Here is a 57671-nt window from a genome sequence, read left to right as displayed (position 1 = left end):
AACCCTTGCTGCCTTCTGCTGGAAATCCGCGCGCTGACGCGGCCCGGTGGCCGAGCGGCGGTTGGTGTTCAGTCCGAACGGGTCGGGGAAGGCAGCTGCTTGGGGCAGCTCATAGCCGCTCCTTGCCGATGATCAGATCGCCCTCCCAGTGGCCGGGGACAGCCCGGTCCTCCGCCTCGGCCGGACATTCGCTGATCATGACCATCGGCTCGATGAACCGCGAGCGTCGGTAGCTGGCCTGCCGCTGGGGTCTTCGGCTGGCTCGGCCTGAGCGCAGAGCACTGGCGAGTTCGCGCCGCAGTTGACCGCGACCCTGAACGTAAATGGCCTGATAGACAGTCTCGTGGACCACGCGCATCTCCGGCCGGTCGGGGAACGGGGTCACCTCACCCGTCCGGGACACCGTCAGTAGGCACCGTGCCGACGCAGGGAGCGGGGGCGGCCGTCGGGATCGGCGATGACCCGGTAGAGCGGGTTGGCCAGGGTCCGCGTGATGCGGGACAAGCGCGGCGGGTGGTAGGTGCGCAGCCGTCCCGACGGTCGCGGACCGTGGCGGCCGTCGTCGTGCCACGCGTCCAGAGCGGCGGCCGAGTCGGCGTAGGCCGCAAAGGCGCGGCCCGGGTCGCAGAGTGCAGCCGCTTCCCCGTACCCGTTGCGGTCAAGGTGTTCGAGATTCAACGACAACCGCAGCTCGCGCGCGAAGACGCGGGCGCCGTCACCCAGGCCGCCGGGGTCCATCGGTTCACGGGAGTCACGGGTTTCGTCGAGGACTGCGCAGCTGAGTTCCGAATCGTGCGTCCAGGAGCGCCGGTTGACGTTGTCGGACCCGACCGAGGCCCAGACGTCGTCGATGATGCAGACCTTGGCATGGACGTAAACGGGTGTCCCGGCGTGATTCTCCAGGCTGTAGACGGCCACCCGGTCGCCGCCGGCCCGTCGCAGGACTTCCAGGGCGCGGATCCGGCCCAGCAGGTTCATCGGTGTGCTGATCCGCCCCTCCTGGTCCGGCAGTGGCGGCAGGACGGCGATCATGCGCAGTCCCGGATGATCCGCGAGAGCCTTGGCGAACGGCTGGACGGCACTCTCCGACCACAAGTACTGGTCCTCGAGGTAGATCAGCCGGCGTGCCCGCCGCAGGGACTTCGTGTAGGCGCGGGCGATGCTGCGTTCACCGTCGGGAGCGAACGGATAGCCCTTGAGTCGGTTCGGGTAGGTGCGCAGGATCTGGACGGTCTGGGAACCGCGCGGACCCGGGTCGGGTTGCTGCACCGGGAGCGGATCCGCCCGCGTGTCCTCGTCCCGGAGTGCCGCCCACAACCGGCTGCGCGGGCTGCGACTGAGCGGAGCCGGGTCCGTCCACCGCTCACGGAACGTGGCCTCGACATCGCCGACGGCGGGCCCGCGCACCGCCAGCTGGATGTCGTGCCAGGGCGGACGGGAACCGTAGGCGTCGGCCATGGGTTGCGCCAGCGGGTCACCCTGATGAGCGGCGTCGTCCCGACGGCTGTGGCACAGATCGATGCCGCCGACGAAGGCGACGTCCCGCTCGGGCCGACCGGGGTGGCGCAGCACCACGAACTTTTGATGGTGCGAGCCGCCCGGCCGTACCCGCATGTCGAGCAGGCACTCGCCTCCCGCCTCCTCGATCTCCTCCCCCAGGTGGTAGTTCTCCTGTTCGCTGAACTGGAACCGATCCAGGTGCGAGCGCCACACCAGCCCCTTGACGACGACACCGCGGCGTGCGGCGTCGCACAACACATCTCCGATAGCGCTCTCCGGACCGTCCAATAGCTCGTCAGGGTCACCCCGCCAGTCCGTGAACATCAACACGTCGCCGGCCCGCTGCGCCCGCACGGCCGCGAGCAGCTCGGCGAAGTACACCGCCCCGTGTACCAGGGGGCGGACGTCGTTGCCCGTGGACCACGCCGCACCGTCGGCATGACGGCGGTCCACCCGCGACGCCGGATTCCCCCGCTGAGCGGAGGTGAGCAGCCAGTCGGCGCGTTCCACGTGACGGTCCTTCCAGTCAACGGCCCTTCCGGGATCTCCTGACAGATCCGGTACCCCATGAGCGCGTGACCACGCGATTCCTGCTCCGCCAGCCCTGCGAAGACCCAACAACCAGCGGACCCACCCGACCCAGACCCGTAACGCAACGGCATTGCGCCCAGGGTTGGGGTACGCCGGTCGTCGTCCGTCGACGTCTATGGGTGCCGCCCGAGCCGTACGACCTGGCCCGCACGCTGCGGGTGCTGCGGCGCGGCGCCGGTGACCCGACCTGCAGGCGGGAGACGGACGGCACGTGGTGGCGCACGTGCCGCACACCGCATGGCCCCGCCACCTGAAGATCACCGAGCACGTCAGCCCGGCTGACGGAGCCGTGATCGCCGGGGACGCCTGGGGACCGGGAGCCGATCGGACGCTGGATGCCCTCCCCGCCCTGCTGGGTGCCGACGACGACCCCGTCGCGTTCGTCCCCCGGCACCAGGTCGTCGCCCGGGCGCTCCGCAAGCACGCTGGCCTTCGCCTGCCGCGTACCGGTCTGGTCATGGACTCGCTCGGGCCGAACGTGCTGGAGCAGCGGATCACCACCGGCAGCGCCCACTACGCCTGGCGCCGTCTCCTCGCCCGCTACGGGGAACAGCCGCCCGGGCCCGCACTACACGGGATGCGGGTCATGCCCCCGCCGCAGGTGTGGCGGATGGTCCCGTCCTGGGAATGGCACCGCGCTGGCGTCGACGGCGCCCGAGCTGAGGCGATCCTGCGCGCCTGCCACCACGCCCCGCGTCTGGAGGAAGCCGCGGCCATGACGGTGCCCGACGCCCCAGCCCGTCTCCCGCTGATTCCCGGGTCGGCCCGTGGACCGTGGCGGAGGCTCTGCAGCGCGTCCTCGGCGCGCCGGACGCCCTCAACATCGGGGACCTCCATCTGCCCGTGCAGATCGGCTACGCCCTCGCCGGCCGGGACCGGTCCTCCGCCTCTCTCCACGCGAAGGAGAACTTCGTGGACACGCTGCCTGCCGGTCCGGTGCGCTACGACCCGCTGGACGCTGGCACGCTCGCCGGCTCGTATCCGGTGCTCGCGGAACTGCGCGCGCAGTCCCTGGTCTGGCACGACGGGATGGAGTGCTGGCTCATCGCCCGCTACGCCGACTGCGTCCGCGTGCTCCGTGACCACACGCTGTTCGCCCGGGACCCGCGGCGTCTCGGCCGGGCCGTTCCTGACGCGTCGTTGAGTGTGCAGGTCCTCGACCCGCCCCAACAGGCGCCGGCGCGCTCGCTGTTCGTGGCCGCCTTGCGCCAGCAAGACCTGCCCGCCCTCCAGCACCACGCCCGCCAGCTCGCCGCCTCCCGCCTGGGCTCTCACCGGGGAGCCGTCGTGAGGTGATGCACGAGCTCGCGCAGCCCATCGCGCTGGCCGCGATCGCCGATCTTCTCGGTGTCACGCCGCCGCCCGTCGAGGAGTGGGCGCAGGTGTCCGACACGATCATGCGGAGCATGGACGGCGGCCTGGACCCCGACCTGATCGAGCCCGGCCGCCTCGCCCACCAGCAGCTCAGCGACCTGGTCGCCTCCTGGTTCACCACCACCGGCCGGCCCAGACTGCTGGGGCACGGCCGCGCCCGACCGCAGAGGCGGCCCCCGAGTACGAGGCCTACGCGAGGCACACGGCCCGTGTGATATCCCAAGGCGGCTACAGCACCCTGACCGCGGCGATCGGCAACCTGTTCGACACCCTGGCACGTCGACCCGAAGGCTTGGCGATCCGATGGCCGTCCGGAATACTCCGGCTATGCGGAGAACATTCTGGTCAGTACTCGTCGGGGTCGTCCGCCACGTGCAGCCGGGTGTCAAGGTCTGCCGCCCAGGCGAGGGCCCACGCGCGTAGGTCGGCCAGGTGTTCGGAAGTGATGCCGTAGGCGTAGAAATCCTGGTCGTCCCACCATTCGGCGCCGACGAGATGGTCGCGCAGCTCGTGGAGGCTGAAGTCGGTGCGGGCGTGGCGGCGGCCGAGTGATTCCAGGTCGGCGGTGGTCCGGTGCTGAGCAGCGGCGTGTACGTCGATGAGGTCGCGGACCGCGCTGCGGTCGGCGAGGGCTCGGACCTTGGTTCCGATGACGTCGTCGAGGGAGAGAGCCAAGCCGAACTTGGTGTCGGCGGGCGGCGCCCAGAACGCCTCTTTGAGGATGTCGACCTCGCACTCCTCGCCGGTGGTGGGGTCGCTGACGATGAGGCGCCCTGACAGCGGGTCCGTCTCGATCTGCCGCACGGCCCAGCCGCGGTCGGTGAGGCCTGCGCTTACTGTTCGAATGATCTCGTCCATGGGAGCGGGATTCTCGGTGGCGACATCGAGATCCTGACTCAGGCGCTGGACCAGACCGTGGGCCTGGACGGCGTAGCCGCCCGTGATCACAAGCGGGTACGGCGTGCCAATGGTGAGTACGTCGGCCAGGAGCCGGCGGTGCAGGTCACTCAGGTTCATGCGGCGGTCGTTGCGGGGGCAGCGGTCAGCTCGGGGAACGCGCCTTCCCAGACGTCGCGGATGAGGCGACTGATCAGGGTGCGAAGGACCGGCCACTGGGCGATGAGCAGGTCGCGGTTGAGGAAGTCCACCACGTCTTGCTGCTGTCCCTCGGCCAGGACCGTTCGGTAAAGGCCCATCCGTGGGCGTGGGGAATTCACGTCGTAGGACCGTTGTCCCGACCACGCCACGTGCAGCGGAAGATCGACTGTGCCATGCGCGGGACCGCGCAGATCCTCTAGCCGGTCGGGCAGCCGCCGCATGTACCGGGCACGCAAGACCTCGCCAGCGTTGGGCACCGGGAAACGGGAGGACGACACAGTCATGTCCCTAGTATGGCTCGTCCCACCCCGGGCGGAGCGCCGCTGCGCGCGACCCGGTTCGATGTGGTTGCGCTGGGAAACTTCTGCCAGGACGGCCGCTGCCTTGTCGGCGGGCAGGCGTCCGAGGGCCATCACAATGCTTGTGGCCTGGTCCATCACCGCGCCCGCGCCTCGATCGTCGGTCGGCTGCCCGTTGTGAGACCACCGGTTCATGTTCTGCCCGGCGGTCAGCTGGCCCAGATCGCCAGCCTTCTCACCGCCTGGGCATCGTGCGGGGAACTCAACCTCGGAATCCGCATCGCCCTGGAGGAAGCCATCCAGAGCGAGCACCGGGCCACCAGGCGGGCCCTTTCCGCGGCCGAGTGAGCCTCTGGGGACAGCTATGGGTAAGACCGCCCTGATCGTCATCGACATGATCAACACCTACGACCATCCCGATGTCGACCTCCTGCTGCCCTCGGTCCACGAGGCGGTGCCGCACGCGGCTGCTCTCCTGCAACGAGCGCGCCGATCCGATGCGCCCGTCATCTACGTCAACGACAACTTCGGAGGATGGCGCTCCCACCACGGAGAACTGCTCGACAAGGCGCTCACCGGACAGCACGCGTCCCTCGTCGAACCACTGCGGCCCGACGATTCCTCCCTCTTCCTCATTAACTGATGGTTTCAGAATGAAGTTCGTTGTGAGGCTTGGCAGTTGGGTGTCGTGTCGGCAGGATCTGTTGGGTGTCTGCTGACCCCCGTGCTGCGCTGCGGGGCATCGTCTATGTGCTGTGCAAGAGCGTGAGCTGGCGGGACGTGCCTGCCGAACGGGTCGGATGTAGCGGTGTGACGGCCTGGCGGCGTCTGCGGGACTGGACCGAGGCCGGCGTCTGGCCGCAGTTGCACGAGGTGCTGCTGGCTGAGCTGCGGGCCGCGGGCTTGCTCGACATGGACGACGCTGCGATCGACGGCTCGCACGTCCGGGCCTTGAAAGGGGGGATCACGCCGGACCTTCGCCGGTCGACCGGGCCCGGTCCGGCAGCAAACACCATGTGATCGTCGATCGGCACGGCACTCCGTTGGTCGTGTCACTGGCCAGCGGAAATCGGCACGATGTCACCCAGCTCATGCCTCTGCTGGACGCTATACCTCACATCCGAGGGGTCCGTGGACGGCCAAGTCACCGGCCCGGCCGCCTGTTCGCCGACCGTGGCTACGACTACGACAAGTACCGCCGGTTGCTTCGAGCCCGCGGCATCACACCGAAGATCGCCCGCCGCGGCGCCCCACATGGATCCGGACTGGGCAAGACACGGTGGGTCGTCGAGCGGACTTTCGCCTGGCTCCACCAGTTCAAACGACTCCGGACCCGCTACGAGATACGCGCCGACCTCCACCTCGCACTGCTCCAACTCGCCTGCAGCATCATCTGCTTGAGACGACTACGAACCTCATTCTGAAACCATCAGTAAGAAGTTGATCTGGCTCCACTCGGTGGGCGATGGGCGGAGGCCGGGTGCGGGGCCTCATGGTGAGAGGGGTCCTGACGCGATCGGCCGAGCCGTGAAAGGCTCGGCGGATGGACGTCATCGCGCAGGCAATGTCCGCCATGATCCCCGGTGGGGTGAAGCGCGGTGAACTGGTTCGCAGAGGGCGCGTGTTGCGCTGGGTCGAGGCGGGTACCGGTGGCCCGACAGTGGTCCTGGACGCGGCTAGTGGCACACCCGCGCTGACCTGGACGCCGGTTCTATCCGCGCTTGCCGAGCACACCCGTGTCGTCGCTTATGACCGAGCCGGGCTCGGCGCGAGTGGTCCCGCGATGCCGGTCACGATCGACTCTGCGGTCGACGACCTGAGCGCGCTCTTATCCCATACGGGAAACGGGGCATGCGTCCTGGTCGGCCACAGCTGGGGCGGCATGCTGGCCCAACTCGTCGCCTGGGCCCACCCGAAGCTGATTGCGGGGCTGGTCCTCGTGGACCCTGCGCACGAGGACTTCCAGCCCTGGACCATCCGCGCAGCTGAAGCAGTGCTTACCTGGCCGTCCGTCCTAAGGAGGGCCTTGGGGTCAGCTGATCGTTCTCTTCGCGAGCAGGCCGCGCAGGAAGCGGGCAAACGGAGCGGCGATCCGCGCGTCCAGGGCCTGCTCGTCGAGGCAGAGATGGCCTGCAACGCGCACGAGTATCAAACGCGCACCAGCACTGCGGAGAGCCGGCTGCTCCGCACCCATGTCCCGGCTGTCCGGCGGCTACGTGCCTGCTCGCAGCTGCCCGACGTGCCGGTGGTCGTCCTGAGTGCGACCCGGGGTTTACCGAAGGGCCTGCGGACTCGGTGGACCTCGTTGCAAGCCCAGATCGCCGCCACGACCGTTCGAGGCGAGCACGTCGTGGTGTCCGACGCAGCCCATTACATACACGACAGCCAGCCTGAGGCCGTCACGACATCGGTGCTCACCGTTGTCGATCTCGCACGAGACGGGCAAGCCTCGCAATGAGGCATGGGCGCGCCGCTGCCCGCGCCGAAGCACACCGGGCCCGGGCCCGGCGCTGTGGCGGACGGGGGGCGGGAATTGCGGCGCCCTGTGCGTCAGGCCCGGGCCCGTCGGTCGGCGGTGCCAAGGAGTCTGTCGACCAGGAGTTGCGGGTAGCCGGTGGCCGGTAGGCCGATGCCGAAGATCGCCCGGATGTAGAAGGGCGCGATCAGCTGGTCGAGGATCTGCTCCAGCGGTGGCGGGTCCTCGCCCCGGGCTGTGGCCCGTTCGCGGATCTGCTCGATGGAGTGCATGCGGCGCAGGAAGTGCTGGGAGCGCTCGGTCTGGTCCTGGGTGCTGCTCGGCATGGACAGGATGACGGCGCGTACGAGGGCGCGTCCTTCGGGTGTGTGCATGCTCCGGGCGCTGGCTTCGGCCCAGGCGGTGAGGTCACCGCGCAGGCTGCCGGTGTCGTTCAGTGGCGAGTCGCGCTCGAGGCGGGTGGTGACCGTGTCGGCCAGCAGTGCGTCGAGGCTGCCCCAGCGCCGGTAGAGGCTGGTGTGGTTGACGCCGGAGCGCTGTGCGATCGCGGGGATGGTGAGGTCCTCGCCCTCCGGTTCCGAGAGGAGGTCGATGACCGCTTGGTGGACGGCTGCGCGGACCTGTTCGGGGCTTCTTCTGATGCGCGCGGCCGGTTGTTTCTGAGTCACGCCTCCATCATAAGCACAGATATTTGCTTCTGGTCGGGCCAGGGCCTACAGTCGACCCAGCAAGCACAAATCTGTGCTTGTGATCCGGGTCGGAGGAGACCGTCATGAAGCAGCTGCTGTTCCCGAACAACGCCCAGTTCTGGTACGAGACCCTGCGCTCGATGAGCCACATCGCCTACGGCGGCGCCGACTTCGGCGAGGTCGTCTCCACCGCCGCGCGGATCACCGAGGGCGACTACGACAGCTGGTACACCGAATGGTTCGCCACCGCCGGCCGGGTGTCCTCGGAAGCCGAGAAGGCTCTGGCGGCCGGCCACCCGATCAGCGCCCGCGACGGGTTCCTGCGTGCCTCGAACTACTACCGGTCGGCGGAGTTCTTCCTGCACAGCAAGGAGTGCGACCCGCGGCACGACCACGCCTACGACCGCTCCGTCGAGTGCTTCAGGGCCGCCGCCGCCCTCTACACCACCCCGCGCATCGAGCCGGTCCAGATCCCCTACGAGGGCACCACGCTGCCCGGCTACCTCTACCGGGCCGACGACTCGGGCACACCCCGTCCGACGGTGATCATGCACAACGGCTTCGACGGCACCGCGGAGGAGATGCACTTCTTCGGCGCGTCGGCCGCCATCGAGCGGGGCTACACCGTGCTCGTCTTCGACGGCCCCGGCATGCCCGGGCCGCGCCACCACCAGGGCCTGGTCTTCCGCCCCGACTGGGAGAACGTCATCACCCCAGTGATCGACTTCGCCGAGACGATCCCGGAGGTCGACAACAGCCGCATCGCACTGCTCGGTCTCAGCATGGGCGGCGTACTCGCCCCCCGGGCGGCCGCGTTCGAGCACCGGCTGGCCGCGCTGATAGCCGTCGACGGCCTCTACGACCTCGGCGAGCTCTCCGTACGCAACATCCCCGGCACCCGCGAGGAGGCCGAACGGCTCCTGCGCGCCGCGTCCGCCCCGGAACTCGACGCCGCCTTCGAACAGGCCATGGCCCACGACCCGATCGCGCGCTGGGCTGTCAACCACGGCATGTACGTCATGGGAGTCGACACTCCCCGCGCCTTCAACGCCTCCTACCTCGACTACATCCTCACCGGCGGCATCGCCGAAAAGATCCAGTGCCCCACCCTCGTCTGCGACGCCGAAGAGGACATCTTCTTCAAGGGCCAGCCCGAGCAGCTCTACGACCACCTGACCTGCCCCAAGACCCTCATGGAGTTCACCACGGAGGAAGGCGCCGGCGCCCACTGCCACCCCGGCGCGATGCGCCTGTCCATCGCCCGCATCTACAACTGGCTCGACGACACCCTCGCCGCCACCCGCCCCTGACGCCCACACCGCCAAGCACTGCCAGGCACCGCCAACGATCCCGCTGTCCGAACCAGCCCGAAGGACCCCACATGACCCGCACCGGCATCAAGGCCGCCCTCACCGACCTGCTCCTCAACGAGGACATCACCCTGACCGAGGCTGCCGAACGGCACTTCACCCCCGACTACCGCCAGCGCACCGACGGCGAATGGGCCGACCGCTCCCAGTTCCTCGACCACATCGCCCACCTGCGCACGCACCTCGCCGCAGGAGAGATCGAGGTCCATGAAGAGCTCTACGACGGAGACAAGTACGCCGACCGGCACACCTGCCACCTCACCAAGAAAGACGGCACGACCGTGAGCATGGAGGTCTACGTGTTCGCCGCCATAGCCCCCGACGGCCGCTTCCAGCGCATCGAGGAGACCACCTTGATGCTCAAGGGAACCGACGCCGACCGCAACCTCGGCAGCGCCCGCTGACCACCCCCACCGGGCTCGGGCGGTGCCGGCGTCAGAGTTGGGGGACGTACGGGGCGAGGCCGACGATGAGGATGGACCGTTCGCCCGGTCCGGGCCCGGAGCCCGCCCGGACCGGGCCGACGTAATGGCTGACCCTGTGGTCGTGGACGGCGTAGCCGTCCAGCGGGTCGGTGAGGGTGAACTCGGCGTGGATGTCCACCCACGGATCGTCGGGCTGCAGGCCTGCGCTGCCGGGGGTGGCGATGACGTTCTGCCCACCGGTGACGTTGGTACGGCTGATCAGGTGGGCGAAGGTGAACGTGCCGGCCGAACCCCCGTCCTGGTGCAAGCAGTCGGGGGTGGACACGGCGTTCTGGCCGGGACCGTCGACGCCGAGCCTGATCAGGTGGACACCGGCCCACAGCGGGCGGCTTCCCAGATTCCTCAGCGACAGGACCTGCTCGATGTCCCAGCGCAGGAGCCGCAGCAGCAGGGCGTTGCCACGCAGCACCTCGGGGATGCCGGGGAGCACCCGCCGGGTCCGCGGGTGCGCAGGGTCCTCCTCGCCCTGGAAGAAGTCGGTGACCGTGCCGTGAACGGGGTCGGGGGTTCCGGGAATCCAGGACAGTTCGTCCTTCCACGGCAGGTACACGGCATGGGAGTAGCGGCGAAACCGATGCGTTCCCGGGGCGTACGGGTCGGGCGGCAGAGCCGCGAAGACCTTCCGGATCCGGGCCAGGTCATCCTCGGCGGAGCCGGCCGGGATTCCGAGGCGTTCGGCGCCGTAGCGGACGAACCCGCGCTCCCGCAGACCGTCCATATTCCCAGTCTCAACCATCCGTACCCTCCCGCAGCTCGTGACCCAGCTCAGCATCTGACCTGCTGTACCTGTCCTCATTCGCCGACCAGTGGGGCGAGAGAGCCGCCCGTGCCAGGTTCGGCCCGGGGCCAGGACCCGGAGTGCTCGTGCATGGGGTGATGGTGCCTCACGTGCCGGAGAATCTTTGTGCTTGTTCTTCGATTGCGTGCTGGGCTGCTGTGGCGGGTTCGCGGGCGACGTTTTCGAGGGCGCCAGAGGGTTGTGGAGCGATGGTGCCCCACAACCAGGCCAGGAATATCACGCTGAGGACGGTGCCGATCGAGGCGCTGACGCACAGGCGGATGGTGGAGGCACGCTCGCGGCACCCGAGGAGGCTTCCGAGCGCCTCGACTTCGCTCTGCCTCGTCCGTCATGGCGCCAAGATACGGAGGCCGCCCAGGACACCTCGGCTCCGGGCTGGCGTCACCTGCTGGAGCTGATCGACGAGGTGCCGGAAGCTGACCCGCAGCACGGTGAGCACGCGCGCATTGTTCGGCAACTACAAGCTGCGACCGCCGTTCCCACAGTGATCCGCGTGTCAGCTCAGCGTGTGCACAGTGGACGAGACCGTGGTCCTGGCGCGATAGAGCAGCTGCGCGAGAAGCTCGACGAATCCGACTCGGGCTCGCGGATGCGGCCTGGACTGACTGAAGCAAGGCACGTCCTCTGGCGGCGCCCCGCCGCTCCGGGGCCGGGTCCGATGTGTCGTCCCAGCGGTTCAGATTGAGTCTCGGCTCTACGATGGGGTGACGACGGGTCGAACGTCTGGGCAGGGAAGCTGACGCCCCCGATGGGGAAATACGTGACCGTCGACACACGGCGGCAGGGAGATGCCGTTCTCAGCCGGGGAAGGGTCCGGGCGATCGCACAGGGAGTCGGCGTGCCCGGACACGCCGTCGGGCGGAACTCATCCTCCCGTTCCACAGCATCCGCCGTCCGACCGCACGAAACCTCTTGCCTGCCACCCCCTTGACCAGCATGACCGTTCGCGCGGGAACGCAGGCCCGGCCCGCCCCGAAGCTTCCAGGGCCCGGCCCCGGAGGCCTCACCCTTGCTCCGCAGGCCCGTTCAACGAGCGCGGCCTGCCACCGTCACTCCACACGGTCCACAGCGGTCCGCTTCGAGCCGCACCGCGACGCCGAGTTCACTGTCTGTCTCGTCATGCCTGGTCACTGGTGCTGCTCCTTCCGCTCGGCCGGTACCCCGGCCGTCCTCGGGTCGGCGCCGTGTGCCCTGGCCGGGCAGCCCTCACCGGTGCTGCTCCCGGGCGTCCCCGTGTCCGCCCGCGCTCCTGTGGACGGCCGAGCACCGTCGACGTCCTCGGCGCCGCAGTCCTCGACGGCGCCGGTGCGGCGCGCAGGTGCCCGGTCGGTGAGCTGATGGAGGTGGTCGATCCAGGCCTGCATGAAGGCTTCCGGCCCGTCCTGCTCGGCTCCGGGCAGCCGCAGCAATCCCTCCCCGGTGCCGGCCTGTTCGGCGAGGACCGACTCCAGCCACGCGGCAAGCGCGGCGATTTCGGGGGCGAGACACATGGTCAGGGCGTGCACGACGCCTGACGGGTTGATCATCAGGGGCACCATCTGGGCAGCGATCAGGGCGAACCCGGACTCCTCCAGGAGGGACCGCAGGCGGACGAGGGCGGGGTTTCCGGGCATGCCGAGACCGTGCATCAGGTACAGGCCGCCGATCCCGGCGAGCACGCGGGCGGCGTGGCGCGCGGCGGCCATCTCCCGGGCGCTGGCTGCCTCCAGCAGACCGAGCGGGTCGACGGACCCGGCCCGGATTCACCCGTCGAGCTCACCGGCCTCCTCGGCCGTCCGGGCGTTGGCGGCGACGTCGTTCCAGTCAACACCGGGCGTGAGGGTGGCGAGCGCGTCGACGAGGGCCTCGCCGCCGACCTCGCCGGCGCCCATGACGGCGGCCGCGGCCAGGCTCACCGCCCCGCGCCGCCGACGGCGGTCCTCGCCCTGGTCGTCCAGCTCGGCGGCCGGGTCCTCCAGGACCCGCCGCAACGCGTCGGGGTGCACGGGGCCGGTGTGTCCGCGGCCCATCATCCTCCCGGCCTCGGTGTAAAAGGCGTCCTGCTCGGCCTCGCCAGCAGCGGCCGCCGTCCGGGCGGCGACGACCAGACGATGCGCCGTCGAGCGACGCATCGCCCACACCAGGGCCTCTCGCGCGGCGGGCCAGGGAGGCTCCGGCACTGCCAACTGCCCGGGCAGGACAGGGCGTCCGGCCTCGGCGTACCAGGCGATCACCGTCCAGCGCAGATTCCGTCCCGCGCGTGCGTGCCGGCCGAGCGCCGCGGCGATCGCGACGGTCTCCTCGGCGAGCACGGACACTGAACCGCGCCCGCGCCCCAGCCACGCCCGCGTGTGCCCGGGCAGCAGTCCCGATCCGCGCCACCGCTCCAGCTGCGCCGCCGAAACGTGCAGGCCGATCGCCGCCAGGCCCTGAGCAGCTCCTGGTCCGCCCTACTCGGCTCTCCTCTTGCCACACCCCCATTTTAGAACCCCGCGAGGTACCAGGGAATGGCCGGCCGCGTACCCGCTGAACTGGGAAAACCACCAGTCCCCGGCAGGGGCCCGGAACACCGCCGTACACCCCCAGAAGGAGCAGCTCACCCATGCCCGAGCACCGCCGACATCTCCGCCCCACCCGACCCCGTCGTGCCCGGAGCCGGCCTGTCCGCACAGCCATCGCCGCAGCTACCGTGCTTCTCAGCGCCCCGGCCGGCCGCACCGCCCTCGCGTACGCAGGCGCGGGCCTTCTGCTGCTCCTCGCCCTCGCCGCCGTCCTCGCTCTCGGCGCTGCCTACGCCCCGGCCTCCGCCCACCGCACCGCCGCACGCCGCACCCTCCACCTCCTCCTGCGCCTCGCCCCGTGGTATCCCGACCACCCATGAGGCCCGTGCCGACAAGAGAAATGAGTGCACTCGCACCGGAACCCGACCTGCGGCTGTCCCCGCCGTCGGACGTGCGCACCCCGGCGGCGGGCCGAGAATCCTGGGGGAGTGCCAGGGGAGGGAGAGCCGTGCGCAGCGGCCTGTGAGCCGGACGACCTGCGCGCACCGCCGTCCCTACCCGGGCCGCCGACGAATGCCACCCGCCCCGGCCGATCGCTCCCGGGAACTCGGGTGAGGACACTGCCGCCCCGACTGCCGTGCTTCCGGCGTCGTCCACCGCCATCGCCGCACGCCAGGCCGCGCCACCGGCGCCCTCCCCGCTGACGATGCGGCGGCCTGGCGGCCGGGTCGCGGGAAGCGGCTGCAGCGCTGGGCGGGATGCAACGCACCCTGATCCGTGGACCCCACCCGCATATCCGTGCCCCCGCGGCTCCGGGTTTCGGCGAACTCCGAAGCCCCGAGGGGGATTTGTCCTACGGTGTAGCTCTGTTTCCGGGACGGCGACGGCGTCGCGGAGGGGAACTGCCGCGGCGCGTCGAGGGCGGTTCCTGCACCGGCCTTCCCGCCGCTGTGTCCGCGGTGGCGGGATCCTGGGGGTGAAGGGCAACGGTGAGTTCGATGAGCTGTTGGGCCGTCAGCGGCGCTGCGAGCTTGCCCTTACGGACCAGCCAGCGGAGCTGGCGCATGTGCGGTGGGCTGAGCCAGCGGAACACGCCGTTCACCACTTCCTTGCCGTGCCGGGTGATCAGCGCCGCGATGAGAGTGACCACCGCCGTCACGACCACTCCGCCCCAGCCGTGCCCGGCAGCGACAGCGGCTGTCGGACCCCCGGCCGCACCGCTCGCCAGCAACGTCGTCACCGAGGTCCTCATACCGTCCACTCCCCGCTGCGCCGCGCGCCACAGCGGCGCAACTGCGGGTCCTGACCTGCTGTGTGGATCATCGTCTTCTCCTCAGGCTCGGGGCCGTACGGAGGGGCAGGTCGGGGAGTTCACGTTTTTCCCGGGAGCCGGCCGGACTTTTTCCAAGATTCTTTCCGGGCCGCATGCCATAGGCGGGCCGTGGCCCGCTCTTCGGCTGCGCACACCGGGTGCGACCGGCTGGCCGCACCGCGAGAAGGGGACCGGCCTGTGCCCGAGACGATGAACCCGGCGGAGAGAGAAGACGCGGATGACGCGGCTCTGCTGGATGTGCTGGAGGAACTTCCCCGGCCCGCTGCCGAAACCCGTATCGGTATCTACGACCAGATCGTCCGCCGCCACCAGGACGCGATCGTCCGCCTGGTCGCCCGGGACATGGGCGACGACCTGGCCGCAACCCAGGACGTGGTCCAGGAGACCTTCACCGACGCCGTCGTCTACCTGGAGCGCCGTACGACCTTGCCGCCGCCCCGGCTGCTGGGCCCGTGGCTGCGCGGCGTGGCACGGAACCGGATAAAGGCCTACTGGCGCAAGCACCGTGAACGCCCAGCGGCGGACGAGAACGCGGTGGGGGAGCTGAGCGACCAAGAACGGGCCCGGGACGCGGCGATTGGCGACAGCCCGGAAAGAACAGCGGAGGCGCGACGCCTGATCGCTGAGGTCGAGGCGGCACTGAGCGAGGACGACCAGCAGCTCTTCCGCCTACGGTTCACCGAGGGACTGCGGCCCGCCGAGATCGCCGAACGGCTCGGCACGAACCCCTCCACCACCGGCAACCGCTGCAGCGAACTCACTGGGAAGGTCGGACGCTACTGCGGCCTGCTCCTCCTGGCGCGCGGCGACCGCGCGAACTGCCCAGGCCTGCGCGCCATCCTGGAGACACACGAAGAAGAACACGGCCTGAAATTCACCGCCGAACTGGCCAAGGCCGTACAACGGCACCTCGACACCTGCCCGAGCTGCGGCGACTGCGCCGTCTGCCGAGCCGAGAAGCGGGTCCTGCTCAGCCAAGCAGCCCCGGTCGTCTTCCCGCTGCTGCTCGCTCTCGCCCTGCGCCGCGAGATCGCTCACCGCATCAGGGAGGTCTGCTACAGCGGCTCCGCGCCCGGTGGCCCATCCTCTACGGCACTGCCGCAGTCCGCGCCCGCCACGCAGCACGTCCCGGCGCGGGCCGGCCGAGGATCACGGAGGAGGCGTCTGGCGGTGTCGGCGCTCACCGCCAGCGCACTGATCGCGGGTGTGGCCACCGTACGAGCCGTCTGGTCGGACGAGCCGCAGACAGCCGAGCCAGAGAACGTCCGGGTGGCGGCCGACATCCGCGACGCGATGCTCGCACAGGGACGTCTCAGCGCCGGCCTCGAGGCCCGCCGGGGCGGTGACACGGATTTCTTCGTCGGCAGTGCCCGTCTCGACATGCGCAGCCGGACCGCGGTCAACGCCGCCACCCACGTCCTGTACGACTACGGAGAAGGTCACCCCTGGTGGCCGCCGGAGATCGTGCTCATCGGGAACCGCGCCGTGGTCACACCCGACAAGGCGATGCCCACACAGGAGGGCGCGCAGAGAACCGTCTCTGACGCCATCACCGCAGCATCCGCCGCCACCGCAGGATCCGAGAACCTCGCTGTGAAAAACGCACTGGAGGCCCGATGGCTGGCCGAACCCGCAGATCTCCACGCGCTCCTCAACGACGCGACCGCCTTCGGCACCAAACAATCCGGCACCGCCCGCACGCTCACCGGCAGCACACCTCTGCGCGCCCTGGCCTCCGACACCGCTGTCGGCCGCTTCTACCGCCCCTACGCAGCCAAAAAGTCCAGCGGCCTCGTCCGTTTCACTCTGACCGTAGACGCCCGTGGCCTACCCAAGAAACTCGTCCTGCAGGTGCCTGCCACCCCCACGGTCAGCAAGGAGCTCTACGACCCGTTCACCGTGACCTACAGCGGCTGGGCCGGAGGCAAACCGATCACCGCACCGTCAGGACCTACACCGTCCCCGCAGTGGAGCGCATGAGGCCGTAATCCGCGCCGGCGGGGCCGTTGTCACGGCTGTCTGCGCGACCCCCGTGTGCGCTGTCCTGCGGGCCGGCCGTCCCATGGCGCGTGTCGTCAGACACGCGGCCGCTCCTTGTCGTCGAGTACCAGCAGGGCGTGCTCCTGGTGGACGTAGCGCAGCGAGTCTGTGTCCCAGGGTGGGTCTGCGGCCGCGACAGGCGTTCGGTGATGTCCTCGTGCTCCAGGCTGCCGTCGTGGAAAGCGACGGAGTCGGCCCGGATGAACCGGTCGTAGGCGGCCGCCCGGTCTTTGGTGCGTCCGTGGCGAACTATGACATAGGGGGTGGCGGAGGGGCAGCCTTGAGGGCCTGGCCGGCGGCGGGGATGAGCGGATCGGGCATGTGGCTTTGCCTACGAGAACGGGTTCTGGCTCTCTTTCCGTGACGCGCGCACGCTGAGTGACGGCTGCCGCTCGGATCAGGCTTCGGGAAGTTGCCTGAAAATAACCGGGGCCGATCTTGGTGTGGTCGACAGTGCGGCGTCGTGGAAGAGACCTCGCCCCGCCTGGAGGGCCTGCTGTTACCGTCCATCGCGGACGTGTCGGTGCTGTCGCTGGAGGTGAGCCACGAGGCGATACGCATCGACGTCTGCAGTACGGCGGCCGGGGCGGCATGCCCGGGCTGTGGGAGTGAGTCGACCCGGGTGCACAGCTCTTACCTGCGGTTTCCTGCGGATGTGCCGAGTGGGGGACGTCTGGTGGTCTTGCAACTGCGAGTTCGGCGGTTCTTCTGTCCGGAGTCTTCGTGTGCTCGGCGGACGTTCGTTGAGCAGTTGCCGGGGCTGACTCGGCGGCACAGCAGGTGGACGGAGCGGTTGCGGTCGACTCTCGCCGCGGTGGGTCTCGCCCTCGCCGGCCGGGCCGGTGCCCGCTTGGCGAGGGCCTTCGGGGTGTCCATCAGCCGCAGCGCGGTGTTGCGGCTGCTCGGTGCCTTGCCCGAGCCCGAGGTCCCGGCCCCGCGGGTGGTTGGTGTTGATGAGTACGCCACACGCAAAGGACGGGTCTACGGCACGGTGCTCGTCGACGTCGAGACGCGTCGGCCGGTGGATCTGCTGCCTGACCGGGAGGCGTCCAGCCTGGCCGCATGGCTGGCGAAGCGACCTGGGATCGAGATCGTCTGCCGGGACCGCGCGCCGTTCTTCGCGGAAGGCGCCACAGCCGGGGCGCCCCAGGCGACGCAGGTCGCCGACCGCTGGCATTTGTGGCACAACCTCGGGGAGGCTGCTGAGCGGGCTGTCGCCCGCCACCGCCAGTGCCTTCGCGTCCTGGTCCCCGACCGCGAGGGGAAGGCCGACGAACCGGCGCCGCCCGAGGAGAAGGCGGAATCTCCATGGCGGAGCGAGCGGTTCGCCAACCGTGTCCGAGCCAGGCACGCCACGGTCCACGCGCTGCTGGAAGCCGGTCACAGCCGCCGTTCCATCGGGCGCCGACTGAACATGACCCACCGCACCGTCAAGAGCCTCGCCGACGCTGCGAAGCCGGAAGACCTCTTTCGTGGTCAGTGGCAGCACAACAGGACCTCCGTCCTCGATGAGTACAAGCCCTACCTAGACGAACGCTGGGACGAGGGCTGCACCAACGCTTGGAAGCTCTGGGAGGAGATCGTTCCCTTGGGCTATCGAGGCAGCTACGGCCGGGTCAGCGCCTACCTGCGGGCGAAGCGGACCTCGCCACGGCCGGTCACCACGCAGCCGCCGGCACCCCGCATGGTGACGAGATGGATTCTCAGCCGACCCGAGACGCTGACCGAGACCGAACAGCTCCGGCTACAGGCCGTCCTGGCCAGCTGCCCCGAACTCGATGCCCTGACCGGTCACGTCCGGTCCTTCGCCCAGATGCTCACCGAGCGCCAGGGCGAACGGCTCCCGCAGTGGCTCGACGCCGTCCGCCAGGACGACCTGCCCAGCCTCCACACTCTCGCGGCCGGCATCGACCGGGACCGCGATGCCGTGATCGCCGGACTCACCCTGCCCTGGAGCTCCGGCGTCGTCGAAGGACACGTCAACCGGATCAAGATGCTCAAGCGCCAGATGTTCGGACGTGCCGGCTTCGCACTGCTCCGCAAGCGAGTCCTGCTGGCTCACTGATCGATGTCAGATGCGCGCGATAGCTTCCCGACATGGGTGTGTATCTGGTGAGCGTCGGCGCGGAGGAATGGTTCGGTGACGAGGAGGACGGATGGGGTGAAGTTGCTTCGGCACTCGATGCTGAACTCAAGCGGCGGGGTCTGCCGCCCTACGAGGACGTCCCCGCCGAGACAGCCTTCGCACCTGGCTCAGGACAAGCCTTCGAGGAAAAGCTGACCCCCGATATGACCGGGTTTCTCACCTTGTGTCAGACGCACCTGTCACGGGAGGAATCGGAGATCCTCTGCGGCTGGACCGTGCTCGTGCCCTTCTCGCTCGATGAGGAGATCTGGTTGCCCATCGAATCCGACGACCACGAGTCCATGGTGGCCGGCGCTCCTCAGGTACTACCACTCGCTGAGAAGCTGGCGGCAGCCATCGATCTTCCAGCCGAAACCCCGGCAACATGCGACAACCTCGACCTGAGCACATGGTTCAGGCACCAAGCAAAGGAACTGGCCACTACTCGAACAGGACCGTGGACCAAGGACCTGGACACAGCCTTCTACGTCGCACTGTTCCTGCGCGCTGCACAGCACTCAATCCGGCGCGGTTGCCCCGTCGTCTGCACCTGAGGCCCCCCTCGGTCCCACTGGTCTCCCAGCAAAGATCACCCACCGTACACGCGTCACGGAAAGCGATCCAGGACCCGCTCTCGTGCACAATGCCAGCTAGCCCAGCCGCTCCGTGCGCATTGCGTATCACAAGACAACAGACCTCTGGCCGGCCCTGCGCGTCCGGTTCCGTCCGGCACGGACGGGTGCGACGAGGCCGACCGGGACGCATCGCGAGGGCAGCGGCTCGTTGGTATCAGAACTCCTAACTCAATGCCCGCGTTCGGCCGAGTGCTGATGCGCGTGCATGATGCCGAAAGTCGATGCGGGAGTGGGGGAGCGGTCGTGGCAGAGGGCAGCACTGTGGATCTCATCCGTCTGGCCGATGGGGAGAGCAGTCTTGAGGTTCGCGTTCTGGGCCGGACGATGCCGGGGGTGTTGACCTTGCACGACTACCTTGATGCGGAGATCGTCGTCACGAGCGGGTTCGCCCAGGGACGTCTTGATGTGTGTCTGGCTCCGGACGACTTGGACAGCTGGGCGCAGGTCCTGGGAGAGCTCGCAGCCGGGCGGGGTGCCGTCTGGATGGATGACGGGCGCAGCCCCGAGATCCGGTTCGAGCCGTCCGGTCACGACGGGGTTGCTGTGTTCGTCGTGAGGGACCCGGCCGCATCGGGGACATCCGTCCGTGTCCCGGTGCGCTTGGCCGGCGGATGGGTCGATGAGCATCACTGAGGTGATCCCCGTGGTGTGGACACACCTGACAATGGATTTTGTTGATCCTGGAAGGTGTAGATCTCTGTGGCACGGCCCTCGAAGTACAGTGCGGAGTTCCGGTCCGACGCGATCGCGTTGTGGCGGGCTTCGGCCGGCAGGCGGACGTTCAAGGACGTCGCAGCCGATCTGAACGTCAACCCCGAGACGCTACGGACCTGGGTACGTGACGCCGACGGCTGTCCGGCCCCTGCTGGCGCGTCGCAGGACATCGAGGCTGAGTTGGCCCGGCTGCGGGCGGAGAACGCGCGGCTGGCCAAGGCGGAGAAGGAATGGCAGCTGGAGCGGGAGATCCTGCGTCGGGCAGCGGCGTATTTCGCCCAGGAGATGAAGTGAAGACCGCCGCTTGGGACTTCGTCTCCGCCCATGCCGAGGGGTTCGGCATCAAGCGGATATGCCGGGTGCTGGAGGTCTCCCGCTCGGGCTACTACCGGTGGATCGCCGGCGCCGAGGCGCGGGCGGGGCGGCAGGCCGCCGAGGACGTGCTGGTCGAGGAGATCCGCGAAATTCATGCCGAACACCGCGGGAACTACGGCGCGCTTCGAGTCCATGCCGAACTGCGCGGCTTCGGCCACACGGTCAACCGCAAGCGCGTGGCCAGGTTGATGCGCAAGCACGGCATCGTCGGCCGTCACCTGCGCAAGAAGAAGCGCACCACGATCCCGGACCGCCTCGCGCCGCCGGTGGCAGACCTGGTCCAGCGGGACTTCACCGCCAGTACGCTGGACGAGAAGTGGTGCGGCGACATCACATATATGCAGGTCGGAGCTGCGTGGCTCTACCTGGCCTGCGTCATCGACATCCGTTCGCGCCGGGTACTCGGTTACTCGATGGCCCCGCACATGCGGGCCGAGCTCGTCATCGACGCGCTCCAGGCCGCGGTCGCGGCCCGCGGCGGTGACGTCACCGGGGTGATCTTCCACGCGGACAGGGGCTCGCAGTACACGTCCGCCGCGTTCGCCCAGGTCTGCGACCGGTACGGCATCCGCAGGAGCATGGGCAGGGTCGGCTCGAGCTATGACAACGCCCTCGCCGAGAGTTTCTGGCAGGGACTGAAGCGAGAGACGATGCACGGGAAGCTGTTCTTGACGATGCCGCAGGCGAGGCTGGAGATCTTCCAGTGGCTCACCTACTACAACGCCCGACGCCGACACAGCGCGCTGGGTTACCTCTCCCCGATGGAGTTCGAACAGCAGCACCACCAGACAGCTAGACTCCAACTCGCAGCATGAACCCCTGTGTCCACACTCCGGGGGTCACCTCAGGCGAGCGGAGTCCCCTTCACGGTGGACACGGCCAAGGCTGGGCCCGCATATCTACGCCACCGTGAACGCTTCGGCTGCCCCACCACAACGGCTTCCAGCTCGAACAGACCGGGTTCCGGCATCGGTCCTCCTTCCCCCGCCACGGCTTCCCCTCGACCGATTACGTCCACTGTGACTGAGAACCTGCCCGACTCCCATCCCTCGGGCGGACATCGACGCCAACGGTTATGGCGCAGTCGACCTGGGGCCTTACACACACTCTTCCCTGCCTGGGGCAGGTCGCCCTGGGCTTGGGCCACCCGTCGTTGTGCGGTCTGAAGGGCTGCGCACGGCTCGGGGCGAAGCCGTCCGTCATCCGGCCGCTCTGTTCAGCGCGGCGCGCTCACATGGCCGGTGTCACGATGCTGATGGGTGTCCCGGTACGCACCGGACCGGGACACCCGACGCCGGGCGCGGCCTTCCCGCTCGAGCGCAAGCCCGCGCCCGCCCGACGCAGACCCCGCCAGCGTCACGGATCGGGTCATCATCCCAAGCTCGTCGAGTTCCGCACACACGTTCCGCGGTGAGTTTGCTGGCCCTGCGGCGGGTGTTGTCGAGGGACGCTCCGAACGCCCGCGACGTCTTTCACCGTCTTCCTGGGGACTTGTAGGTGGCCTTCGCGGGCGTGGAACTGGCGGGCGGCGGCGAGGTTGGCTGCCCACCGGTCGTCCTGGGTCCGCCGGGCCGGGGCGAAGGCCGGTGTCAACGCCGTTCAGACCGGCAGCTTGGGCGAAGGGCTCCAGCGCGTGTGATGCGCCGGAGCCTCTCGTGGACAGCAGCGCGAGTCAGGTCAGTAGGCGATCGATCCCTTGGTGCTGAACTGGAATTGCACTATGAATCTGGTGCCGTCCTTGACGTCGGTGGCTGCCAGACTCCAGGTTCCGACCGTGATGTCGCGGTAGGCATTGCAGTAGGAGCTGCCGCTCGTGGGGTAGAAGCAGGTGCGCACGGGCACGAAGTCGAACCCGCCGCCGGCTGCGATGGACGGCTTGACGTTGATGTCGTTGCAGTTGGACGTGGCGTAGGCATAACCGGATGCGGGCCACACGTATTCGTTCCCGTTGTCGACGGGATTGAAGCTCTTGGCAGTACCCAGGCATGTTGCTGCGCTGGCTGGCGTGGTGGTCATGGCAGTGAGCCCACCAGCCGCCAGAGTCGCGGCCGCCAGGGTTGCGAGGATCCGACGTGCTGACATGTGCGTTCCCCTCTCGATTCGTCTCCGGCGCACCCGTTCCCGCCGGCACCTCGAAGATCAGGCGGCATTATGTCGTGGACACGATCGTTTGGAGAAGAGTTAGATTCAGCCGCTGTCGACGGGTCGGCTCTCGGAAGTCGGCGCGACCTCCGGCGCTGCTCTTGCCGCAGGTGCAAGGCACTGACCATGGGTTGACTGCCGGACTGCGGTTGCCGCAGGCCGACCTGCCCATGGACGATCAGGGGAGAACGAGCGCCGACTTCCTTGGCGGCGGTCGAGTTGGAGCTGGCCGGTCACGAACAACGTGAGCGGGCCGGGGGCCGTCGCCGCCGCGCGCAGCCGGGTCAGGACGGCCTGCGGCTCCAGGGGATCGGCCAGTTCGACCACGTTCGCCGTGTCCGTGCCGGACAGCACCGCAGGTGAGACGGCCGCGAGTACGGGGGAGCACGGACGCCGCGTCCACCAGACACCCCTTGCCCACCGGCGAGGCCGCGAGGACCTTGATGGCGGACGCCGGCACCTCCCGAGGGGCCAACCTCCTCGCTGACCTGGGCGTCGACCAGCGCGACCCGGCAGAGCGCCGTGGGCTCATCGACAGCTGGCTCCAGCAGATCAGCCTGGACTCCGGCCTGCTCGGTATGGAGAAGGTTCTGGAGCACCTCCACAGCACCTCCTCTGAGCCCCCCTCATCGCCCAGGGCCGAGAGTGGTACGACCGGGCCGCTACTGCACCCGATGTTCTCGCCCAGCATCCGGACGTCATCGCTGCGGCGGCCGAACGCAGCGACGAGGCGCTGTTCAACGAAACGGTCAACTACGCCGCCTCATACGCCTACGAGCGCATCAACGAAAACGTGCACCTTCTACGACGACTACGACCAGTTCTGCGGCCCCCGAGCCAACCACGAGCCAGCCGACATGGGCGAGAGCTTCGATTTCGACAACGCCTCGGAGATGCATGCCCGCCTTCCCAGGCTGGCGCAGCTCTTCCTTGACCCCGGAGACGACTGAGTTCGCGGAGCCTCCGCACCGCCAAGTTCAGAGAACGAGACCCCAGACCTCTTCGGCCCGGGGTCTCTCTGCGCTCTGTGGGGATCTCCGGCCGGTTCAACGATCCGTCGGCCAGGAGCATCACGCCCACTGGACACCGGGTTCCCGCAGAACATGCCAAGCAGCGTGTGCAGAATCCCGAGGTCGGAGCCTGACGGTGATCTCCGTCAGGCTCCGACCGTTGTCAGTGGCCGGGCGGAGAATCACCGGATGGATCATGAACTGGCGGAGGCCGGCGAGTCCGAGATCCTCGCCGCTTCCTTACGCACGTACCTGTTCGAGACCGGCTTTTCCTTCAGCGGCCTGACCGGCAAGGAGGCGACCCGGTCCATCACCCGGGTGGTGGTGCAGTGGGTGGGAACATCGGGGTGGAGGTACAGATCAGAAGCGCATATGCGCTACATCGACCCGCCCGTCTTGCAGAGCGCGGGCTGCATCGCCTACTGGTCGCCGTCCTGGTCTGCCTACCTGGACTTGCGCGTGATGCGCAAGGACGGCCCGCCGATCGCCGTGGAGATCGACCGCGCGGACGAGAGTACCGCCGTGGACAAGCTCCGAGACGAAGCACTCCGCGGACGCCCGCGCTGTGGATCCGCTGGCACGGAGCGCTGCGTGCCGAGCTCTTGGCCGGTGTGGCCCGATGTTTGTCTCGTGTCCGCATCAGGCGGCTCCCCCGGGCATGGGCACGACGTTGGTGGTGTCCACGGCCCGGCGAATGGCCTTGGCGAGGCTGACGGCAACACCGACGGCCCAGTAGTGGACGAAGAACAGGCGTGGTTCGTCGGTGAGGTTGTGATGGTGCACCTCGACGAGTTCGACGCCACCGCGCCGCAGGGCCACGAGGACGGGCTGGACCTCCTTGGCGATCATGACCAGGTCACCGCTGAGGGCGGCCCTTCCACCGCCGAGCGGCTGGAAGCTGACGGAGGTGGTGGCACCCAGTCCCGGAGGCAGGATCACAGGGCCGTCGGCGACGGTCTCGCGGCGGACATAGGTGCACCTGTAGATCTCGCCGTCGGCGGCGCCCTTGACACCCAGGGCGGCGTCGATCGCGGCGCCGCGCCTCCATGACCACCTGCGTCTCCAGCCGGTCCAACTCTCACGCAGATCCTCGAACAGGCCCAGAGCAGCACCCACATCGTCCGGTTCATCGCCCGGCTCTCAGACCATCCCGGCCTCCGGCAAGTCGAGCAGCGTCCTGCGCCGCTCCTCCAGTTCTCCCGTCCGCAGTGCCTTGCGCTGCTGGTGCACCCATCGTCCGAGGGGGAAGTCCTTGGTGAAGCCGACCTCGACCTCAACGTCGTACGGGACGGCGTTGACGCCGGTGAATTGGCTATCAATCACGGTGGTTCGATGGATAAGAGCCCAGGCCTGGTAGATGGGGAGGAGATCCTCTCCCGCCGCATCACCGAGCCGCCGGAGCTGGTTGAGATCCCACATAGGGCTGATGACGACGCCGTGGCGACCTTACCGACGACTTCAATCGCGCGTTGCGATCCCGCATGGGGCTGATGACGGCCCCTCTGCGTCGGCCTCGGACTCGACTGGTCCGCGTTGCGATCCCGCATGGGGTTGATGACGACTCGGCGTCGCCCTCGCTACCCCGGCCGACTTCATCGTGATGTTGCTATCCCTCATGGGCTGATGACGACCCTCGTCTACGACACCGAAGACGTCGGCAAATGCGTGTTGCGAACCCTCCTGGGCTGATGATGGCCCTCACCGCGGACGTGGTCGTCTGCGACCGTTGGTCGTTGCGAACCCTCCCGGGCTGATGGCGATCTGCAACGTTGTCCAGGTCGAACTCGTTGGTACGTGATTGTGAGCCCTTTTGGGCTGATGACGGCGAGCGTGTACGTGCCGCACGACTTCGTCCGTATGGAGTTGCGACCCCTGCTGGGCTGATGACGACCTCACATCGGCGCAGGTCGACCGGCAGCTGGACGTCGTCAGGTTGCGAGGCCTTCTGGACTGATGGTGCCAGGCGGCCGACCACGGCTGGGACGAGTGCGCGAAGTTACCTACCTTTCTGGGCTGATGACGACGGGCGCCAAGCTCGAAGAGCTGGTGAAGTTCTACATGTTGTGATCCCTCTGGGGTCGATGACCACGCGCGCGCTGGTCATAGCCGAAGCGCAGGAGCACTTGTTGCAAGCCCTCTAGGCTGATGATGATCACGGACCGGCTCGTGATCGACATCAACGGCGACGCGTTGCGAGCCCTCCTGGGCTGATGAAGGCCACGCCGGGTGCTCCTGTTGAGTATGACGTGTGGGAGTTGCGATCCCTTCGAAGGCTGATGACGGCGCGGGTTGGCCCCGCTATTTGAGCAGACTATCCGCCACGTCTTGCAATCCCTCTTGGGCTGGCGGCGATCGCACTGCACCCGCGGGATACAAAGGGGCGGTTCATGTTGCAATCTCTTTCGAGTTGATGACAACCGTCGCGCGATTACGAAGGCGCTACTGGCTGAATAGTTGTGAGTCCTCTTGGAATGATGGGTGTTCGCTGCTGTAGCGCTCCAGATCGCAGACATGATGTTGCGATCCCCCTGAGGTCGATGACGACGCGCGCGATGGTCATAGCCGAAGCGCAGGAGCACTTGTTGCAAGCCCTCTAGGGCTGATGACGGCTCTAATCTGACTCGCGGTTTTGCCGAGTACTTCGAGTTGTAATCTTTCTTGGGCTGATGACTGCGATCCAAGAGATTGGTGAGCGGTTGCAATCCATTTGGTCTATGCGGGTCAGGCTGTTTCCTCTGGTTTGTATGTGGTGCTGGGGTCTTTCACGGCTTTCAGTCCGTGTTCTTTGGTGTAGTCGCCGTCGATGACGTGGACTTTCAGTTCGGTGTCGTAGCGGGCTTTCGGGGCGGCGCTGGCGGGGAGGGGGATGAGGTAGTCGTCGGCGAGGAGCCGACCGGCGGGACCGTCGGCCTGGTTGAGTGCGGCGGCGTAGTGGTCGCGGTCTTCGGTGAGGATGGCTTCGGTGCCGTCGAAGAGTTCGTCGAAGCGTTCGGCGAGCGGGCCGCGGTCGTCGTAGGGGTAGCTGAAGTTGAGGAACGTGGCCGCGAACTGGTTGCGATGGTGGAGGACTTCGTTCCGCCATGTGGTGCCCCAGGGGGTGGCGTAGATGCTGTTGAGCCAGTCGGTGATCTCGTTTTCGTCGACGGGGTGTCCGTCGTGGGCGGTGAGGATGCGCCAGGCGGCCTGGGTGGGGGCTTGGGGGTAGATGCCGTCGGCGAACCACTGGCCGGGTGCGTCCTTGCGCGGGCTGTAGCGGGCGGCGTGGACGATGACATCGGCTGGAGGGCGGGCGGCGATGCGGTTGGCGCGGCCGAAGCGCTGGGCGAGGGCTTCGAGGTCGGCGGCGGCGGTGAACAGGACGTCGAAGTCGACGTCCATGGAGACCTCGAGGACCTGGGTGGAGACCACCAGGCCAGGCAGCCGGTCGCTGGCGCGGGTGCGTTCCACGCTGTGCTGGGCGAGGATGTGCTGTTCGAGGCGGGCGCGGTCACGGCGGCGGTAGCGGGAGTGCAGCATGGTCGCCGCCCCGGGCCCGTGGAGGGCGCGCGCTCGGGGGCCGAGCTCGTCGTAGAGCTGCTGGGCCTGACGAATGTTGTTGGCGATCACCAGGACCGACTCGCCATGCTCCATGCGTTCGGCGATCTCGGCAACGGCGGCCGGGTCGGTGAGGTGGTGGGGACGGGTGTGGATGCCGTGCCGGGCCGGGGGGTGGCTGTCGGCGTCATCCGTCCACGTCACGGGCCCGGTAAAGGTGTCGGTGATGAGGTCGGCGAGGGCGTCGGGCAGGGTCGCGGACAGGATGGCGAAGCGGCCGCCGAGCCGTTCGAGCAGGCCCATCATGGCCAGGATGTAACCGAGGCGTTTGGTGTCGTAGGCGTGGAGCTCGTCCATGATGAACACCGAGTTCGCCGCGTCAACCAGCAAGGAGGCGTGGGCGGGGCCGACCAGCGCGGCGCGCAGCAGCTGGTAGGGGGTCGTGATCCTGACCGTTTCGGTGAACAGCCGGGTCGCGGCCTGCCGGGCCACCGCCTTGCGGGCGGCCGTGACCCGTTTCTGGTCGCCGTCTTCGGGGCAGGCGGCAGTCGCCAGGTGGTAGGCGGCGGCCCGCCCGTGCGCCACACCGACCCGCTCCGGCGCTCCGAGTTCTTTGGCGGTGCGGTCGGCGTTGGCGTTGATGGAGGCGAGGTAGGGCAGGGTGTAGAAAACGCGGGGCACGCCTTGGCCTGCGGCCAGCAGGGCGGCGGTCTGCCTGCAGGCCCACAGCCAGGAAGCTTCGGTTTTGCCGCTGCCGGTACGGGAACGGAGCAGCAGGTGCCCGTCGACGGCGGCGGCGCGCTGCTGGTGCGGCCGCAGCGTGTATCCCTTGGCCGTGATGGCGTTTTCCAGGCGGGTGGCGAAGGCCGGGCCCATGGGCTGCACGAGATGGGGGCGGGTGTTGGCGGAGGAGAGGTGGTCGGCCATGGTGACGGCGCCCTGCAGCAGCACCGCCGCCAGGCCCTCCTCGGCGCTCGTGCCGTACTCGAAGCGGTCCAGCAGCCCGCCCAGCTCCGCATGCGCCTGCGCGATCCAGTCGGCTCCGGCCGGAAGCGGTTTGACCGCCAGCCCCGCCGCGTCGGCGGTCTCATACAGCCAGGCCGCGAGGGCCTCGGCTACGGCCTGGTCCAGCGGCGCGAAGCGGACCCGCCACTCGGAAAGCGGCGCCGTACCGTACAGCCCCGCCAGGGAGCGGGGGGAGTTGGTCAACGCCCGGTGGTGGGTGGCGACGCCGGCCGCCACCCACGCGCGCAGCCCCTCGTCCGCCACCAGCGGCACGAAGCCCAGGGACAGCACCTCGTGCCGCTCACCCCACACTGCGCCCCCGACGAGCATCTGCTGGAACCCGATGGGGATCTTGCCTGCGTCGTGCAGAAGATCGGCGAGGCGCACCGCGTCCCAGAACCCGGGCATGATGTCGGCCACCACGGCTATGCGCCCGGCGCGCCGGGCCACCACCTCGGCCGCATCAAGCGCCGCCCGCAGGTGCACCGTCAGCTTCTCGGGCGCCCGTCCCCGCCGGGCACTCTTGGCCAGAACCTCGTGCAGCACGCTCCCCTCTCCCATGTTCGGCTGCTCTGGTGGCGATGAGGACATGGGCTGTTACGCCTCCGCGGTTGCGGGGTGGGTGGTCGGGAGCAGGCTGACCGCTTGCCCAGTCGGGGTGCGGTAACTGCCAGGAACGGCGCTGGAGGCGGTGCCGGCGGCATCGTGTCGGTAGGTGCCCCACACGGTGCGGGTCCGGTCCAGCCGGAGCGCGGTGGGTAGCCGCAGCGCGGTGCCGCCCGCGCCGGGGGCGTCCTCGACGAGGGCGCCACGCTGCTCGCCGGCCTCCTGGACCAGTTCGATAGTGTCCAGGTGCAGGCCGACGAGGTCCTGGCTGCGGCCGAGGCGGAGCGGCCAGGCCGGCCGGCGCAGGATGCGGCGCCACCGGTCGGGCTGGTCGGTGATCCAGACTGTCAGGGTGGTGAAGGCCAGGAACTCGCGGTCTTTCGGCACTGGGGTGGTGGGCCGGCCTTTGGCGTCCAAGGGGTGGTAGGTCTCCAGGTCGACGCCGCGCCCCTGGGCGTGGAAGGCCATGGCGAACTGGAAGGCGTCGGGTACGTGCTGCCAGCCGCCGGCCGCGGCGGCAAGCATGCCGCCGACCGTGGACGGCGGCGGGCAGGGCAGCTGGACCTGCACGCCGGAGTACAGGGGATTGCGGAAGCTGGCGACCGGGGCCGTAAAGGTGGCCTCGAGCGCGGTGACGGATGCTGCGACGGTCATGCCTTGGCGTCCTCGAACCAGTCGTCGTGGGAACCGTCCTCGATCTCCTGGGCCAGGCTGTTCAGGATGGTGCGCGGATGGTCGATCACCACGGTGCCTGCGGTGATCAGGTCCTCCAGGTCGCGGCGGGCGCGGTCGCGCTGGTCACCGAGGAAGCCGGGCGCCCACCCGATCCATACCGCTCCGTCGAGTTCGTCGCGCCAAGCGGCGAGCTCCTCGGCGAACGTGTCGGCGGCGAAGGCGGGCTTGCCGTCCTTGTTGGCCAGAACCCGGGTGAAGGGATTGACGCCGCCCTTCACCGGTGCGAGGAGGATGAAGGCCGGGGCGCGATCACCGTAGTGGGAGGCGGGCTTGGCCCCGCCCCTCAGGGCGGCGAGCGCGCGCAGCACCAGAGCGGCGCGGCGGCGCCGCTCGGCGATGTCCAGGACCAGGGACGCCACCCCGCGGAAGATCGCCTCGGTGGCCCCCGCGGCGGCGGCTTCCTCGGCAGCCTGGGGGTGCAGGGCCACGCGGATGCCCTGGCCGTTGGTCTCGAAGGTGCCGATGCGGGGCAGATCGAGGTTGAGGTCGCCGGCGCAGACAGCGGTGTAGAACTCGTGCTCGTGGATGAGGGGACTGTCGTTGGCGGCGAACCCGCGGGTCATGGTGCCGAAGTCGGAGGTGGGCCGCTGGGGGGTGACGCTGACGAACGTACCGGTCGCCAGGACGGTGTCCCGCTGGCAGGAGCTGTCGGAGCCCTTGATGGCGACCATGTAGCCGAACAGATCGTCGTCCGCGTACAGGTCGGGACGGCCCTTGGTGTAGGCCTGCTGCTTCTTGCCCTTGCCCTCGCGCAGGACGGGGGAGACGGTCTCACCGGCGGGGAAGCTGTCGCGCAGCCAGCGGCGCACGGCCTGGGGTGAGATGTAGGGGTACGTGTCCCGGCCGACCTGCATCTTCTTGACCACGCCGACGTTGTCCTGGCCGCGGCCGTTGTTGGGGGCGCCGGCCTGGATGTCGAGCGCGAGTTTTCCTGCAAGGTGCGTCACGGGGCGATTCCTTCCTCAAGGGCTTCGGTATCGGCGGGGTCGATGGCGTCGGGGTCGAAGTCCTCGACGATCGTCTTGGCGTCTTTGGGCTGCCAGCCGCGGCGGTGCAGTTCCGCCAGAACGGACGTGAGCAGGTACTGCCGGAAGAACCAGGCGTTGCCGTCCTGGCTGGGGGAGAACAACAGCTCGAACCCGCGCTCGGTGATCAGCGGAGCGCCGCCCTCCGGGCGGGACAGGACCCATTCGACGCCGTGGCGCTGCAGCCAGCCGCGCAGGTCAGCGCCGCGGCCGGTGCGGAACAGGGCGTGAAAGCCGGTGAGCTTGCCCCCGGTGTCATCGGGCTTGAACAGGGCGGCGACCCGCTGTGCGGTCGCACGGATCTCAGCCAGATCCTTCTCTTCCATGTGCAACACCTCATGCAGGTAGGAGCCGGCCAGTTCGGCAACGGCCGGCGACTCGGGCGCAGGCCGGCCACAGGCCTCGGTCCGGGCGGTCAGGTAGGCGCAGAGAACGCCGGGGATGGTCTCGGGACGGTGGAACACCCGCCAGGCCAAGTTCTGCGCACCGCTGTTCTTGTCGGTGCGCAAGGAACGCAGCAAGCACGCGAACCCGGTCCGCCGATCGGGCAGCCGCGTCGTGGTGCGCAGCCACTCGGCAAGCGGCTGGTCAACGGCATGCGAGGCGAGGACCTGGTCCTGGTTGTTGTTCGTGAACACCAACAACTCCACGCCCGCTGTGACGCGGTGCTCGTAGCCACGCAGCGCCGCCAACACGGCAACGTCGGCCGACGGACTGACCGGCTTCGCACCGAGCGTGATCAGCAGCCCGTTGCGCTGTACCTGCCGGCCGACGGTGTGCGCCGCGAAACGCTCGTCCCAGGTGTGTACGACCGTACTTGGGCCCCCTGACAGCTGGCTGCCAAACGGCACCGCGTGGAAGGAACACACGCACGGCCAGCACAGCGCGAGACCGGCATGCCCGCGCGGCGTGCTGTTGCGATAGGCGACCGACTCGGCCAGCACGACGTCGCTCTTACCGTAGAACCCGACCGCTGCAGCCCCGCACAGCGCGCACCCCGTCCCTGGCCAGCTCTGCGATGCAGGGATGGTGCGCCAAGCCCGGACAGCCTCGGTGACCTCCGTATCGGAGAGCTTCTTGTTCCGCGGGTGATTCATCTTGCTGTTCGGCCACAGGCTGTACGAACACTTCAGGAGAAACCCGGCCTCCGCCTTGGTATCTCTCACGAGAGCGGCCCCCACAGCAGCCGAGGTCACCTTCTCGGCGGCCGCCTCGAACAGCGGGCCCGCCACCATGTCGGGATGTCGGGCGCCGGCGAACGCCGCCAGGGCGAACGCCCCGACCCTCTGCAACGGATGAGGCGTCAGCCGCAGCGACACCTGCTCGGCAGCAATGCCGGTCATGCGGTCACCCACCCGAACCCGGCCCCGGTCTGCTGGCCAATCCCCGCAGACCACAGAGCAGACAGCGCTCCGGCGCCTCCGCGAACCTCGACCTCCACCGGCGCCCCCGTCCGATGACCGGAACGGCCCTGGCCACAGACACGGAAGGCGCGGCGCACGCCCACCCACGTGATCCCCTCGACAGAGAGGTCCGCGGCATGCCCGAATGTCTCGGCCCGACGGTTCAGATTGCGCTCCAGCGCCACCGGATACCCCGGATCCTCCGGCAGCAACGCCCGTACAACGGTGTGCTGGGTGCCGGGCTCGGGCTGCCGGTAGTCGGACAGATGCACAGGGCTGGCCGTGCGCAGCCGGGCCCGGCCGACGGAAAAGCTGGGCGGCTGCTGGACGGTGACAGTGCTGACCTGCAACGCGACTCCGCCCCAGTCCAGCAGCGAGCGGGCCGGGTCCATGAAGGCCAGAGCCAGAGCCTGTACGAACTCCGGCAACGGACTGCCGAACTCCAGATAACCGCTCCCGCCCGCCGCATACTTTCCGGGCACCCGCCGCGCGCTCGGAAACATGGGCGCGCTGTACCCGAACGGGGCCATACCGTAAGGACCCCATCCGTTCTCATGGATCTTCTCCGCGAGATCGGGTGCAGTCCGACGAAGCGCGTCGTACACGATGCCTCGTCCAGGAGCGAGAACGTTCTCCCATGGGATCTCCCGAGCCCGTGTACTGATCTTCAAGTGCAGCCGCACGAGCCCCCCTCTCTCCCCATCCGGGGCGTATGAGTTCACGTCAGGGCACGCCAAATAGACCTCCATGAGGTGGAGTTGGCGTTCCGAGGAGCAAGGTACACAGGGGCACTGACAACGTCCGCTGAGCTGGGAGATACCACCATTGCGGACAACGGGTCAGGTATTGTCACCAGTTGCCGGGCGTGAGGCCGATGGTGCTTCTTCGCGCGTAGTCAGCTGCTGTGGTCATCAGCCCAGGAGGGTTCGCAACTCGTGGTTGTAGCGCGCGACGACATCCGGGCACCCAGTCGTGGTCAGCCCAGGAGGGTTCAGAACATCTGGATGCAGTACCGCCCGGTGCGGCTCGTGCGGGTCGTCATCAGCCCGAGAGGGTTCGCAACCACGTGATGTGAGCTAGGCCTTAGCAGGGCCGCCACTTCACCAGCCCAGGAGGATTCGCAACATTCCGACGATGACGGGGGCGCGGTGCCAGGCGGGTTGTCATCAGCCCAGGAGGGTTCGCAACGGGATGTCGATCACCGTGGTGGTGGCCTCGTGCCAGGTAGTCATCAGCCCAAGAAGGATCGCAACATGGTCGAAATCATCGGTGGACCGCTGAGTAGCGGGGTCGCCATCAGCCCAGGAGGGTTCGCAACGTCTGCTCGTACGCCGTAGCGCCGACCTGCACCGTGGAGTCATCAGCCCAAGAGGGTTCGCAACATCGTGAAGTCCACCTCCGTCAGGCCGGAGCCGACCGTCGTCATCAGCTGCGATGTGCCGATCCGAGATCAGCCGCATCCTCTTGGAACTGACCGGCCTGCCCTCCTGGGCCCGGGAGATGGATCGCATGCGCGCGCAGGTGGCTACGAACATGTCGTTTGGCCCCAGCGGAACGGGCATTCTGGCCCCAGGTGGCGATCTTCAGCGGACAGCATGAACGAATGGATTGGCCCCAGCCGTTGGCCCGCGGTGCGCTTGGTCAGGCAGTCCGACCGGTGACGGGTGTAGGTCGGCGACGCCGGGTGTCGGTAGGGCATGGCATGGTGGCGGCCGAATGAAGTTGCGAAAGGAGTCGAGGTGGCCTCGCTGGGGGAACGATTGCGGCATCGGAAGGCCGAGGTCTTCGAGGACGGGCTCCGCGAGGCGGTGATGGAGGGCCCCGTCGGCGAGGCCGAACTCGTCTCAGCTTTGGCGGATGTCCCTCGCAGTCGCCATGTGTCGGTCGTCGCCGTGCTGGGCGATGCCCAGGGTGTTGAAGGTCCGCAGGTGTTGCGGAGGATTCTGGCGGCCGACGGGATGTCGCGGGACACGCGCTGCGCCGCGGTTCTGGCCCTGGCCAAGCGATGTGGGCCGCAGGCGTCGGCTGATCTCGTGCAGGCCCTGTCCAGCACTGACGCGACCGTGAAGAACTACGCGATGGTGGGCCTCGCGGGCGCGGGAGACGACCAGGGCTGGGAACAGGCGTTTGTCCGTTTGAAGCAGATATTGCGCCGCCCGGGGCCGCCGCCCGGCCTCAATCCTCGGTATCTGTCTGTGCAGTCACCGGTGGCAGCAGCGGTCTGCTATCTCGCTGGGCATCTCGACGGCGCCGGTGGCGAGCGCAGTGTCCGGCTCGTGGGTGAGCTTCGGGATCACTGGGATCGGCTGGGTGCCGCTGAACAGGAATGGCTCACCGACATGTGGCCGGGATGCGTGCTGGAGGGTCCGCCAGCAGGTGAGGTTCTGCCGCCGGACAGCGGACGCCTGCAGGCGTGGATCCGTGTTCCCCTCTTCGGCCCGGTGCATTGACGCCCGGCCATGATCGGTTCGCCCCTTCCTCGCTGCCGTGAGTGTGGCTGTCCGTCGTCGTGGGTTAAGGTCGTTCGTCCTCGGCTTCGCCTGCGGGCGCTCCACCTTGACCCGCTCCTCCGACCAGCGGGATCGGCAACTGCGGAGGAAGGGCCGAGTGTGGTCAGGAGCCTGCGGCGGTCTGCTGGCGGGCCCTGGTGTGGGCCAGTCGGTAGGAGTCGCTGCCGGTCTCGATGATGTTGCCGCCGAAGGTGAGCCGGTCCACTATGGCCGCGCAGAGCCGGGGGTCGGTGAAGGTCTTGGTCCACGAGGAGAACGATTCGTTGGAGGCGATGGCCATGCTGTTCTTCTCTTCGCGCTCCGTCAGGACCTGGAACAGTAGTTCGGCGCCGCGCCGGTCCAGCTCCATGTAGCCCAGTTCGTCAATGCAGAGCAGGTCGACGCGGCCGTAGCGGGCGATGGTCTTGGTCAGCAGTTTCTCGTCGGCTGCCTCGACGAGTTCGTTGACGAGTTTGGTCGCCAGGACGTACTTGACCCGGAATCCGGCGATCGCGGCCTCGGTGCCCAGGGCGATCAGGAGGTGGGACTTGCCGGTTCCCGAGTCGCCGATCAGGCAGAGGGGAAGTCCTTTGCGGACCCAGTCGCAGGAGGCCAGTGTGTGGATCGCGGCCGGGTCGATGGCGGGGTTCGCATCGAAGTTGAACTGCCGCAGTGACTTGTCGCGAGGGAAGCCGGCGGCCTTGATCCGGCGCTCGGAGCGGCGGCGGTTGCGGTCGTCGCACTCGGCCATCAGCAGCTCGGCCAGGAGTCCGCGGTAGGTCATCTGGTCGCGGGCCGCGGCGTCGGCGAGCTCGGAGAACTGGCCCCGCATCGTGGGCAGACGCAGGTTGCGGCAGGCGGCGTCGATGGCCGCGTCGGCGGCCGGTTCGGTCAGGCCACGGGGGCGGACGGCATTCATGGCAGGACTCCCTTAACTACTGGTGGGGCGCCCGGTTGCGGGCCGGGTGTGGCGAAGGAGCTGGTCGTAGGCGGCGACCGAGGGCAGCGGGCGCGGGTCGGGAGGCAGTGCGGCCAGGCGGCGCGCGGTCAGGGAGATCACCGGGGAGGCGATCTGGCCCAGCGCGGTGTCCGGTCCGGCCGGGGAGGGGGTCTCGTGTTCCGCGGCCCGGCGTGCTTCCAGGGCGACCGCGTCCGAGGTCAGGGCCCCGGCCCGTAGGGCGGCGGCGATGCCGGCGACGACGTGATCGTGGTGCATGTGCCGGTGCAGCAGCAGGACCTCGATCAGCGCGCGGGTCCCGGCAGCGTCCCCGTGGGCTTTGCGGGCGGCCTCCCACCAGGCGTCGTGGACGGGAGTGAACTTGCCCGCCGCGCGGGCCTGGTCCAGGGCGGTGGCCCCGGGCAGTGCGCCGGGCTTGCGCAGGAGTCCTTCCAGGTAGTGGTCCAGGTTCAGGCTGCTGGCGCCGCGCGCGACCAGGCGTTCGTGGCGGGCGACCTCGGTGCGGCCGTCGTAGACCACGACCTCGGAAGCGTGCAGCAGGACACGGACCTGGCGGCCGATCAGCCGCACCGGTACCGAGTAGTGGTTCTGGCGGACGGTGATCTGCGCGTACCGGTCCACTCGCGGGGTCAGCAGGCGCCCGGTCTCGAAGTGGTCCTCGGGCAGTGGCTGCAGCAGCGGCTTCTCGATAGCGAAGAACTCGCCGACGGTGCGCGGTCGCTCGCCGATGCGGCGCTGGTCGTTCTGGCGGTCCCACTCCTCGATCCGGGCGTTGAGCTCGGCCAGGGAGGCGACGTCGGGGACGGGGACCAGGTGGTTGCGGCGAAACCTGCCGACCTCACCCTCGACGCCACCCTTCTCGTGGGCGCCGTCAATGCCGGGCATGCAGTAGAAGGCGTCCAAGCCCGCCCAGGAACGGAACGCGGTCCAGCGGTCGGTCTCCACTCTGGCCCGGCTGAAGCCCAGCACCCGGGCGACCGCAGAGGTCAGGTTGTCGTAGCGGACCTTCCCCGTCGGCACCCCGCCCAGCACCTCAAAGGCATGGATGTGCCCCTCGAAGAATGCCTCCTGGCCTTGGGAGGCCGAGATGCGGTGCACGGCCTTGCCCGAGAAGGAGAGCCGGAAAACGAACAGGTAGCACAGGGTTCGGACTCCGTTGAGGGTGACGACGACGTCGCCGAAGTCGACCTCCGCCTCCTCGCCGGGCCGGTGGGTCTGCGGGATGAACACCGCGGGCGGACCGCGGCCCTCCTCGACCCAGACCTCAGGCTTGCGGCGCTTGATGTAGTCCCGGACCCGGCCGTAGGAGACGTCGGCCATGCCGTGCTCCTCGACCAGGCGGTCGAAGACCCGCTTGGCGGTGTGGCGCTGCTTGCGCGGGGCATCCAGGTCCGCGCGCAAGATTGCGTCGATCAGGTGCTTGTAGGGGTCCAGCACCGATGCGCGCGGCGGCCCCGGCTTGCGGGGTGCCGGCCACGGCGAGGTCAGGGCCTCACGGACCAGCCGCCGGTGAACTCCGTGACGGCGCGAGAGCTCGTGAATCGACAGCTTCTCCGTGCGCGAGTCGCGGCGGATCGCCGCGAACAGCTCAACCTTGGATCTCGGGCCGTCCATCCGGGCCCCCTGACTATCGGAAGCACATCAATGCTGCCACCACAAGGCCGTCCCCGGGGCCATTTCTGATGAACACTCAATCTGCGATCAAGCCCTTGGGGCCAGAGAACCCGTTCCACTGGGGCCAGAGAATCCGTTCATAGCCACGCAGGCCCTCCCCAGTTGGGAGGTGTGGCCGTACTTCACCGACGAACACCAGGTATGGGTCTGACGCCGATGGCGAGGGGGGCGCGACGTTGTGCTGTGCGCGCCTGCTGCGGCGCTGTGTGGGAGAGATCAGTAGCGAAAGCCGAAGAGTCCGCCGGTTGGGGCGTCGGTCAGGATGGTTTGGAGGGCGTAGGGCTCGGCGTCGAAGCCCAGGCGGGTGGCTTTGGCGAGGTCGTCGGTGTTGAGGGTTGCGATGTACTGCATGTTCTCTTCACGGGTGACGTCTGCGGCGAGTTGCAGTGCGGCCTTGAGTTGTCGGTCGTCGACACCGTCGTACAAGTGGCTGTCGTGGATGAGGAAGTCCGGGCCGCGTCCGTGTCGGTGGGCGAGGACAGCAAGGGTGAGGTCGAAGCAGAAGATGACCATGTTGCCGATGCCACGGCTGTTGTCGCTGTCGATGCGTGGGGTGATCGTCAGGCTCTCGCGTCCGGCCTGGATGGCCAAGAAGGCCTCGCGGGGCCCGTAGAGGGCCTGGGCGAAACGAGAGAACAGCAGGGTGGCTTCGCTTGTCTGCTGTTCGCGTTCGTCGAGGTCGGTCTCGACGGCCTGCTGGAGCTGGATGCGTTTGGCGGTGATCTGGCGGGAGCTGGACTCCAAGGTCTGGGCCGCGTCGTAGCGGTGGCGCAAGGCTCCCAGTGCCGCTTGCTCGCGGGCGAGGGCCTGCTGGAGGGAGGTGAGTGCTTCCAGAGCGCCGCCTTCGTCGAGCTGGCGCAGCAGTTGCGCCTGCTCCTCACCCAAGCGGGCGCGCTCGGTGCGGCGCTCGGCGAGCCGTGCGGTGAGCTCGCTGATCTCTTCGTTCAGGAAGCGGCGCCGGTTGCGCACGATGGAATGGTGGAAGGCCTCGACCTCCTGGAACCTGCGGCGGACCTGGTCGCTGAGAACGATGCCGAGTTCACGGTAGGCGGGCTGCAGATACTGGGTGTCGACGTCGACTGTCTCAATGACTGCCTGTTGCAGTTCGTCGAGGTTGTACTGCTCGATGACATCGTCCTGGGAAAGCTGTTTGATGCGGCGACTGAGCTCGTCGGCCTGGTCCTTGAGGTGCTCGTACTCGGGTACGACCTGGAAGGCGGCGACCTGGCCTTGCAGGCGTTCGACCTGGGCCTCGGCCAGCGCGATCTGGCCACGTAGGTCGGCGGTGGAGCCGACGATCTGTCCCCAAACAGGGTCGTTCACGGCTTTGCGGAGCTGTTTGCGGGTAGCGTCGCGGGCGGCGAGCTGCCGGTATCCGTCGGCCAGCTGCCAGTCCAGGCCGAGTAGGTAGGCCAGGTTGGTGGTGGCGTCGGCGGCGGGCTGGCGGGAGAAGGTGCGTCCGGCTTCGTTGAAGCCGTGGGCCGAGACCCGGCGCGCGAGATAGGAGAGCAGGGTCCGGCCGCTGACGCCGGGGTGGTCGTCGCGCAGTCCGAACAGTTTCTGCTCGATCAGATGGTTCCACTGCTCGATGGCGACCTCGACCTGGCCTTGCGTCTCGAGGGCGAACAGGGAGTCCGGGTCGGGTGCGGTCACGTCGGGTTGGAGGGTGACGAACGCTGGCCGTGCGCCGCTGCGGCGTACCTTCAGCGTTTCGGTCACGTCAGGCCAGTCCAGGTCCAAGCCGAAGGTAATTGATCGCAGTGCCCGCTTGGTGAACGGGTTGCGGGTGCTGCCACTCGCGCCGAGCAGGAAGTGGACGAGCTCGACCAGGCTGGACTTGCCGGCGCTGTTGCGGCTGTCGGTGGACGTGGAGGCTTCGGTCTTGTCGGCGAGCAGCAGGTTCAGGCCGCCTTGGAAGGCAATCTCCTTGAACCGGGAATCGTCAGCACTCAAGCGACGCAGCATCTGCATTCCTAACGACAAGGAGGTCGTCGTGCAGTTCGACCGCACCGATCCCGTACAGGACGTCCAGGGACAGGACGAACCAGCCGAACGATACCGGGGAGTAGTGGTGGTGCTCCCGACGCCAGGCCTTCAGCCGCGCCCAGGTCTGGCTCACAGTCCGCGGCTCGTCCAGCTGAAGGAGGGCCTGGGCGCCTACAGCGAGCAGGCAGCGGTCCGGTGCGATCCCTTTGGTGGGTGTGATCACGGCTGCGCGCTCACCAGTCCTGCCGGGCTCCAGTCGCTGGGAGGTGCCTCGAAGATGTCGCAGCGGAAGAAGAAGTGCGCCAGGACAACCCATGCCGCCCGGTGTACCTGGGGCCGCTGGCGTTCATTACCCAGGACGTACATTTCCAGCTGCCACAGCACGTCGTCGGGGTCCCGATACTCCTGGCGCACCTGTTCGTAGAAAATACGGAATCCGCGTGCGACCTCGTCGTGTTCCAGAGTCCGGATACCTCCAGCGTAGAAAGCCTCTACCAGGGGGGTGTGCCGCATGCCGCGCAGCAGCGCGTCACGCGACTCGCCCCGGAGTTGGTTGAAGTCGAGCTTCTCCTCGCGTACCTGGGGCAGTTCCATGAGCGGATCGGCCTCGGCCCGCAGTTCCTTGAGGTGCTGTAGCAGCGGTGCCAGGTCGTCCATGCCCATTCCATACACGGTGGGTTTGACCGGGATCTCGCAGCCCAGGACGTCTTCGGCGAAGGCTAGGTCGAGACCCATGCACTCCTGCCATATGTGGCGGGTGCCCATCTGCTCGAAATCCAGGGCCGGGTGGTCAGAGTCTGCGGTAGAGAGCATGGTCGCGACCTGGGGGTGGATCCCTCGCCGGTCGTTATGGACGAAGACGAAGGTGTCGAACTGTCCATCGCGCTGTCGCACGGCGCTGGCCAGGTCTTTGATGAACTTCGTCTTGACGGCGGAGGCGCCCCCCGTCTGCGGGGCGTAGCAGGCGTAGAGCTTGCGACTGTGCAGGGTGAGCCCGTCCGCACCTTGATCACCGAGATTGCCGTGGGTCCGGACATCCAGGAAATTCGGGTAGCGCGTGACCATGACTCGGTGGAAGAAATCCTCGAACGCAGATTCGTAGAGGTCGGCCATCAGGTCGAGGAACTTGAGACGGGCATACATCCGCTGCTCGAACTTCACCCGGCCCCCTTACCGCAAAGAACGCCATCGTAGCTGTGCGCGATCAAGTGCGGAAAGGTTTCGTACACGCGGGTCTGCGTATGGGCGAACACCGCGGCCAGCTCCTCGGCGGCCAGACGGGACCACTGAGCCACCTCCTCCAGCGCCACCCCGGAGGCGACGGCTGCGGCGGCGGAATGCACGAGGGCCTGGTCGATCAGACCGGCACTGTGGCTGAGGTGCTCGAGCAGGGTGCGGGCCACCTCGGCGGTGGTGTCGCTGTGCACACCGCGCGACTCCACCAGCTGTTCGCGCGCCTCGTCGACCAACTGCGTGATGGGGAACCGTTGTTCGGTAGGAACGGTGGCCCGCCACCGGGTTCCCGAGCCGCCCGATTGGGCTTCTGCCGCCATGACGCGCAACTGGCCGGCCATCGTGGCGGGCTGCTGTTCCCGCTTCAGGTGCCACGGATCCTCCGGCCAGCCCGGCGGTCCCGTCTCGTGGCGGCGGGCGCGCACGATCGCGCCCTTCCAGCCGTTCAGCGGGCTGCCGTGGTCGGCCGCAAGTTCGGGTCCCAGCCAGGTGCGGCTCACCCGCTCACCCAGCCGGTAACAGAACGCATTGCCGGCGCCCCGCACCCGAGGCCGCATCCCGCCGCTTGCCTGCCAGGCCACCTCGGCCATTGCCGGCTCCAGCAGCGCCTGCGCCACGGCCACCACCTCCGGGAAGATCGCCGCGTCCCGGCCCACGATCCGCCACCACGCAAGCCGTGACCCCGCGTTGCCGCCCGCCAGCTGATGCAGACGGCGCGGCCAGATCTCCTCCTGCTCCCAGGACAGGGCCTGCTCCCACCAGCGGGCCACCACCGCATGCGCCAGCGTGAACGCCTGCTCCGGCTCCACCCCGGCCCGCAACGCACGCCGCGCCACGCCCGGCCACCGCCGCTGCGCGGCCACCACCTCAGCCGCGCCGCGCACATCGAGGTGTTCCAGCGACTGGTCGGCGTCAGCGTCCAGCAGTCAGCGCCCGTGCCGCAGGCAGACCCGATGCCAGCGCGGCAGGTAGCGCACCGCTCGCAGTGCCTGTCCGGTGCCCCGCGCGGTACACAGCCGGCAGCCGAACGCGGCCGGACCCGCTACCGTGCCCGCCGTCCGCCACCGTGCCTGCGCCAGGGCGGCGTCCCGGCTGTTGCTGATCTTGGGGTCGTCCATGGTGAAGGCAGGCAAAGCGCGCGCCAGTACCTCGGGCTCCACCCTGCACAACTCGGCGAGCACCCGCCGCCCGGCCTCGTTGAGGACGACCTCCGCGTCCGCCCGCGCACCGCCGCCGTCGTGCCGGGCGGGGGAGTTGCGGCACGTCCACAGCCGCAGCACACCGGCGGTCGGGAGACCGTAGCGGGCCGCCACACGGCTGATCAACGATGCGGTCAGCTCCCCGGCCAGCGGCACGGTCCGCAACACCCCCGCTGCCACACCACACCCCCGATGCCGTTCCCTGCTCCGGCTCGGTGCCAGCCCCACACGCGTCTCACAGCCAGCCCGCGGCCCCTGCCTGGGTGGGTTCGCGTCCGGCGGGCCGGCCGGGTTCCGAGGGCGGGCCGCACAAGGCTAGAGGTCACTGCCCAACTTCAGCTGCGGAAAGCCCCCGCTGAGTCACTGTGTGCGCGTGGGGCCGGGGGTACGGATGGTGGGCAGGTCGGGGCGTTCGTTGTCCGCGGCCAGGGCATCACCGGGCAGCCGCCGGTAGGCGTGGAGGAGAACGGCTACGGCGTCGGGACTCGCTTCGGCGGTGGCGACGAGTGCGGCCAGGATCTGGGAGCGGGAAGCCTGTTCGCCGGCGGCGACTGCGGCCCGCACGAGTATGTCGAGGCGCTGGTCGACGTCGTTGGGCCAGGTGACGAGTGTGTTGCGGCGGGTCTGCTGCCACAGCAGGTCCACGGTTCCCCCTTGTCCGTGCCAACTACCCTGTATCGAATATATATTGAGTGCATGGTGACGCTGCTGCAAGGACGCCGGAAGTCGGAGGGCTCGGGGGCTGCTGCTGCGGCCGGGATCCGCATTGCGGGGCGGATACTGCACCCGACTCCCGTTTTCGACACGTACTGGCGTTTTGCTGCGGCACGTCAGGCGGTGTACGAGGCGCGGCTGTCCGGTGGGCAGGGGCCTTGGACGAATGATCCGATCCTGTCGCGGTACCGGTTCACCAACTGCTACCGGGCCGCGGACCGGGTCAGCCAGGTCCTGATCGGCGACGTCATCTACGACGGCGAGGCGGAGTGGGAGGAGGTCTTCTTCCGCACCCTGCTGTTCAAGGTCTTCAACAAGGAGTCCACGTGGCGGCTGCTGACCGGGGAGCTGGGCGAGGTGCGGTGGGACGGATATGACCACCGGGTCTTTGACCGAGTGCTGTCGCGGGCATTCGCGGCGGGGGAGCGGCTGTACTCGGCCGCCTACATCGTGCCGCCGCCACAGCTGGGGGAGCAGCGCAAGCACCGCAATCATCTGCGGCTGCTTGAGATGATGATGACGTCCGGCGCCTCGGAGAAGGTCCTGGCGGCGTCAACGCTGCGGGATGCCTACGAAGTCCTGCTGGGCTATCCGGCCATCGGTCCGTTCCTGGCGTACCAGTTCGTGATCGACCTCAACTACGCGGCCGCGATGCCGTTTTCGGAGATGGACTTCGTCGTGGCCGGGCCCGGCGCGAGAGACGGGATCCGCAAGTGCTTCGGTGTGGCGGCCGACGGCATCGAGGCCGATGTTATCCGGTACATGGCCGACACCCAGGACGAGCACTTCGCCCGCCTGGGTCTGGAGTTTGCAGGGTTGCGTGGGCGCTCGCTGCAGTTGATCGACTGTCAGAACCTGTTCTGCGAGGTCGACAAGTACGCGCGCGTCGCCCACCCGGAGATCGCAGGGATCAGCGGCCGCAGCCGCATCAAGCAGACCTACCGCTCCTCGACGGCACCGGTGCCGGCCTGGTTCCCGCCCAAGTGGGGGATCAACGCGCCTTGCTGAGGCGGGTGTTATGCGGCCAGGGGCGGGGTGTCGCTCAGCAGCGGGCGTATGGCGGTGATCGGCCCGTCCAGGTGGGCGTGCCCGGCCACGACGGTCAGCGTCCCGACGGCCAGGTCGGCCTGGTCGGCGATGTAGGCGAGCAGTCTGCCCAGGCCCAGGTAGTTGCCGTAGGCCCGTTCGAACATGTAGTGGCTGCGGTACAGCGCCGCGGCGTGCACTCGGCCGTCACGGTCCAGCTGGAAAGAGACGTGGCTCAGGCAGGGGAAGCCGCGGTAGAGGTTGTCGCGGTCCGCTGCGTGCACGAGCAGCTCGGCCGGCACGTCGCCGTCGTCGGGGTGGGCGAGGTCCGCTTCGTAGGCCGCGGTCATCGGCCCCTTGCCCGAGGCCTGCTTGCGCAGCCGGCTGATGATGTTGCCGACCTGGTCGATGTCGGTCTTCTTCGCGCCGGGGTAGGCGACCAGGCGGCCGAAGTAGGTGCCGTGCACATTGCCCGGGAACTTCTTCAGCTGCGGGTACATGGCGCGGTAGCGGGACACGAGGTCGGCGTGATCGGCGGCTCGGGCCGCGAGGCCGGCTGGAAAGAGGGTGCCGGCGACGGTATCGATCGGCTCGTGCCGTTTGGCGGTGCGCAGCCGGTCCAGTTCTGTGCGGAAGCCCGTGTCGTCAGTGGTGGGGTCGGTGATGCGTACGACGGTGTGTAGGCCGGTGCGCGACGGGTTGTCCTTGCGGTCCAGGGCATTGCAGGCGGCGATCCAGGCGCGGGTGACGTCACGGCCGGTGACATCGAAGCTGATCATGAATCCTCCTGGCACGGTCGACGGGGTAAAGGAGTCCGGTGCGGCAGTGGTCAGTCCGGCCAGACGTCGTGCACACCGGCGCGGGGCGCGTCCCGCACCACCGTCAGCCGGACCGGCTCGTCCCTGTCGGCCGCCGACACCTCCAGCACGACCGGATCGCCCAGCTCGTCGGTCACCACGGCCGCCTGCTCTACATCCGTGCAGAGGGCCAGGCCCTTGGGCAGCGAGACGAACGCAGCTCGGGTGCTGCGGACGGTCAGCACGTCACCGACGTCGACGTGTATCTGCTGCCGATGGGATGACGTGGTGACGACATGGACCTGGGCTTCCGCAGACAGGGCCGCCCCGCCCGCCAGGGAATTGCGCAGTGCGGCCAGGGAGATCTTCGTCCACTGGCGAGCACGGTCGGCATCCAGCAGACGAAGGTTCTGCAGATGCCGCACGGTGCCCGCGTAGGAGGTGCCCAGCTCCCTTGCCAGCCGGTACACATGCTCTGGGCTGGTCGGCTGTCCCCGGCAGATTCGGTCGAGACCGGCCAACACGGCCGGGCGCGGCATGAGGAACCATGCGGCGAACGCCTCCGCGGTCTTCTCCTCGTCCGGCCAGCTGCCGTTGCCCCACCGCAGCGCCGGGCTGAGGTCGTCGTCGGCCGCCGTACGGTGCCGCAACTGGTGGTGCCCGAGCTCGTGGGCCGCAGTGTGCCGCTGGGTGACGATGTTCAGATTGGCGTTGATCAGCACGGCCGGCCCGTTGTCGGCGGGGGAGAGGTAGACGCCGAACAGGCGCGGCATCGGCTGCGCCATGCCGACGACTTCGGCTCTCTTCAATGCCTGGTGGACCGGTACGTAACGGCTGCGGTCGATGCCCAGATCACGGTGGGCCTGGGCAGCCGCGATCCCTGCGATGCGGTGCGCCACCGCCCAGTTCACCGCTGGCTGTCCTGTTCCGCGGAGTCATCCTGCTCCTTCTCCGCCGCCCGCCGCAGCGAGAGGTACTCGGCGAACTCCATCACCGTCTTCTGGTCGCCGTCGGTCAACTGGGCCAGTGCGCGCGGCAGTCCAGCCAGGGCGTACTCGCCGGCGTCCGCATCCTCTTCCTCGGCAAGGAAGTAGGCGACCGGCTGCCGGTACAGGCGGGCGAGCTTCTTCAGCTCCAGGCTGTCCACACGCCGCTCGCCGCGCTCGATGTCGCTGATCGCCGAACGGGGGATGCCGGTGTTGTCGGAGACGAACTGTTGCGACATGTTGAGGTAGTCGCGGGTCTTCTTCAGCCGTTCGCCGAGCCGGGTGAGTTCGGGATCGCGGGCTCGGGCGTCGGAGGATGGAGGGGTCACGATTACTGCCTTTCGATGATGGCTTCCCGTACCGCGCGGGCGAACGCCTGCACGGACCGGGTGGCCTCGGCCGACTGGCGGTCGGCAGGAATGGCGATGGAGTAGCGCTCCTCAATGCGCGTGAGGATCTCCACGATCAGGAGCGAGTCGACCGGCAACTCCGCTCCGCTGTCCTCGAGTTCGGCTCTCACCTCGGGTGCGGGCTTCTCCTGCAGTTCGGCCAGGAACTCGATGACGACCGAGGCGATGTCGTCGATGCCCGGTGTGACGGTACTCAGCATTCCACCCAATCGTCTGCATTTCCAACGTCGGTGTCCTACGATACGACAACGTCGAGGAATCCGACAGGCATGTCCCAAGATCAGACAAGGAGTGAGGCGTGGACTTCCAGCGCTACCAGCAGGCCGCCATCAAAACCCTCCAACCCCCCCCCATCGGGGACACGGACCCCGTCCTCATCCCCCTGCTCGGCCTCGCCGGCGAAGTCGGCTCCCTCGCCACCGCCTACAAGAAACACCTGCGCGACGGGCCCGCCCATGAGCAGGGCAAGCATCAGCTACGCGAAGAACTCGGCGACGTTCTGTGGTACATAGCCGCCCTTGCCCACCGCTTCGACCTCGACCTCGACGACATCGCCACTGCCAGCCTGGAAAAGACCAAAGACCGCTGGCGCACCACGCCCGACACCGAACACACCCGCTTCGACGACCACTTCCCCGACCACGAACGCCTCCCGCGCCAGACCACCCTCACCTTCACCCCCACCACCCGAGACGACGGCAGTACAGTCATCGTCCTCACCCGCGAAGACGGCGCCCCCGCTGGCGATCCCCTCACCAGCGCCTCCCACATCGAAGACGACTACCGCTTCCACGACGCCTTCCATCTCGCCCACGCCGCCGTCCTCGGTTGGTCCCCCGTCACCCGCTTCCTCCTCGGCCGCAAACGAAAGAGCAGCCCCCACACCGACGAAGCCGAAGACGGCGGCCGCGCCATTGCCATCGAAGAAGGCATCTCCGCGCTCGTCTTCTCCTACGCCGCCCGCCACCGCTACTTCGCCGACATCAAGCACATCGACAACGAACTACTCACCACCATCGGCCACATGACCGCCCACCTCGAAGTCAGCATCTGCCGCGCCGCCGACTGGGAGCACGCCATCCTCACCGGCTACACCGCATGGCGCCAGTTGCGCGAGCAGAACGGCGGCATCATCCACCTGGACCTCGACCAGCGCCTTCTCACCGTCGATCCGCTATAGCCCAGGCCCGGCTCAGCCGGCCCGCACCACCGGCCCGCCGCGGCTGTTAGACGCGCCGCAGTACCGCCACCAGGTCGCGTCGTCGCCGGGAATCGGCTCGTACGCCGAGTTGTGCGGGAGGAGCCAGACATGGCCGTCCTCACGCTTGAAGCGCTTGACGGTGGCCTCGCCGTCGAGCGTGGCGGCGGCGATGTCGCCGTTCTCCGCGACCGGCTGACGGCGGATTCTGACCCAGTCGCCCCCACGGATCGCGGCCTCGATCAGCGAGTCGCCGACGACCTTCAGCACGAACAGCTCACCGTCGCCGACGAGCTGGCGGCGGAGGGGGAACACGTCATCGACCGATTCCTCGGCGGTGATCCGGCCGACAAGCGGGACGTATGACGCGGCCGGCGGGCTGCGCGGAGGCGCCCTGGGCCTCTGTCGTGATGCTCATCCAGTCGGTCGGCTACGGAGCCTCCTTGCGAAAGAGAGACAGCAGGGTCCGGGCCGGCAGGGTGCCCGGGTCGAAGAACTGGGTGGCCAGAGCGGGCGGCACCGCCGTTCCCTGCATGCGGACCTCGTGGCAGGTGAAGCAGAACGCCGCCTCGAACAGCGCCAGATCGAGAGAGTCGTCGTAGGCCCGGACGCTCCAGCCCGGCGAGAAGCCGCAGCGGTGCTGTTCACTGCCGGGCAGGCTCTCGATCAAGGCCAGGGCGGGGTCGGCCTCGCTCCCGGCCCAGTGAGCAACCGCCGTGGCGGGGTACGGGACGTCCCGCCTGGTGGGAAGGGCGGAGATCCGTACGACCTCGATCAGCACGGTGGCGGTAACACACGGCCGACGCGAGCGAGAGCTTGTACAGGACAGGCCCGAAGACCTTTTCGTCGTCCATGGAAGCCGCCATCTCCCTCGGCAACGGATCCCGTACCCCCTCCGCGACCTCCCGATTGAGCTGCCGCTCTTCCCAGATCCGCGGCGTCGCCGTCAGGTACAGCCGACGGTGCGCCGGGATGACGGTCTGGTTGTGGATGTCCGCCCACGCCTAGCCCATCGAGCCGGACGTCCGGTGCGCCTCGTCCGTTGTACCGATCCTGAAGATGATCGGGATGTTCTTGAGCTGGTCCGATGCGTCGCGGACATGTTCGCGACGCATGGATTGAGGTGACAGTCACGGGGCCGATGACGTGCATGTCGTCGGGGCCTCGGGCGCAGCTTTGTGGCGGTAAGCGTCGTGTTTAAGGGATCTGTGCGGTGGCTCGGCGGACGCGTGCGCTGTTGTCGGTGCGGAGCCGCTCGGTGATGGCTTGGTACTCGATGCGTTCGTCCGGGGGGAGTTGGGCGAGGGTGTGGGCCAGGTTGTGGCGGACGGTGGTGTTGGGGTCCTCGGCGAAGAGGCGTGCCAGGGACGGATCCCGGTGATCGGCGCGGCCCCAGCAGATCACGGCGGTCTCCCGCATGGACGGTGAGGGGTGGGTGGCTGTCAGGGACGTAGGCGCAGGGGTCAGGCGGTCGAGTGCGAGCATGGTCTGTGCCTGCAGCCAGCCGTGGCCTGGTTTTTGTTCGGGATGGGTCAGGTGGGGGAGCAGGAGCTGTTCGACGCGGATGGCTTGTTCGGCGGTGGTGGCGAGGACAGCGGTGGCGTGCAGGATCTCTGCGGGCAGACGCCAGTCTCCTCCAGTGTTGATCTTGTAGCGGCTCAGGGGGTGTTGGGTGTGTCGGTCGAGGGCGTTGGCCGGGTGCTCTGTGAGATCTTGGTACAGGTCCATGAGCCGTTCGAACGTGTCGTCTCGTACGGGCGCCGGCAGGGTTTCAGCGAGGATGGACAGCGCGCGAACGGCCTCGGAGCGCCGGTCGGCAATGTCGGCGCGATCTTCGGCCCACAGCAGCAGATGCGCTGTGACACGCTCACGCAAGAGCCTGATCGGCTCGCCTGTGCCCACGCTGCTCTGGTCATCGGAGCATGTTGTGAGGTATGCCGCGCACTGTCGCGTGGAAGTCCCCATGGCATAGAAGGGGCGGACGGTCCCCACCGGTTCGGCCAGTACAGTGTCGGCCAGTTGCCGCGCGGTCTCGCCGACGGACGGGTCGTCCACCCGCCAATCGGCCAGAAGGGCCGGTGCCCCGGTGTGTCCTTGCTGCGCCCGTTCGCGTATCACTGACACGGCCGACGGCAGGTGGGCGCGAAGGCCGGCAAGCAGACCTTCAGCACCTTTTATGTCGAGCTTCCATGCATCCAGCAGGCCTTGGGCGGCCTGATCGGCTACAGGCACTTCGGCCTTGATGCAGGCACCGAAAAAAGCCAGCATCTGCTCATCGAAGAGCCGGGAGACGTTCGGCTCTCTGGGAATCCACTCGACCAACAGGGGCAGCACCTGTTGCGCTGACGCCGCTGGCAGTCGCTCATCGAGCGCTGCAAGCGCTCCGAGGGCCTCCTGGACCGGGTGGATGCCTGTCGACTCCGTCTGCGCGCCTGTGGTGACGATCTCCGTCAGGCGGGCGGCGATGCCCGCGACGGCCCTATCAGGAATGAGATCCGCCTGCTGGCCGATCACTGCTGCGGCCGCGCTGCATACCCACCGTGCACGTACCTCCAGGAGGTCGCATACATCGAGGTACTCGAGAAGCGATGCGGCGGCGGAGCGTGCGTCCTTTCTGCGGCCGGCAAGGACGAGTTGACGCACGGCGTGCATTGTTTCTCCGGCGCGGTTGAAGACTTCGCCGTAGCGCTGGTGGGCGAGGTTCTCGTCGGTCAGCGCACCGGAGATCCGGTCCTGCCACAGCCACTGGTGCGAGGCCCGCAAGGCGTCCGGCAGTCTGTCGTCGACCAGGGCTTCCAGCGCGCTGACGGCCGGGTTGAAGGAAAGGCCGACGAGCCGTGCGCCCTTGGCGCCGACCGTGCGGGCCGAGAGCATGGCCTGGGACGCTTCCCTGAATCCGGCGTTGTATTGGTCGGACAGAAAGGAAATGGACCGCAGGGCGTGCCGGGCGTCACCTCCCAGGCCCTCTCGGGTAGCGGCCAGCACAGCGCGCCGGTAGACCTCGATGGCCTCGCTTCCGTGGTCTGCAAGGGCCAGGGCGCGGCCGCGGCGCATGTGCACCAGGACCGCAGAGCGTTCCGGTATGCGGCCGCCCAGAGCGCGCCGGTCAAGGTCGGCATAGGCCTCTTCTGGGCTCTGTCCGGCTCGTATGGCCAGGTCCGCCAGACAGCACTCCAGCCGAATCCGCAAAATCCCTGCCTGAGAGGTGACAACCTCGGAAGCCAGATCAGCCAGCCCGCCGTATGATCGTCGGGGTGTTCATCGGCAACGATCTGCTCGATAACCGCCAGCACCAGGCGGGCTGCCAGGGGATCGCCCGCCTGCACCACAGCCACCAGCGCGGTCGTGACCGGCGCGAGGTTGTATCCGTACTCGAACCAGTCCCCCAGGGCCTTCAAGGCCACATAGATCTTGGATGCGGTGCCGCCGGCGTCGGAAGCCAGCCGTTCCAGGTGCTGATCCACGAACATGTGATCGCCGGTGTCATACCGGTCGAGTATCAACGTGGCCGCGACGGTGAAGGCCGCGTCGGCCTGTCCTGCGGACGCCAGCAGGTCGCGTTGCCGTGTGCGCAGCTGGTCGGCATGCCCGGTGAATGAAGCCTGTTCGAGTTCAAGCGCCAGATCGCCGAAGAGCTCGGCAGCCGGCCCTGGTTCGGTCTCCGCGAGTTGCTGCGCGCGGTGGAGGGCGTCCGCCAGGCCCAGGTGCTCGAGCGGGTCGTTCAACAGTGTGTAGCCATGGGGCAGGGTCGGAACCGGTGGCGTCTCTACCCCGCAGAATGCCTTGGCCCATTCTGGACCGAAGACACCAGCGACAAGGTACGGGCGTTCCCGCAGGAACCGGGAGAGGGAGTATGCGTCGTACAGCTCAATGCCTATGTCGCCCCTGTAGGTCTCTTGCAGGGCGACGAGCTCGTCTTCCACGGCAGTGTCGTCGACGACGCACCCCGTTGTCAGGACAAAACGCGCCGCGTCGAAGCGTCGTTCGGACCACCCCTCGTCGGGGGTTGTAGTGCGGGGTGGGCCGGTGAAGTCGGTGACGGCCGTGCGGAGCGCTGACGCCGACAGGGAGACGATCCTGCGTACCTGGTAGACGTGCGTCTGGCCTTTTCGCCTGCCGATAAGGTCGAGTCCGCCCTGGTCCTGCCCGGAGCGGCCGTAGCCACGGATGTCGTTCATCCCGTCGACAAGCCACATGACCTCGCCGACCACGCGCTCGAACACAGGCGGGGACAGCTCGCCGAAGGGCAACACTTCGGGGGCAGAAAGGGGTGGGGTGAGGAATAGTTGACTCCGCCGGCTGACAAGCGCCCCGAGACGGATGTCTTTTAGGGGCAGTTCAGCGGCCATCCTGCGCTCCTTGCGACCGGTGGTGCCTGTGTGCGTCAGGCACGGATGTTATCGGGATGGAACACCATAAACAGCGGTGCTGCTTCGCGACCAGATTGCCGTCCGGTATGGCCGCTCTCGCTCGGGACTGGGCGTGTCCGGATGATGCGGATATTAGTGAAGGCTGCCGCCAGGGTCGCGAGGCCTGCTTGACCAGAGCCGATATGCGTGTGACAGCGTCAGTCGGCACAGGGAGCTGAACGCGTCCGTCCGGTTGTCAGTGGCAGGTGGCAGTCTTTGAGCATGGCCTTCCGGGGAAAGTGTCTATATCGAAGGTATTCCGACGTACACGGGCGGTGCTCCATGGGCGGTGGTCGGGTCATACGCGTGCATCGCAGGGACCTGCCGTCTCCTGACGGCTGCCGCTGGTGTGGCGACGATCCGGGTCACCACGGTTCTCAGTGGGTGGCCTCGGCTGGTCTGCATACGTGGGAGGCACCGACGCCGCAGCAGCGGCTGATGCGTATGAAGGCGCGGCGCGCGGCGCGTCAGGCAGGGGCGGCTACCAAAGATGCGGCCCCGCGTCCTGCGCGCGACTGACGAGAGCGTCGAAGACTGCGGACAGGGCGGCGGGGATACGGTCCTGGGCGAGGTGTGCGGCGATGCCGACCATGAGGTCTTCCTTGTTTTTCGGTCCCTCAGGGGAACCCCCCTTGAGCAGGGCCAGCAACTGCGAGCTGAACTTGCCTGCCCGCAGCTCTTCGATCTCCTGGGGCTGCCAGGGGCCGCGTTCGGCGTTCGGCTTCCACAGTGCGTTGGCTGTCTCAGCCCAGTCGTCGTTGGTGAACAGGTCTTCGAGCTCGTCGGGGGAGCCGAGGTAGAGGCACTCCTGCTTCAGGTCGAAGCCGTGCTCCTTGAGCTTGTCGTCTCGGAAGACGTGCTTTTGGTTGGTGCGGCTGTCTTTGTCGACGACGAAGGCGACGTCGCGGCCGTGGTCTTTGAGGAACCGGGCGAATCGCAGTGCGCCTTCGTTGCTGCCGCCGGCCCACAGGCAGATCCCGGCGGACTGGATCGGGAAGCCGGCGTGCTTGCGGAAGAGGATGGGGAACGCGGATGTCTCGGATACGCCCTCCACGGCGACGAAGAACCGCTCGTGCAGGAGGACGCTGTTGCGGAAGCCCAGTGTGGTCGCGATCGTCGACAGGTGCCGGCGCACGTCCTTGTCTGCGCTGTCCTCGCTCAGTACCTCCGCCCGAACCCGGCCCTCCTGGGTACGCAAGTGCACCACGGAGGAGATGTCGACGCCGTCGATCAGGTTGAGCGAGTGCGTCGCCACGATGACGCGCGCGTTGGGCCGCGAGGACTGCAGCTGGAGGAGCGCCATGATGCGCCGCTGATGGGAGTAGTCGAGGTGGGTGTCGGGCTCGTCGTAGACGAACAGGACATCCGACTGGGGCGTCTGTGTGGCGTCGTGCTGACCCAAAAGTTCGTTGCTGCTCTCCCACAGAGCCAGTGAGATCCGACGCGAGCGGCCGGTGCCGGCAGACGACAGCGGGAAGCGGCGGCCCTGGGAGTCCATCACGTTCAGCTCGACGCCGACCAGCGCCGGACGCACCTGTACCTGGGGAGCCAGCTCCACCGACGGCAGGGCGCATCGCTGCGCGATGTGACTGCGGATGCTGTCGATGTCCTCTTTCAGCGACTCGGCGAGATAGTCTTCAAGATCCGTTACTCGCTTGGCCACTTCGTCGGCCCGCGTGTATTCCCGCAGCCGGGAGTTGAGCAGACTCTGGATCACGGCCTCGGGCGCCTGGACGGAGTCTCCCTTGAAGTACACCATCGTCGGCAGGGCCGCAGCCGCCTCGGAGTCCGCCGGCACCCACGCGTCGATCTGCTTCATCTGCTGAGCCAACGCCGTAAGCGGCTGCTCCCAGCTGGTCCTGGCATTCGCCTGCCCGACCGGCTCGACCCCGTGAGCGGCCGCGAGCTCCTTCAGCCCCGGCAGCTTCACCGCCGCCAGGTCACGCAATTGAGGGTCTTGGCAGACACGGCGATGGACCTCCAGGAACATGCCGGCCTCCGGCCGGAAACGCCGCCGGATTCGTACCTGTTCGGGCAGCTCGAGACGCAGCTGCTCCTCGGCGCTGAGGCTGAAACTGCCCGTTACGACCGTCTGGGGCACGCGCGCGTGCGGGGCGGCTGCGTCGCCCGCCGGTTCCTGGCGGTCGCCGTCGCCGACGTAGGTGAGATCGTGCTCGCTCAGTGCTGTTCCGTGCAGCAGGAAGTTCAGCGCGTCCAGAAGGGCGGTCTTCCCGCCCTCGTTCTGTCCGGTCAGAACCGTCTGGGAAAGGACCGGAACCCCGGCGACGTCCTCAAGGCAGCGAAAGCCCTCGACGGAAACGGAACAGATCTGCACGCGTGCCTCAACTCGACAACGATGGACGGGACCTGGATGGAAAGACGGGTGCGTCAACCCGAGACGCGGCGGTAGACGTAGCGGCCCTTGACGAAGCGGGCCAGGAAACCGCCCTTGCTGGGAGCCGCCATCAAGGCCGTGTGCACGTCCGCAGGCACGTCGTTGTAGCGGTACACCCCTCCGTCGTGAAAGACGACTTCAAGCACACGCTCCTGCTGGCTGTAGCCCACCGACCGGACATGCGAGGAGCGAACCTGCTCGTGCAACAAGACGCCTCCTGCGGCCAATGTGTCAGGCGTTGCGTGATCGACCGATAATAGCGCCGCTCAGGCGGAGTTGGCAGAAAACGGCCGTCCTCGACCCGTCCCGGCGCTCGGGACGAATGCACAGCCGCTCGTCGGCGCGAACGCCAGAGATCTGGCCGCTTACCCGTCGGTCTCTGAGTCACGCCTGCCCCCTGAGAATGCCTGCCGTCAACGTGACCCGAGGGGTCGTTCTGGCGTGTGGGGGTGACGGACTTTACCAACCGTCACCTGGGTGTGTGTGACGTTCGCGTGGAGTGGTCTGCGGGGGTGGGGGAGGGGTGTGGACTCGGGAAGCGAGGGCGCCGCCGGTGGGGCGGTCCATGGTCTGAGGGGGCGGCACGCGGGTGGGTGGTCGGTTGGTGGTGGGTGAGTTACGCGTGCAGGAGATCGTCCGTGGGGAGCCGCCAAGACGATCGGGTGGCGCGGCGACGGACCGAGTCTGGGGTGGCGTCCCCGCGACGGGGTTGGGGGCAGTCCGGCACCCGGCTGCCCGGTGACTACTGGTCCGCCCTGGCCGGCCGGGCCCGGTCGCATCGGCAGCCCTTTTGGAGTCCGGGAGGTGACCGGGGCCTGGAGCGGGGACCGCTGCGGCAACGCGCCATTCTCGGTGGGCGTCCAGGAGTAGGCGGCGTTCCCCGGGCTGTGAGTCGCGCAGAACCATGCGGAGCGTGATCAGGTCCCGTACCTCCCTCAGGGCACTGATTGGGCGATGTGGGCGACGAGTCGCCAGCAGGCGGATTAGCGTGACCAGAAGCATCGGTGCCGCGCCGATGAGCAGGTTTTCGTTCACGGGTGTCTCCTCTTGTCGTGTTCCAGACCAGGCTCCTGCGTTGCGGGAGCCTGGTGATCTGCGGGTCTCCTCAGTAATAGCCGGGCCGAGTGGCCGAGGACCGGGCGCCGAACGGCTCGGAAGGACTCCGAAGAACGCCGAAGGGGGGCGGCAGTTGGACGAGGCAGAGGGGGCGGTCTCGGGGGAAGAAGCCGAAGCGGGCGTGATCGGGCCGACGGCGGCAGTGGTGCCGCCGGAGCCGCCGCGGCTCCTGCTCAGCCGGGCTCTGCGCAAGGCGATGGATGACAAGGGCCTGAGCCAGACTGCCCTCGCCAAGGCCGCAGAGATTAGCCAGGCGGCCGTGAGCAACGCACTCAACGTCAGGCGCAGCACGCCCAGCACGGAGACGGTCAGCGCACTCGCGACCGTGCTCGGCATCACCGGCGCGGATTTGGTGGCGTTCCGCCACTACCGGGCCCGCGCGGCGGAGCCGACGATCTCGGGACCCCCGAGTGAACCGGCGGTGGAGGCTTATCCCGAAGGCGAGGACAACGGTGGCTTTGCGGCATCAGGCAGCCGCCCGGCAGCCGACCCTTCCCACCACGCCGGTCACCCCGCGCACCCGCTCTGCTCCCCGGACCTGCGCCGCTATCTGGACGCCGTCATCCGCTCATCCGACGTCCACCCCTATCCCGGTGTTCTGCCGGGCGTGGACCCGCCGCCGTTGTCCGTGGTGTATCTGCGCCAGCGGGCCCGTGCGCAGATGCTCGCCGACGGCGTACCGGCGTGGGCGCGGGGCTTATGGACGCCGACACCGTCCTTGGCGGGGACAGCTCCTGCCTGATCCTGGCCGGACCCGGCGCCGGCAAGTCGAGCCTGCTGCGGACCGGACTGACCACCTCGGTCGGCCACTGGAGCTCCGGTTTCCGCGAGCGAGGACTGGCGGTGCTGGTCAAAGCCGCCGATCTGGTCGACCAGGTGACACTGCCTGAGGCCATCGCCCGCAGTGCCACCGCCGAACTCAGCGATCATGGAATGCTGGAGGCGCTGCTCCCCGAGTTCTTCCGTACCCACCCTGCCCCGGGCCTGTCCTGGCAGGTGCTTGTCGACGGCCTGGACGAGATCGCCGACGCCGGCTCACGCCGTCGGATCCTGACGATGATCGGCAAAGTCCACAGGCATCAGCAGGAGGACCTCAAGGAGCGGAAGCGCAAGAAACTACCAGCCGTTCAGCCCCTCTACCAGTTTGTCGTCGCCACCCGCCCCCTGCCTCGCGGGGAGATCGCGGGAGCTTCCTTCCGCCAGGACGTACTTGCCCTGCAGCTCGAGCCGTTCGCACCCGCGGACCTGCGCAGGTTTGCCGCGGGCTGGTTCGGCGCCCTCGAACTGCCACTTCCTGAGCGGGCCGCTGACTCCTTCATCGCGGCACTCGACCGCACCCAGCTGGCGGAGCAGGCACGCAGCCCGCTGATGGCCACGATGCTGTGCCAGGTGTACGCCGCGGATCCCGGCCGTCGGCTCCCCACCGGCCGTATCGGCCTTTACGAGCGCTTCATCGACCTCCTGTACGAGCGACAGCACGCCGCAGGCAACTCGGGTGCAAGGTTCCAGGCCAAGGCGGCGTTGTGCCGCTACGGCGAAGAGGCCGTCAACCGGGCCGAGCACACCCTGGACCGCCTGCCGGACATGATCATGAAAGCGGCGGCAGACCTGCGGAGGGGCTCACCCGGCCCCGTACTCGGTTTGCTGGCGGACCATCCGGACGCCGTCCGTCGGAGGCAAGTGCCGCACAAGGTGTGGGAGGCGTTCCTCGACCAGAGCCTACGCCGCAGCGGGTTGTTGACCCCGCGCGACGGCCGCCTGGTCTTCCTGCACCAGACCCTGCTGGAATACCTGGCTGTCCGTCACGACACCCGGGACCGGGCAGCCTATCGCCGGGCCGTCCGCAGGGCCTTCGGCTCGCCGCTGCTCTGGTGGCTGGGGCGCCACCGGGCGTTCCGCGACGAGTACTTCTTCCTGGGATTCCTCATTGAAGCCGCCGAAAGCAAAGGGTTCGACACGGCCCGCGTGTTGCGCCCCATGGCCAAATCCATCCCCGGAGCCCGGTTCATGGCTGAGCAGGCCGCGCTCGGGACCCAGATCTCCGGTGCGGTCTTACAGATCGCCGCCGACAGTATCGCGGACGCGATCACCGATCCCCGCTCGATTGAAAGTCCGCTCGACCGCGATCTTGCCGCAGAGGAGTATCTCGCCGACATCGCGTTCCTGGTGGACCTGGGCGACGGGTACCGGGCCGCCGACCTGGCTGCGCCCCTCGCCGACGAGGGCAGCGTGTTCCCCGGCTACCGCGTGGACGCGGCCTGCATAATGGCCGACCTCGGCGACGTACGAGCCACCGACGTCCTCTTCGCGCTCGCCTGCGGATATCCCGACGGGCCAGCCCGCATCAGCACTTTCAGGGTGGAGGCTGCAGTCAAACTGCTGGACGTGGGGGACGCGCGGGCTACGGACCTCCTGGCCGCCTTCGCCACCAACCGCCGTGTCCAGGCGTGGGACCGGCGCCACTGCGCACAGCGACTGGCCGCATCAGGCGATGCCCGGGCCGCCGGTCTCCTTGACGCATTGGCCGCCGAATAGGAGCCGGAGAAGGAGACCGGCGGCCGATCAGCCGCTCCCCGTACGGCTCATGAGCCGGCGGCTGAGGCTGAGGACGCGTCATGACGTCGGCTTGGTTCGTCCCTGCCCGGCTTACCAGCGCTGGGTTGTCCGAGCATGATCCGACTCGTGCACCCTGGCTCGTGCGGAATCTGGCCTGGGTACCCGTGGCTGAGATCGGATCTCCGTTCCGGCCGCCCGCAAGCTCATCGACGCCGCACTGGATAGTTCCCGGGACGCCGCGCTGGGAGCCTGACGGCCGGTTAGGCGCGTGTGGACGCTTGGTTGGTGTTGGAGTGGGTGAGCACCGGGAGGGTGCTCACCCAGCCTGACTGTGCGCCGGAGGCGCGTGGGCTGTGTGGCGGGGGGTACGGGTTGTGGGGCACCAGGCGGGTACCACATCTCTCTCTGATGGCCCCTCACACCCGTAGCAGTCCGGCAGGGTTGGGCCCGGAGGGACCAACCCTCTCCGGATTCCGTGGAGTTCTCCCATCGCGGAATCCGCCACTCAACTCTGTTTTTCACTCCAGGAATTCGGAGAATTCCTGATGCGCCCTCAATTCGTGCCGGAGGCACGCAGGTTTATGAATTTCTCCCGGAGGGTGAATTCATAAACCGCCGCCGGAGGCGGAATGCTTTTCGCGCGGGGACGCGCGAAACGAGCGAAGCGAGTATTCGGCTTCGG

The 57671-nt window shown here is 68.2% G+C and carries 50 protein-coding genes and 7 pseudogenes; 19 read left to right on the top strand and 38 right to left on the bottom strand.

Translation table 11 applies throughout. The features are described 5' to 3' along the window. Positions 1-124: 124 nt before the first annotated feature. Together OHB41_RS48255 and OHB41_RS48250 are read right to left on the bottom strand one after the other, a co-directional pair. Positions 125-376 (bottom strand): annotated as a pseudogene (locus OHB41_RS48255) (transposase); the annotation flags it as partial. 29 nt (positions 377-405) lie between these two features. Then, positions 406-2010, bottom strand: coding sequence for a phospholipase D family protein (locus OHB41_RS48250; RefSeq protein ID WP_266708535.1), 1605 nt, complete (start codon positions 2008-2010; stop codon positions 406-408). An 855-nt stretch (positions 2011-2865) separates the two neighbouring features. Between OHB41_RS48250 and OHB41_RS48245 the strand changes: the two genes are divergently transcribed. Both OHB41_RS48245 and OHB41_RS48240 read left to right on the top strand, forming a co-directional pair. After that, a complete protein-coding gene (locus tag OHB41_RS48245) occupies positions 2866-3387 on the top strand; it encodes a cytochrome P450 family protein (protein WP_266708533.1) in 522 nt (173 codons plus the stop codon). Beyond that, the gene (locus OHB41_RS48240) at positions 3384-3680 is read left to right on the top strand and encodes a hypothetical protein (protein ID WP_266708531.1); all 297 of its coding nucleotides are present in this window, start codon (positions 3384-3386) and stop codon (positions 3678-3680) included. Before OHB41_RS48245 ends, OHB41_RS48240 begins: the two co-directional genes overlap by 4 nt. A gap of 130 nt (positions 3681-3810) precedes the next feature. Here OHB41_RS48240 and OHB41_RS48235 read toward each other — a convergent pair whose 3' ends face one another. Both OHB41_RS48235 and OHB41_RS48230 read right to left on the bottom strand, forming a co-directional pair. Next, a complete protein-coding gene (locus OHB41_RS48235; RefSeq protein ID WP_266708529.1) occupies positions 3811-4482 on the bottom strand; it encodes a nucleotidyl transferase AbiEii/AbiGii toxin family protein in 672 nt (223 codons plus the stop codon). After that, the gene (locus tag OHB41_RS48230) at positions 4479-4847 is read right to left on the bottom strand and encodes a hypothetical protein (protein ID WP_266708842.1); all 369 of its coding nucleotides are present in this window, start codon (positions 4845-4847) and stop codon (positions 4479-4481) included. Before OHB41_RS48230 ends, OHB41_RS48235 begins: the two co-directional genes overlap by 4 nt. A 379-nt stretch (positions 4848-5226) precedes the next feature. On the opposite strand from OHB41_RS48230, the pseudogene OHB41_RS48225 reads away from it, so the two are divergent. The 3 genes and pseudogenes from OHB41_RS48225 to OHB41_RS48215 all read left to right on the top strand — a co-directional run. Beyond that, positions 5227-5499, top strand: a pseudogene (locus tag OHB41_RS48225) (isochorismatase family protein); the annotation flags it as partial. Positions 5500-5579: 80 nt separating this feature from the next. Next, positions 5580-6286, top strand: a pseudogene (locus tag OHB41_RS48220) (IS5 family transposase); the annotation flags it as partial. Between the two features lie 119 nt (positions 6287-6405). Then, positions 6406-7320 carry an alpha/beta fold hydrolase gene (locus tag OHB41_RS48215; protein WP_266708527.1) on the top strand — a complete coding sequence of 305 codons (915 nt, stop codon included), beginning with the start codon at positions 6406-6408 and terminating at the stop codon, positions 7318-7320. Between the two features lie 92 nt (positions 7321-7412). Here the strand turns inward: OHB41_RS48215 and OHB41_RS48210 are convergent, their stop codons facing one another. After that, the gene (locus OHB41_RS48210) at positions 7413-8006 is read right to left on the bottom strand and encodes a TetR/AcrR family transcriptional regulator (RefSeq protein WP_153292550.1); all 594 of its coding nucleotides are present in this window, start codon (positions 8004-8006) and stop codon (positions 7413-7415) included. 104 nt (positions 8007-8110) lie between these two features. Between OHB41_RS48210 and OHB41_RS48205 the strand changes: the two genes are divergently transcribed. After that, a complete protein-coding gene (locus tag OHB41_RS48205) occupies positions 8111-9337 on the top strand; it encodes an alpha/beta hydrolase family protein (RefSeq protein ID WP_266708524.1) in 1227 nt (408 codons plus the stop codon). Between the two features lie 71 nt (positions 9338-9408). Beyond that, entirely contained in the window at positions 9409-9801 is a 393-nt protein-coding gene (locus OHB41_RS48200; protein ID WP_266708522.1) for a nuclear transport factor 2 family protein, read from the top strand. 31 nt (positions 9802-9832) lie between these two features. Here OHB41_RS48200 and OHB41_RS48195 read toward each other — a convergent pair whose 3' ends face one another. The 3 genes from OHB41_RS48195 to OHB41_RS48185 all read right to left on the bottom strand — a co-directional run bounded on the left by OHB41_RS48195 (position 9833) and on the right by OHB41_RS48185 (position 12978). Next, positions 9833-10618: a 2OG-Fe dioxygenase family protein gene (locus tag OHB41_RS48195; RefSeq protein ID WP_266708520.1), complete on the bottom strand. Its 786-nt coding sequence runs from the start codon at positions 10616-10618 to the stop codon at positions 9833-9835. 1190 nt (positions 10619-11808) lie between these two features. Beyond that, positions 11809-12366 carry a hypothetical protein gene (locus OHB41_RS48190; RefSeq protein ID WP_266708518.1) on the bottom strand — a complete coding sequence of 186 codons (558 nt, stop codon included), beginning with the start codon at positions 12364-12366 and terminating at the stop codon, positions 11809-11811. Positions 12367-12423: 57 nt separating this feature from the next. Next, on the bottom strand, positions 12424-12978 hold the full coding sequence (locus OHB41_RS48185) for a hypothetical protein (RefSeq protein ID WP_266708516.1): 555 nt from the start codon (positions 12976-12978) through the stop codon (positions 12424-12426). Between the two features lie 371 nt (positions 12979-13349). Between OHB41_RS48185 and OHB41_RS48180 the strand changes: the two genes are divergently transcribed. Then, a complete protein-coding gene (locus tag OHB41_RS48180; RefSeq protein WP_266708514.1) occupies positions 13350-13541 on the top strand; it encodes a hypothetical protein in 192 nt (63 codons plus the stop codon). 473 nt (positions 13542-14014) lie between these two features. Here the strand turns inward: OHB41_RS48180 and OHB41_RS48175 are convergent, their stop codons facing one another. Next, positions 14015-14413 (bottom strand): hypothetical protein, encoded by a 399-nt coding sequence (locus OHB41_RS48175; protein ID WP_266708512.1) that lies wholly within the window; start codon positions 14411-14413, stop codon positions 14015-14017. Between the two features lie 258 nt (positions 14414-14671). On the opposite strand from OHB41_RS48175, the gene OHB41_RS48170 reads away from it, so the two are divergent. The 5 genes from OHB41_RS48170 to OHB41_RS48150 all read left to right on the top strand — a co-directional run bounded on the left by OHB41_RS48170 (position 14672) and on the right by OHB41_RS48150 (position 21198). After that, a complete protein-coding gene (locus tag OHB41_RS48170) occupies positions 14672-16474 on the top strand; it encodes an RNA polymerase sigma factor (protein ID WP_266708510.1) in 1803 nt (600 codons plus the stop codon). Between the two features lie 544 nt (positions 16475-17018). Continuing rightward, positions 17019-18599, top strand: a complete 1581-nt coding sequence (locus tag OHB41_RS48165; protein ID WP_526025120.1) for an ISL3 family transposase — start codon at positions 17019-17021, stop codon at positions 18597-18599. 32 nt (positions 18600-18631) lie between these two features. Beyond that, complete coding sequence (locus OHB41_RS48160) at positions 18632-19213, top strand: hypothetical protein (RefSeq protein ID WP_266708508.1); 582 nt, start codon at positions 18632-18634, stop codon at positions 19211-19213. 324 nt (positions 19214-19537) lie between these two features. Continuing rightward, positions 19538-19927, top strand: a complete 390-nt coding sequence (locus OHB41_RS48155) for a DUF5959 family protein (RefSeq protein WP_266708506.1) — start codon at positions 19538-19540, stop codon at positions 19925-19927. 66 nt (positions 19928-19993) lie between these two features. Continuing rightward, positions 19994-21198 (top strand): IS3 family transposase gene (locus tag OHB41_RS48150; RefSeq protein WP_266708504.1). Its coding sequence is split into 2 segments (ribosomal slippage): positions 19994-20234 and positions 20234-21198, totalling 1206 coding nucleotides; the frame shifts between segments, so codons are not numbered across the junction. Between the two features lie 556 nt (positions 21199-21754). On the opposite strand, the gene OHB41_RS52880 is transcribed toward OHB41_RS48150, so the two are convergent. The 3 genes and pseudogenes from OHB41_RS52880 to OHB41_RS48140 all read right to left on the bottom strand — a co-directional run. Continuing rightward, positions 21755-21976, bottom strand: coding sequence for a Helicase associated domain protein (locus OHB41_RS52880; protein WP_526025113.1), 222 nt, complete (start codon positions 21974-21976; stop codon positions 21755-21757). Positions 21977-22060: 84 nt separating this feature from the next. Next, positions 22061-22399, bottom strand: coding sequence for a hypothetical protein (locus OHB41_RS48145; protein WP_148014612.1), 339 nt, complete (start codon positions 22397-22399; stop codon positions 22061-22063). Positions 22400-22729: 330 nt separating this feature from the next. Beyond that, positions 22730-22970 (bottom strand): annotated as a pseudogene (locus OHB41_RS48140) (hypothetical protein); the annotation flags it as partial. On the opposite strand from OHB41_RS48140, the gene OHB41_RS52875 reads away from it, so the two are divergent. Continuing rightward, the gene (locus tag OHB41_RS52875) at positions 22969-23475 is read left to right on the top strand and encodes a hypothetical protein (protein WP_266708501.1); all 507 of its coding nucleotides are present in this window, start codon (positions 22969-22971) and stop codon (positions 23473-23475) included. The pseudogene OHB41_RS48140 and the gene OHB41_RS52875 overlap by 2 nt on opposite strands. A gap of 699 nt (positions 23476-24174) precedes the next feature. Here OHB41_RS52875 and OHB41_RS48130 read toward each other — a convergent pair. The 7 genes and pseudogenes from OHB41_RS48130 to OHB41_RS48100 all read right to left on the bottom strand — a co-directional run bounded on the left by OHB41_RS48130 (position 24175) and on the right by OHB41_RS48100 (position 32346). After that, the gene (locus OHB41_RS48130) at positions 24175-24651 is read right to left on the bottom strand and encodes a DUF1259 domain-containing protein (RefSeq protein ID WP_266708499.1); all 477 of its coding nucleotides are present in this window, start codon (positions 24649-24651) and stop codon (positions 24175-24177) included. Between the two features lie 27 nt (positions 24652-24678). Beyond that, a pseudogene (locus OHB41_RS48125) lies at positions 24679-24849 on the bottom strand (Helicase associated domain protein); the annotation flags it as partial. A gap of 1407 nt (positions 24850-26256) precedes the next feature. Next, the gene (cas3, locus tag OHB41_RS48120) at positions 26257-28620 is read right to left on the bottom strand and encodes a CRISPR-associated helicase Cas3' (RefSeq protein WP_266708497.1); all 2364 of its coding nucleotides are present in this window, start codon (positions 28618-28620) and stop codon (positions 26257-26259) included. 51 nt (positions 28621-28671) lie between these two features. Beyond that, positions 28672-29334, bottom strand: coding sequence for a CRISPR-associated protein Cas5 (cas5, locus tag OHB41_RS48115; RefSeq protein WP_266708495.1), 663 nt, complete (start codon positions 29332-29334; stop codon positions 28672-28674). Further along, on the bottom strand, positions 29331-30362 hold the full coding sequence (gene cas7i / locus OHB41_RS48110) for a type I-B CRISPR-associated protein Cas7/Cst2/DevR (RefSeq protein ID WP_266708493.1): 1032 nt from the start codon (positions 30360-30362) through the stop codon (positions 29331-29333). The genes cas5 and cas7i overlap by 4 nt, the downstream gene beginning before the upstream one ends. Continuing rightward, positions 30359-31783, bottom strand: a complete 1425-nt coding sequence (locus OHB41_RS48105) for a hypothetical protein (RefSeq protein WP_266708491.1) — start codon at positions 31781-31783, stop codon at positions 30359-30361. Before OHB41_RS48105 ends, cas7i begins: the two co-directional genes overlap by 4 nt. Then, complete coding sequence (locus tag OHB41_RS48100) at positions 31780-32346, bottom strand: CRISPR-associated endoribonuclease Cas6 (protein ID WP_266708489.1); 567 nt, start codon at positions 32344-32346, stop codon at positions 31780-31782. Before OHB41_RS48100 ends, OHB41_RS48105 begins: the two co-directional genes overlap by 4 nt. 1236 nt (positions 32347-33582) lie before the next feature. On the opposite strand from OHB41_RS48100, the gene OHB41_RS48095 reads away from it, so the two are divergent. Next, complete coding sequence (locus OHB41_RS48095) at positions 33583-34293, top strand: HEAT repeat domain-containing protein (RefSeq protein ID WP_266708487.1); 711 nt, start codon at positions 33583-33585, stop codon at positions 34291-34293. Positions 34294-34456: 163 nt separating this feature from the next. On the opposite strand, the gene istB is transcribed toward OHB41_RS48095, so the two are convergent. The 8 genes from istB to OHB41_RS48055 all read right to left on the bottom strand — a co-directional run bounded on the left by istB (position 34457) and on the right by OHB41_RS48055 (position 42027). Continuing rightward, positions 34457-35251, bottom strand: coding sequence for an IS21-like element helper ATPase IstB (istB, locus tag OHB41_RS48090; protein WP_266708485.1), 795 nt, complete (start codon positions 35249-35251; stop codon positions 34457-34459). A 12-nt stretch (positions 35252-35263) separates the two neighbouring features. Continuing rightward, entirely contained in the window at positions 35264-36904 is a 1641-nt protein-coding gene (gene istA, locus OHB41_RS48085) for an IS21 family transposase (protein ID WP_266708483.1), read from the bottom strand. Between the two features lie 276 nt (positions 36905-37180). Further along, complete coding sequence (locus OHB41_RS48080; protein ID WP_266708481.1) at positions 37181-38917, bottom strand: ABC-three component system protein; 1737 nt, start codon at positions 38915-38917, stop codon at positions 37181-37183. Beyond that, entirely contained in the window at positions 38907-39173 is a 267-nt protein-coding gene (locus tag OHB41_RS48075) for an ABC-three component system middle component 6 (RefSeq protein WP_266708479.1), read from the bottom strand. Before OHB41_RS48075 ends, OHB41_RS48080 begins: the two co-directional genes overlap by 11 nt. After that, entirely contained in the window at positions 39170-40111 is a 942-nt protein-coding gene (locus tag OHB41_RS48070) for an ABC-three component system protein (RefSeq protein WP_266708477.1), read from the bottom strand. Before OHB41_RS48070 ends, OHB41_RS48075 begins: the two co-directional genes overlap by 4 nt. Continuing rightward, positions 40108-41067 (bottom strand): DNA-binding protein, encoded by a 960-nt coding sequence (locus tag OHB41_RS48065; RefSeq protein WP_266708475.1) that lies wholly within the window; start codon positions 41065-41067, stop codon positions 40108-40110. Before OHB41_RS48065 ends, OHB41_RS48070 begins: the two co-directional genes overlap by 4 nt. Before the next feature lie 42 nt (positions 41068-41109). Further along, a complete protein-coding gene (locus tag OHB41_RS48060; protein WP_266708473.1) occupies positions 41110-41562 on the bottom strand; it encodes a TniQ family protein in 453 nt (150 codons plus the stop codon). A gap of 180 nt (positions 41563-41742) precedes the next feature. Further along, positions 41743-42027, bottom strand: a complete 285-nt coding sequence (locus tag OHB41_RS48055) for a hypothetical protein (protein ID WP_266708471.1) — start codon at positions 42025-42027, stop codon at positions 41743-41745. A 15-nt stretch (positions 42028-42042) separates the two neighbouring features. Between OHB41_RS48055 and OHB41_RS48050 the strand changes: the two genes are divergently transcribed. Continuing rightward, positions 42043-43104 carry a nucleotide kinase domain-containing protein gene (locus OHB41_RS48050; protein ID WP_266708838.1) on the top strand — a complete coding sequence of 354 codons (1062 nt, stop codon included), beginning with the start codon at positions 42043-42045 and terminating at the stop codon, positions 43102-43104. 8 nt (positions 43105-43112) lie between these two features. On the opposite strand, the gene OHB41_RS48045 is transcribed toward OHB41_RS48050, so the two are convergent. The 4 genes from OHB41_RS48045 to OHB41_RS48030 are packed head-to-tail and all read right to left on the bottom strand — an operon-like array spanning position 43113 to position 45515. Then, positions 43113-43901, bottom strand: coding sequence for a thymidylate synthase family protein (locus OHB41_RS48045; RefSeq protein ID WP_266708469.1), 789 nt, complete (start codon positions 43899-43901; stop codon positions 43113-43115). 50 nt (positions 43902-43951) lie between these two features. Then, complete coding sequence (locus tag OHB41_RS48040; protein ID WP_266708467.1) at positions 43952-44830, bottom strand: ImmA/IrrE family metallo-endopeptidase; 879 nt, start codon at positions 44828-44830, stop codon at positions 43952-43954. Then, a complete protein-coding gene (locus OHB41_RS48035) occupies positions 44827-45234 on the bottom strand; it encodes a helix-turn-helix domain-containing protein (protein ID WP_266708465.1) in 408 nt (135 codons plus the stop codon). Before OHB41_RS48035 ends, OHB41_RS48040 begins: the two co-directional genes overlap by 4 nt. A 2-nt stretch (positions 45235-45236) precedes the next feature. Then, positions 45237-45515 carry an acyl carrier protein gene (locus tag OHB41_RS48030; protein WP_266708463.1) on the bottom strand — a complete coding sequence of 93 codons (279 nt, stop codon included), beginning with the start codon at positions 45513-45515 and terminating at the stop codon, positions 45237-45239. A gap of 98 nt (positions 45516-45613) precedes the next feature. On the opposite strand from OHB41_RS48030, the gene OHB41_RS48025 reads away from it, so the two are divergent. Next, the gene (locus OHB41_RS48025; protein WP_266708461.1) at positions 45614-46495 is read left to right on the top strand and encodes a nucleoside triphosphate pyrophosphohydrolase family protein; all 882 of its coding nucleotides are present in this window, start codon (positions 45614-45616) and stop codon (positions 46493-46495) included. Between the two features lie 12 nt (positions 46496-46507). On the opposite strand, the pseudogene OHB41_RS48020 reads toward OHB41_RS48025, so the two are convergent. The 7 genes and pseudogenes from OHB41_RS48020 to OHB41_RS47990 form a co-directional block, all read right to left on the bottom strand. Next, a pseudogene (locus tag OHB41_RS48020) lies at positions 46508-46888 on the bottom strand (LexA family protein); the annotation flags it as partial. Positions 46889-46943: 55 nt separating this feature from the next. Continuing rightward, positions 46944-47294, bottom strand: coding sequence for a hypothetical protein (locus tag OHB41_RS48015; protein WP_266708459.1), 351 nt, complete (start codon positions 47292-47294; stop codon positions 46944-46946). Between the two features lie 13 nt (positions 47295-47307). Beyond that, a pseudogene (locus OHB41_RS48010) lies at positions 47308-47565 on the bottom strand (helicase); the annotation flags it as partial. 145 nt (positions 47566-47710) lie between these two features. Continuing rightward, a complete protein-coding gene (locus OHB41_RS48005) occupies positions 47711-47998 on the bottom strand; it encodes a HEAT repeat domain-containing protein (RefSeq protein WP_266708836.1) in 288 nt (95 codons plus the stop codon). Between the two features lie 1226 nt (positions 47999-49224). Further along, positions 49225-50862, bottom strand: a complete 1638-nt coding sequence (locus OHB41_RS48000; protein WP_266708457.1) for a hypothetical protein — start codon at positions 50860-50862, stop codon at positions 49225-49227. A gap of 541 nt (positions 50863-51403) precedes the next feature. After that, the gene (locus OHB41_RS47995; RefSeq protein WP_266708455.1) at positions 51404-53257 is read right to left on the bottom strand and encodes an AAA family ATPase; all 1854 of its coding nucleotides are present in this window, start codon (positions 53255-53257) and stop codon (positions 51404-51406) included. A gap of 53 nt (positions 53258-53310) precedes the next feature. Further along, the gene (locus tag OHB41_RS47990; protein ID WP_266708453.1) at positions 53311-53523 is read right to left on the bottom strand and encodes a KTSC domain-containing protein; all 213 of its coding nucleotides are present in this window, start codon (positions 53521-53523) and stop codon (positions 53311-53313) included. Positions 53524-54506: 983 nt separating this feature from the next. Here OHB41_RS47990 and OHB41_RS47985 point away from each other — a divergent pair. Then, positions 54507-55175 carry a helix-turn-helix domain-containing protein gene (locus tag OHB41_RS47985; RefSeq protein ID WP_266708451.1) on the top strand — a complete coding sequence of 223 codons (669 nt, stop codon included), beginning with the start codon at positions 54507-54509 and terminating at the stop codon, positions 55173-55175. After that, complete coding sequence (locus tag OHB41_RS47980) at positions 55133-56968, top strand: NACHT domain-containing protein (RefSeq protein ID WP_266708449.1); 1836 nt, start codon at positions 55133-55135, stop codon at positions 56966-56968. The genes OHB41_RS47985 and OHB41_RS47980 overlap by 43 nt, the downstream gene beginning before the upstream one ends. Positions 56969-57671 lie beyond the last annotated feature (703 nt).

The organism is Streptomyces sp. NBC_01571, from assembly GCF_026339875.1.
Lineage (GTDB): Bacteria > Actinomycetota > Actinomycetes > Streptomycetales > Streptomycetaceae > Streptomyces.
This window is presented reverse-complemented; position numbering and strand designations above follow the sequence as displayed.

Coding starts and splice junctions, on each gene's coding strand:
- OHB41_RS48235 (WP_266708529.1), bottom strand. CDS start 4,482: ATGAACCTGAGTGACCTGCACCGCCGGCTCCTGGCCGACGTACTCACC.
- OHB41_RS48230 (WP_266708842.1), bottom strand. CDS start 4,847: ATGACTGTGTCGTCCTCCCGTTTCCCGGTGCCCAACGCTGGCGAGGTC.
- OHB41_RS48215 (WP_266708527.1), top strand. CDS start 6,406: ATGGACGTCATCGCGCAGGCAATGTCCGCCATGATCCCCGGTGGGGTG.
- OHB41_RS48205 (WP_266708524.1), top strand. CDS start 8,111: ATGAAGCAGCTGCTGTTCCCGAACAACGCCCAGTTCTGGTACGAGACC.
- OHB41_RS48200 (WP_266708522.1), top strand. CDS start 9,409: ATGACCCGCACCGGCATCAAGGCCGCCCTCACCGACCTGCTCCTCAAC.
- OHB41_RS48195 (WP_266708520.1), bottom strand. CDS start 10,618: ATGGTTGAGACTGGGAATATGGACGGTCTGCGGGAGCGCGGGTTCGTC.
- OHB41_RS48190 (WP_266708518.1), bottom strand. CDS start 12,366: ATGGCCGCCGCGCGCCACGCCGCCCGCGTGCTCGCCGGGATCGGCGGC.
- OHB41_RS48175 (WP_266708512.1), bottom strand. CDS start 14,413: ATGAGGACCTCGGTGACGACGTTGCTGGCGAGCGGTGCGGCCGGGGGT.
- OHB41_RS48160 (WP_266708508.1), top strand. CDS start 18,632: ATGGGTGTGTATCTGGTGAGCGTCGGCGCGGAGGAATGGTTCGGTGAC.
- OHB41_RS48145 (WP_148014612.1), bottom strand. CDS start 22,399: ATGACCACCACGCCAGCCAGCGCAGCAACATGCCTGGGTACTGCCAAG.
- OHB41_RS52875 (WP_266708501.1), top strand. CDS start 22,969: ATGGCGGACGCCGGCACCTCCCGAGGGGCCAACCTCCTCGCTGACCTG.
- cas5 (WP_266708495.1), bottom strand. CDS start 29,334: ATGACCGTCGCAGCATCCGTCACCGCGCTCGAGGCCACCTTTACGGCC.
- OHB41_RS48105 (WP_266708491.1), bottom strand. CDS start 31,783: ATGACCGGCATTGCTGCCGAGCAGGTGTCGCTGCGGCTGACGCCTCAT.
- OHB41_RS48100 (WP_266708489.1), bottom strand. CDS start 32,346: ATGTTTCCGAGCGCGCGGCGGGTGCCCGGAAAGTATGCGGCGGGCGGG.
- istB (WP_266708485.1), bottom strand. CDS start 35,251: ATGAATGCCGTCCGCCCCCGTGGCCTGACCGAACCGGCCGCCGACGCG.
- istA (WP_266708483.1), bottom strand. CDS start 36,904: ATGGACGGCCCGAGATCCAAGGTTGAGCTGTTCGCGGCGATCCGCCGC.
- OHB41_RS48045 (WP_266708469.1), bottom strand. CDS start 43,901: ATGATCAGCTTCGATGTCACCGGCCGTGACGTCACCCGCGCCTGGATC.
- OHB41_RS48030 (WP_266708463.1), bottom strand. CDS start 45,515: ATGCTGAGTACCGTCACACCGGGCATCGACGACATCGCCTCGGTCGTC.
- OHB41_RS48005 (WP_266708836.1), bottom strand. CDS start 47,998: ATGCTCGCACTCGACCGCCTGACCCCTGCGCCTACGTCCCTGACAGCC.
- OHB41_RS48000 (WP_266708457.1), bottom strand. CDS start 50,862: ATGGCCGCTGAACTGCCCCTAAAAGACATCCGTCTCGGGGCGCTTGTC.
- OHB41_RS47980 (WP_266708449.1), top strand. CDS start 55,133: ATGGACGCCGACACCGTCCTTGGCGGGGACAGCTCCTGCCTGATCCTG.